The organism is Mycobacterium sp. E342, from assembly GCF_001667665.1.
Classification (GTDB): domain Bacteria; phylum Actinomycetota; class Actinomycetes; order Mycobacteriales; family Mycobacteriaceae; genus Mycobacterium.
The window spans coordinates 57187-104245 of the sequence record NZ_LZJM01000125.1 but is presented as its reverse complement, the minus strand read 5'-3'; the positions used below and the strand labels follow the sequence as shown (position 1 = coordinate 104245).

At 68.2% G+C, this 47059-nt stretch carries 47 protein-coding genes and 1 pseudogene (1 of these 48 cut by a window edge); 25 read left to right on the top strand and 23 right to left on the bottom strand.

All coding sequences use genetic code 11. From position 1 onward, the window contains the following. The coding region (locus A5692_RS08245; RefSeq protein WP_197514394.1) for a class I SAM-dependent methyltransferase at positions 1-347 on the top strand (347 nt) is incomplete at its 5' end. Here A5692_RS08245 and A5692_RS28125 read toward each other — a convergent pair. The 3 genes and pseudogenes from A5692_RS28125 to A5692_RS08235 all read right to left on the bottom strand — a co-directional run. Continuing rightward, positions 320-637: pseudogene (locus A5692_RS28125) on the bottom strand (class I SAM-dependent methyltransferase); the annotation flags it as partial. The gene A5692_RS08245 and the pseudogene A5692_RS28125 sit on opposite strands and share 28 nt — an antisense overlap. 51 nt (positions 638-688) lie before the next feature. After that, entirely contained in the window at positions 689-1714 is a 1026-nt protein-coding gene (locus tag A5692_RS08240; protein ID WP_068054485.1) for an NAD-dependent epimerase/dehydratase family protein, read from the bottom strand. Continuing rightward, complete coding sequence (locus tag A5692_RS08235) at positions 1711-2265, bottom strand: nuclear transport factor 2 family protein (protein ID WP_369830278.1); 555 nt, start codon at positions 2263-2265, stop codon at positions 1711-1713. The genes A5692_RS08240 and A5692_RS08235 overlap by 4 nt, the downstream gene beginning before the upstream one ends. Before the next feature lie 25 nt (positions 2266-2290). Here A5692_RS08235 and msrA point away from each other — a divergent pair, with 25 nt between their 5' ends. Continuing rightward, positions 2291-2803: a peptide-methionine (S)-S-oxide reductase MsrA gene (gene msrA / locus A5692_RS08230; protein ID WP_068054482.1), complete on the top strand. Its 513-nt coding sequence runs from the start codon at positions 2291-2293 to the stop codon at positions 2801-2803. Between the two features lie 12 nt (positions 2804-2815). Here msrA and A5692_RS08225 read toward each other — a convergent pair whose 3' ends face one another. Then, positions 2816-4141 carry a cytochrome P450 gene (locus A5692_RS08225; RefSeq protein ID WP_068054480.1) on the bottom strand — a complete coding sequence of 442 codons (1326 nt, stop codon included), beginning with the start codon at positions 4139-4141 and terminating at the stop codon, positions 2816-2818. Between the two features lie 134 nt (positions 4142-4275). Between A5692_RS08225 and A5692_RS08220 the strand changes: the two genes are divergently transcribed. From A5692_RS08220 to A5692_RS08210, 3 genes are read left to right on the top strand one after another with little or no spacing between them, the layout of a single operon-like run. Further along, entirely contained in the window at positions 4276-4881 is a 606-nt protein-coding gene (locus A5692_RS08220) for a TetR/AcrR family transcriptional regulator (RefSeq protein WP_068054477.1), read from the top strand. Positions 4882-4920: 39 nt separating this feature from the next. Then, entirely contained in the window at positions 4921-5133 is a 213-nt protein-coding gene (locus tag A5692_RS08215; RefSeq protein ID WP_066949331.1) for a molybdopterin-binding protein, read from the top strand. Positions 5134-5136: 3 nt separating this feature from the next. Beyond that, positions 5137-6180 (top strand): zinc-binding dehydrogenase, encoded by a 1044-nt coding sequence (locus tag A5692_RS08210; protein ID WP_068054474.1) that lies wholly within the window; start codon positions 5137-5139, stop codon positions 6178-6180. A gap of 12 nt (positions 6181-6192) precedes the next feature. Here A5692_RS08210 and A5692_RS08205 read toward each other — a convergent pair whose 3' ends face one another. Together A5692_RS08205 and A5692_RS08200 are read right to left on the bottom strand one after the other, a co-directional pair. Continuing rightward, positions 6193-7083 carry an alpha/beta fold hydrolase gene (locus tag A5692_RS08205; protein ID WP_068054471.1) on the bottom strand — a complete coding sequence of 297 codons (891 nt, stop codon included), beginning with the start codon at positions 7081-7083 and terminating at the stop codon, positions 6193-6195. 29 nt (positions 7084-7112) lie between these two features. Next, positions 7113-8348, bottom strand: coding sequence for a sulfotransferase (locus tag A5692_RS08200; RefSeq protein WP_068054468.1), 1236 nt, complete (start codon positions 8346-8348; stop codon positions 7113-7115). A 28-nt stretch (positions 8349-8376) separates the two neighbouring features. Here A5692_RS08200 and A5692_RS08195 point away from each other — a divergent pair, with 28 nt between their 5' ends. Both A5692_RS08195 and A5692_RS08190 read left to right on the top strand, forming a co-directional pair. Beyond that, positions 8377-8952, top strand: a complete 576-nt coding sequence (locus tag A5692_RS08195; RefSeq protein ID WP_068054465.1) for a TetR/AcrR family transcriptional regulator — start codon at positions 8377-8379, stop codon at positions 8950-8952. Continuing rightward, positions 8949-10061, top strand: a complete 1113-nt coding sequence (locus tag A5692_RS08190) for a DUF1214 domain-containing protein (RefSeq protein WP_068054462.1) — start codon at positions 8949-8951, stop codon at positions 10059-10061. The genes A5692_RS08195 and A5692_RS08190 overlap by 4 nt, the downstream gene beginning before the upstream one ends. Here the strand turns inward: A5692_RS08190 and A5692_RS08185 are convergent. The 4 genes from A5692_RS08185 to A5692_RS08170 are packed head-to-tail and all read right to left on the bottom strand — an operon-like array spanning position 10058 to position 13898. Next, positions 10058-11098, bottom strand: coding sequence for an LLM class flavin-dependent oxidoreductase (locus A5692_RS08185; protein WP_068054459.1), 1041 nt, complete (start codon positions 11096-11098; stop codon positions 10058-10060). The two genes, A5692_RS08190 and A5692_RS08185, sit on opposite strands and share 4 nt — an antisense overlap. After that, entirely contained in the window at positions 11098-11622 is a 525-nt protein-coding gene (locus A5692_RS08180; protein WP_197514393.1) for an SRPBCC family protein, read from the bottom strand. The genes A5692_RS08185 and A5692_RS08180 overlap by 1 nt, the downstream gene beginning before the upstream one ends. Before the next feature lie 46 nt (positions 11623-11668). Then, complete coding sequence (locus A5692_RS08175; RefSeq protein ID WP_068054455.1) at positions 11669-12775, bottom strand: acyl-CoA desaturase; 1107 nt, start codon at positions 12773-12775, stop codon at positions 11669-11671. A 28-nt stretch (positions 12776-12803) separates the two neighbouring features. Continuing rightward, positions 12804-13898, bottom strand: coding sequence for a ferredoxin reductase (locus A5692_RS08170; protein ID WP_068054452.1), 1095 nt, complete (start codon positions 13896-13898; stop codon positions 12804-12806). Between the two features lie 97 nt (positions 13899-13995). Here A5692_RS08170 and A5692_RS08165 point away from each other — a divergent pair, with 97 nt between their 5' ends. Further along, positions 13996-14643: a TetR family transcriptional regulator gene (locus A5692_RS08165; protein ID WP_197514395.1), complete on the top strand. Its 648-nt coding sequence runs from the start codon at positions 13996-13998 to the stop codon at positions 14641-14643. A gap of 49 nt (positions 14644-14692) precedes the next feature. On the opposite strand, the gene A5692_RS08160 is transcribed toward A5692_RS08165, so the two are convergent. Together A5692_RS08160 and A5692_RS08155 are read right to left on the bottom strand one after the other, a co-directional pair. Then, positions 14693-15088: a hypothetical protein gene (locus A5692_RS08160; protein WP_068054445.1), complete on the bottom strand. Its 396-nt coding sequence runs from the start codon at positions 15086-15088 to the stop codon at positions 14693-14695. Positions 15089-15135: 47 nt separating this feature from the next. After that, the gene (locus A5692_RS08155; protein ID WP_068054442.1) at positions 15136-15741 is read right to left on the bottom strand and encodes a GNAT family N-acetyltransferase; all 606 of its coding nucleotides are present in this window, start codon (positions 15739-15741) and stop codon (positions 15136-15138) included. A 73-nt stretch (positions 15742-15814) separates the two neighbouring features. Between A5692_RS08155 and A5692_RS08150 the strand changes: the two genes are divergently transcribed. The 3 genes from A5692_RS08150 (at position 15815) to A5692_RS08140 (ending at position 19226) form a co-directional block, all read left to right on the top strand. Continuing rightward, complete coding sequence (locus tag A5692_RS08150; RefSeq protein WP_068054439.1) at positions 15815-16912, top strand: F420-dependent hydroxymycolic acid dehydrogenase; 1098 nt, start codon at positions 15815-15817, stop codon at positions 16910-16912. 237 nt (positions 16913-17149) lie between these two features. Then, entirely contained in the window at positions 17150-17848 is a 699-nt protein-coding gene (locus A5692_RS08145) for a GAF and ANTAR domain-containing protein (protein WP_068054521.1), read from the top strand. 82 nt (positions 17849-17930) lie between these two features. Further along, a complete protein-coding gene (locus tag A5692_RS08140; protein ID WP_068054517.1) occupies positions 17931-19226 on the top strand; it encodes an acyl-CoA dehydrogenase family protein in 1296 nt (431 codons plus the stop codon). Positions 19227-19246: 20 nt separating this feature from the next. Here A5692_RS08140 and A5692_RS08135 read toward each other — a convergent pair whose 3' ends face one another. Continuing rightward, entirely contained in the window at positions 19247-19702 is a 456-nt protein-coding gene (locus tag A5692_RS08135; protein WP_068054436.1) for a MaoC family dehydratase, read from the bottom strand. A gap of 261 nt (positions 19703-19963) precedes the next feature. On the opposite strand from A5692_RS08135, the gene A5692_RS29420 reads away from it, so the two are divergent. Next, positions 19964-20137: a hypothetical protein gene (locus tag A5692_RS29420; protein WP_197514392.1), complete on the top strand. Its 174-nt coding sequence runs from the start codon at positions 19964-19966 to the stop codon at positions 20135-20137. 39 nt (positions 20138-20176) lie between these two features. Here the strand turns inward: A5692_RS29420 and A5692_RS08130 are convergent, their stop codons facing one another. The 4 genes from A5692_RS08130 to A5692_RS08115 form a co-directional block, all read right to left on the bottom strand. Beyond that, complete coding sequence (locus tag A5692_RS08130; protein WP_068054433.1) at positions 20177-20845, bottom strand: GAP family protein; 669 nt, start codon at positions 20843-20845, stop codon at positions 20177-20179. A gap of 100 nt (positions 20846-20945) precedes the next feature. Next, positions 20946-21365 (bottom strand): DUF302 domain-containing protein, encoded by a 420-nt coding sequence (locus tag A5692_RS08125; RefSeq protein ID WP_068054430.1) that lies wholly within the window; start codon positions 21363-21365, stop codon positions 20946-20948. 40 nt (positions 21366-21405) lie between these two features. Next, positions 21406-22020 carry a DsbA family protein gene (locus A5692_RS08120; RefSeq protein ID WP_068054428.1) on the bottom strand — a complete coding sequence of 205 codons (615 nt, stop codon included), beginning with the start codon at positions 22018-22020 and terminating at the stop codon, positions 21406-21408. A gap of 30 nt (positions 22021-22050) precedes the next feature. After that, the gene (locus tag A5692_RS08115) at positions 22051-22371 is read right to left on the bottom strand and encodes a metal-sensitive transcriptional regulator (protein WP_068054425.1); all 321 of its coding nucleotides are present in this window, start codon (positions 22369-22371) and stop codon (positions 22051-22053) included. 234 nt (positions 22372-22605) lie between these two features. Between A5692_RS08115 and A5692_RS08110 the strand changes: the two genes are divergently transcribed. The 7 genes from A5692_RS08110 to ag85C all read left to right on the top strand — a co-directional run bounded on the left by A5692_RS08110 (position 22606) and on the right by ag85C (position 29855). Then, a complete protein-coding gene (locus A5692_RS08110) occupies positions 22606-23037 on the top strand; it encodes an MmpS family transport accessory protein (RefSeq protein WP_068054423.1) in 432 nt (143 codons plus the stop codon). Further along, positions 23034-25952, top strand: a complete 2919-nt coding sequence (locus tag A5692_RS08105) for an RND family transporter (protein WP_068054420.1) — start codon at positions 23034-23036, stop codon at positions 25950-25952. The genes A5692_RS08110 and A5692_RS08105 overlap by 4 nt, the downstream gene beginning before the upstream one ends. A 24-nt stretch (positions 25953-25976) precedes the next feature. Further along, a complete protein-coding gene (locus tag A5692_RS08100) occupies positions 25977-26474 on the top strand; it encodes a metallophosphoesterase (RefSeq protein ID WP_068054417.1) in 498 nt (165 codons plus the stop codon). Between the two features lie 65 nt (positions 26475-26539). Continuing rightward, positions 26540-26992 (top strand): MarR family winged helix-turn-helix transcriptional regulator, encoded by a 453-nt coding sequence (locus A5692_RS08095; RefSeq protein ID WP_082962459.1) that lies wholly within the window; start codon positions 26540-26542, stop codon positions 26990-26992. After that, positions 26989-27819 carry an ATP-binding cassette domain-containing protein gene (locus A5692_RS08090; protein WP_068054411.1) on the top strand — a complete coding sequence of 277 codons (831 nt, stop codon included), beginning with the start codon at positions 26989-26991 and terminating at the stop codon, positions 27817-27819. The genes A5692_RS08095 and A5692_RS08090 overlap by 4 nt, the downstream gene beginning before the upstream one ends. Next, positions 27809-28627, top strand: coding sequence for an ABC transporter permease (locus A5692_RS08085; RefSeq protein ID WP_068054514.1), 819 nt, complete (start codon positions 27809-27811; stop codon positions 28625-28627). Before A5692_RS08090 ends, A5692_RS08085 begins: the two co-directional genes overlap by 11 nt. Before the next feature lie 187 nt (positions 28628-28814). After that, positions 28815-29855 (top strand): diacylglycerol acyltransferase/mycolyltransferase Ag85C, encoded by a 1041-nt coding sequence (gene ag85C / locus A5692_RS08080; RefSeq protein WP_068054408.1) that lies wholly within the window; start codon positions 28815-28817, stop codon positions 29853-29855. A gap of 34 nt (positions 29856-29889) precedes the next feature. On the opposite strand, the gene A5692_RS08075 is transcribed toward ag85C, so the two are convergent. From A5692_RS08075 to A5692_RS08060, 4 genes are all read right to left on the bottom strand, one after another. Further along, positions 29890-30603 carry a YoaK family protein gene (locus tag A5692_RS08075; protein ID WP_068054405.1) on the bottom strand — a complete coding sequence of 238 codons (714 nt, stop codon included), beginning with the start codon at positions 30601-30603 and terminating at the stop codon, positions 29890-29892. 39 nt (positions 30604-30642) lie between these two features. After that, complete coding sequence (locus tag A5692_RS08070) at positions 30643-32004, bottom strand: maltokinase (protein WP_068054402.1); 1362 nt, start codon at positions 32002-32004, stop codon at positions 30643-30645. Beyond that, positions 32004-33785, bottom strand: coding sequence for a maltose alpha-D-glucosyltransferase (treS, locus tag A5692_RS08065; protein WP_068054511.1), 1782 nt, complete (start codon positions 33783-33785; stop codon positions 32004-32006). Before treS ends, A5692_RS08070 begins: the two co-directional genes overlap by 1 nt. Positions 33786-33906: 121 nt before the next feature. Continuing rightward, positions 33907-34968, bottom strand: a complete 1062-nt coding sequence (locus A5692_RS08060; protein WP_068054399.1) for a S1C family serine protease — start codon at positions 34966-34968, stop codon at positions 33907-33909. Positions 34969-35144: 176 nt separating this feature from the next. Between A5692_RS08060 and A5692_RS08055 the strand changes: the two genes are divergently transcribed. Further along, a complete protein-coding gene (locus A5692_RS08055; protein ID WP_068054396.1) occupies positions 35145-35561 on the top strand; it encodes a TIGR03668 family PPOX class F420-dependent oxidoreductase in 417 nt (138 codons plus the stop codon). 163 nt (positions 35562-35724) lie between these two features. Next, complete coding sequence (locus A5692_RS08050) at positions 35725-37881, top strand: elongation factor G-like protein EF-G2 (RefSeq protein ID WP_068054394.1); 2157 nt, start codon at positions 35725-35727, stop codon at positions 37879-37881. A 4-nt stretch (positions 37882-37885) separates the two neighbouring features. Here the strand turns inward: A5692_RS08050 and A5692_RS08045 are convergent, their stop codons facing one another. Further along, positions 37886-39478 carry a FadD7 family fatty acid--CoA ligase gene (locus A5692_RS08045; protein WP_068054392.1) on the bottom strand — a complete coding sequence of 531 codons (1593 nt, stop codon included), beginning with the start codon at positions 39476-39478 and terminating at the stop codon, positions 37886-37888. Positions 39479-39731: 253 nt separating this feature from the next. On the opposite strand from A5692_RS08045, the gene oxc reads away from it, so the two are divergent. After that, positions 39732-41444: an oxalyl-CoA decarboxylase gene (gene oxc, locus A5692_RS08040; RefSeq protein ID WP_068054390.1), complete on the top strand. Its 1713-nt coding sequence runs from the start codon at positions 39732-39734 to the stop codon at positions 41442-41444. On the opposite strand, the gene A5692_RS08035 is transcribed toward oxc, so the two are convergent. Beyond that, on the bottom strand, positions 41428-42360 hold the full coding sequence (locus A5692_RS08035; RefSeq protein WP_068054508.1) for a LysR family transcriptional regulator: 933 nt from the start codon (positions 42358-42360) through the stop codon (positions 41428-41430). The genes oxc and A5692_RS08035 overlap by 17 nt on opposite strands. Positions 42361-42552: 192 nt before the next feature. Between A5692_RS08035 and A5692_RS08030 the strand changes: the two genes are divergently transcribed. The 3 genes from A5692_RS08030 to A5692_RS08020 form a co-directional block, all read left to right on the top strand. Then, positions 42553-43308, top strand: coding sequence for a L,D-transpeptidase family protein (locus A5692_RS08030; protein ID WP_068054387.1), 756 nt, complete (start codon positions 42553-42555; stop codon positions 43306-43308). 128 nt (positions 43309-43436) lie between these two features. Further along, entirely contained in the window at positions 43437-47018 is a 3582-nt protein-coding gene (gene car, locus A5692_RS08025) for a carboxylic acid reductase (protein ID WP_068054384.1), read from the top strand. Positions 47019-47039: 21 nt separating this feature from the next. Continuing rightward, positions 47040-47059 carry the 5' end (the start) of an NADP-dependent oxidoreductase gene (locus A5692_RS08020; protein ID WP_068054381.1) on the top strand. 925 nt of this gene lie beyond the right edge of the window, so 20 of the gene's 945 nt are visible here — the first part of the coding sequence; it begins with the start codon at positions 47040-47042; its stop codon lies off the right edge, out of view.

Genomic DNA, 47059 nt, shown 5'->3' with positions numbered 1-47059 from the left:
ACGACTTCAGGCTCCAGCCGGGCCCGCTGGTGGAGTGGTACGACATCGACTACCCCGACGTCGCCGAACTGCGCACCCGGCTCTACCCCGCTGCCCCGCACTGCCACGTCGTCGCCGCGTCGGTTACCGATCCGGCCTGGCTCGCGGAGATACCCAACGACCGGCCTGCGCTGATGATCGCCGAAGGGCTGACCATGTATCTATCCGAACAGAACGGCACAGCGCTGCTGCAACGGATCGTTGACCACTTCGAACACGGCGAGCTGCAATTCGACGCTTTCAACCGGACGGGTATCAAAACGCAGTGGATCAACGCGGTGGTGCGCAGTTCGGCGACGTCGGGGTAGTCGATGTCGTACCACTCCACCAGCGGGCCCGGCTGGAGCCTGAAGTATCGGCCATCGAGTCCGCAGCCCACATGCAGGACAACGGCGCTCGGATGCGCGTCGAGGAATTGGCGAGCCCAGATGTCGAAGTGCGCGGTGCGGGTCGTCACCGACGCTGATCTGCGCGCGGTGATGGTGGTCTGCGTCCAGTCGTAATCGATCCGCTCGACGACCTCCTTGGCATAACGGTCGCCCAGGATCGGGTTCGGCAGGTCAGCGTCGAGCGCCTTGGCGTAGAGCGTCGCCAGCATCGTCTGTGGCGGCCCGTGGAGATCGACGTGTATGGGGTCCACCGGCCGGGCCTATTCGGACTGCGCGGCCGGAGCGTTCTTCCGCGGGGTCCGCATCGCCGCCCAGAACCGGGCGGCCTCGCGGATCGACTCCTCGACCGGGCGTGGCTGCCAACCCAATTCGCGCTTCGCCTTGCTGCTGTCGACGTCGGATTCGGCGCGCATCATGCGCACCGAGGCCAGGCTGAGTTCGGAGTCTTTTCCGGTGAGCCGTGCCTTGAGGGTGCCCGCCGCCGCCAGGGCGTAGAGCATCGGGACCGAGATCGAGCGTTGCGGCGGCGGCACCCCGGCCTCGTCGGCCGCGATCCGCACCACGTCGTTCAGCGCGATCATCCGCTCGGAGACCAGGTATCGCTCACCGATCCGGCCGCGCTCGGCGGCCAGGATCATGGCCCGCGCGGCGTCGTCGACGCCGACGACTTCCAGCTGAATGCCGTTCATTCCGAAGGGCAGCTTCCCGAAGACGGCGCCGGCGATGAAGGCTCCGTGCGGCGTGCCGCCCCAGTCACCGCTGCCGTAGGTCGTCGACACGCACATCGCGACAGCGGGCAGGCCGGCGTCGGCCACGTACCGCATCACCAGGTTCTCCGCCTGCACCCTGGACCGGACATAGGGCGTCAACCCCCGCGGGCTGATCACGTCCTCTTCGGTCGCCACATGCCCATGGCGCCGGCCCACGGTCGCGTAGGTGCTGGTGAAGATGAACCGGCGCAGGTCGGGTTGGTCGACGGCGACATCGAGGACGTTGCGCAGGCCGTCGACGTTGGTGCGAAACAGCGGAGCCGGATCGCGCAACCACGCGCGGGTGTCGACGACGCAGTAATAGACGTCGTCGACGCCGTCCATCGCCTCGCGCAGGGTGGCGTCGTCGAAAACGTCGCCCTGAAACCGGGCCAGCTCGAGGTCGTCGATGGAGCGGGTGTTGGCGTTCGGGCGCACCATGGCCCGCACCGGGTGACCGTCGGCCACGAGTTGCCGGGTCACGTGCGAACCCAGGAAGCCGTTGGCGCCTATAACGAGTTTGGGTTTGGTGCTCACTGAGACCCTCCGTTTTGCTGCATCCACCGCGCGGCATCGTCGTCGAGCGTGCCCAGAGCCTGGGCCTTGCGGCACCACTTCATCCCGGCGCGCAGGAAGCGCAGCGGGTTGTAGATGTCTTCTTCACGGCTCCACTGGCCGTCGCCGGCATAGGTGATGATCGTGATGTTGGTTGCGCTGATGATGCTGCCGTCGCCCGGGTCGCGCATGGGGTTGTCGAGTTCGAGGATGACCCGCGCGGTCGACTCGTCGATGACCGACCACAACGTGGGGAACGCGACCATGTGGCTGCCCGGAAAGGTCGTCATCGTTTGTTTGATCCACTCGCGCACCTCGTCGCGGCCCCGCATGGTGCCGGCGGCGTGCTCGACGTACTCGACGTCCGGCGTGTACTGCTCGACCCAGGCGTCCCACTCGCGTGTCTCGGCGGCCCGGGCGACCGTTTCCTCGAATTTCTCGAAGGCGGCGGCCAGTTCGCTGCGGGAGAACGAACGAGTGGTCACTTTGCGGCACCGTTGCTGCTCATCGGCGGAGTGTAGCCTGGGCGGCATTGGGGCCGGTTAAGGAGGACGAGCAATGTCAACCCAAAAAGCGATACTTGCCGGCGGGTGTTTCTGGGGCATGCAAGAACTCGTCCGAAAGCAGCCGGGCGTGGTCTCCACCCGGGTCGGTTACACCGGCGGCGACGTCCCGAATGCCACCTACCGCAATCACGGCACCCACGCCGAGGCGATCGAGATCGTCTTCGACCCGGCGGTCACCGACTACCGCACGATGCTGGAGTTCTTCTTCCAGATCCACGATCCGACAACGAAGGACCGCCAGGGCAACGACCGCGGCCCCAGCTACCGGTCGGCCATCTTCTACCTGGATGAGGAGCAGAAGCGCATCGCGTTGGACACCATCGCCGACGTCGAAGCCTCCGGGCTGTGGCCCGGCAAGGTCGTGACCGAGGTCAGCCCGGCCGGCGACTTCTGGGAGGCCGAGCCCGAGCATCAGGATTACCTGCAGCGCTACCCGAGTGGGTACACCTGCCACTACATCCGCCCGGGCTGGAAACTCCCGCGCCGGGCCACCGCGGACCAGTAGGCGGAGCGCCGCTCAGCGCCGGTGTGCCACGACCCGGCCGCCGTCCTTGGGCGTGTAGGCGACACCACGGCCGTGCCAGCGCTCCCCCGGCGCCGCCGTCGTCTCGATGGTGAAGTGCCGCAACACCGTTCGCAGCACGACATCCATCTCCATGTTGGCGAACGCGGCGCCCACACAGCGACGGGTGCCACCGCCGAACGGAATCCACGCGAAGGCGGACGGCTTGGTCCCGATGTACCGCTGCGGATCGAAGCGCTCCGGATTCGGGAACACGTCGGGGTTTTCGTGGATTTGCGCGATGCTCACCAGCAGGGATTCGCCGCGCGGAATAACCCACTCCCCGAGCTGATAGCGCGGCGGGTAGACGCGCCGGGCGGCGAAATCGATGACCGTGCGGGCCCGCTGCACTTCCAGGATGGTCGCCTGACGCAACTCCTGATCGTTGCCGTCGGCCTCCTCGACCAGTGCCGCCAGCACATCGGGGTGGCGCGTCAGCCGCTCGAACGCCCAGGCCAGCGTGGAGGCCGTGGTCTCGTGACCGGCGGCCAGCAGCGTGAGAAGTTCGTCGCCGATGTCCTTGCGCGACATGACCGAACCGTCGTCGTAGGTGCTGCGCAGCATCAGGGCGAGCACATCGGTGCGTTCCTCGAAGTTCGGGTCGGCCCGCTCGGCTTCGATCAGCCTGTCGATGACGATGTCGTACTGGCGCCGCCATTCGTCGAGCCGTCCCCACGGGGTGTAGCGGCCGTAACTGCGTTTCGGCTTGGGCATGGTGGCCATTCGCGAACCCAGCGTGACCCACGGCGGGATGAGCCGGCGCAGCTCGTCGAGTTCGGCGCCCTCGGCCCCGAACACGGCCCGCAGGATGGCATTCAGGGTGATACGCATCATCGACGGCAGCGTCGCGAACGCCTCGCCCTCCGGCCAGCCCGCGGTCTCCCGCAGCGTCTCTTCCTCGATGATCGCCTCGTACTTCTTCATGCTCTTGCCGTGGAACGGCGGCGCCAGCAGCCGGCGCCGGCGGCGATGGTCCTCCCCGTCGAGCGCGAACACGGAGCCGGAACCGAACAACCGGCTCAGGTTGGGCTGGATGTTGCCGAGTTCGTCCGGGCTGGTGGTGAAGATCTGCTTGGCCAATTGCGGGTCGGCGACCACCACGACCGGGCCGTAGATCGGCAGGTTCAGCGTGAAGACGGCGCCGTACCGGCGCGCCAGCCGCTGAATCATCCCCCGCCGCGACACCGCAAAACCCAGGCCCTGCAACAACTTCGGCAACCGAGTGGCCGGGGGCAACCTGACGGCGGCAGTGGCCGGCGGGGCGGCGACGACTTCACTCATGGTGGGCTGCTCCCCCTGTTCGCCCCGGGGCACCGGGGGTGGTACCGCGGTGTACCAGACCTTTCGGGGATACGGTACTCTGTGGTACCACAGCCTGACAAGGGTGCCGTACCCATCGAAAGGGGGCGCCGGCCGTGACATCACCGACGACGGCAACGGTCGCGGTTCTGGGCGACCCGTTCCGGGTCCGGTTGCTCGACGGCCTGGCCACCTCGATCGTCGAGCGCGGCTACCGGGCCAGCACCGTCGCCGACGTCGTCCGTCACGCGCGGACCTCCAAGCGCACCTTCTACGACCAGTTCGCGAGCAAGGAGGAGTGCTTCCTGGAGCTGCTGGGTTCCGACGTCGAGAAGCTGGGCGAGTGCATCGCGGCGGCGGTCGACCCCGAGGCCGACTGGCATCACCAGATTCGTCAGGCGGTCGAGGCGTACGTCGGCCACATCGAGTCGCGGCCGGCCATCACGCTGAGCTGGATCCGGGAACTCCCGTCGCTCGGCGCCGCCGCCCGCCCGGTGCAGCGGCGCGGGCTGCGGCTGCTGTCCAGCCTGCTGATCGACCTCAGCGCCAGCCCCGGCTTCCAGCGGGCGGAGCTGCCCCCGCTGACCGCCCCGTTGGCCGTCATCCTGCTGGGCGGTCTGCGCGAATTGACCGCCCTCGCCGTCGAAGACGGCAACCCGGTGCGGGGAATCGTCGAGCCGGCCGTCGACGCCTCCATAGCCCTGCTCGGCCCGCGACACTAGAGTCACTCGCAGACCCCTCGACCAGACGGAGGACTCACGATGCGGCTGTCCACCCGAAACCAGCTCAAAGGGACGATCACCGAGGTTGACCTCGGCACCGTGATGGCGATCGTGAAGGTCAAGCTCGACGGCGGCGATCAGGTCGTCACGTCTTCGGTGACCAAGGACGCCGCGACCGATCTCGGACTCAAGGTCGGCCAACCGGCGACCGTGTTCATCAAGTCCACGGAAGTCACCATCGGCGTCGACTAGCCCATGGCAACGACGATGCGCGCCGAGCGCTTCTACGCCGACACCAAAAGGGTTGCGCTCGAAGACGTTCCCATACCCGAGCCCGGCCCCGGTGAGGTCCTGGTCAAGGTCGCCTTCTGCGGCATCTGCCACTCCGACCTGAGCCTCATCAACGGCACCTTCCCGGCCCAACAGCCCGTGGTGACCCAGGGGCACGAAGCCTCGGGCACCATCGCCAAACTCGGCCCGGAGGTGACCGGCTGGGCCGAGGGCGACCGCGTCGTGGTCGCCGCCGGCCGGCCCTGCCAACGCTGCGCGAACTGCCGGCGCGGCGACGTGGTCAATTGCCTGCGTATCCAGTTGATGGCCTTCGCCTACGACGGGGCGTGGGCCGAATACACGGTGGCGCAGGCGGCGGGCCTGACCCGGGTGCCCGACAACGTGCCGCTGGAGCAGGCCGCGATCCTGGCCGACGCGGTGTCCACGCCGTTCGGCGCCGTCGTCCGCACGGGCAAGGTGGCGGTCGGCGAGTCGGTCGGCGTCTGGGGCGTCGGCGGCCTCGGCACGCACATCGTCCAGCTCGCAAGGTTGGTGGGCGCCGTCCCGATCGTCGCCGTCGACATCAACCCCGCCGTGTTGGAGCGGGCCCTGGCAGTCGGCGCGGACTACGCGTTCGACTCCCGCGAAGACGGGCTGCGGGACAAGATCGCGGACGTCACCGGCGGCCGCCTACTGGACGTGGCCTTCGACGCCGTCGGCCTGAAGGCGACGTTCGAGCAGGCCCTGGATTGCCTCACCCCGGGCGGGCGGCTGGTGGGCGTCGGGATGAGCGCCGAGGCGCCGACCGTGGGACCGACCTCACTGTTCGGTCTGACCCGCAAGCAGGTGCTGGGCCACCTGGGCTATCAGAACGTCGACATCGAAACCCTGGCGAAGCTGGTTTCGGCCGGGCGCCTTGACCTTTCACGGTCGATCAGCCGGATCGTCGCCCTGGAAGACGTGGCGCACGGCATCGAGATGCTCGAGCGGCAGGAGGGCGACCCCATCCGGATCCTGGTGCGGCCCTGAGCGCGCGGACGCTCAACCTTCGCCGCGCAGGAAACCCCTGACCCGGTCGAGCACCAGCTCCGGGCGCTGGTCGACGATCCAGTGGCCGACGCCGTCGACCAGCTCCACCTTGAAATCGCTGATGTGGTCGGCATATCCGTCGGTCAGGTCGGGCGTGATGACCGGGTCTTCGGTGCCGGTCAGCCAGCGAACGGGTACCTCGACGCGGGCGTCGTCGTACTCGCCGCGCATCCAGCGCAGCATCTCGCCGGTCTGGAAGCTGCGGTACCACCGCGAACCGGCTTCGGCATGGCCGGGCTGGCGCATGCACTCGAGGTACATGGCGACGTCGTCGTCGGGCAGCGTGAAACCTCCGCCGACCCAGGACCCCAGCAGGCGGACGAATCGTGAGTTGGGAGTGCTGATCACCCGCGGGCCGATGACCGGCAACGAAATCGGGATCTGGTACCAGAACCGCCAGACGTTGCGGACCGTCGACAGCCCCCGCTTGACCCAGGGCGCGACGGTGTTCACCCCGAAGAAGCCGGTCACCTTTTCCGGGTGGCGCAGCATCATGATGAAGGCCACCGGCCCGCCCCAGTCGTGCGCGACGAGCTTGACCGTCTTCACGTTCAACCGGTCCAGGACGGCCGCCAGATCGTCGGCCATCTCGGCCTTGGTGTAGCTCGAACGCGGCGCCGAACTCCACCCGGCCCCGCGCAGATCGGGGCACAGCACCCGGTAGCCGTCGGCGGCGAGCGGGCCGATCAGCTTGTGCCATTCCCACCAGTTCTGGGGGAAGCCGTGCACCAGCATCACCGCCGGCCCGTCGGCCGGACCCGCGTCCGCGACGTGGATCGTCACCCCGCTTCCCAGATCCAGATACCTGTGTTCGACACCGTCCAGCGCGGGCATGGTCACCATGCCAAAAGAAGCTAGCGGGCCGCCGCGGGTTAGGCCAGAAACCGCTCGACATAGGGCGCGAAGCGGGCGCGCAGGTCGGCCTCGTCCAACCCGAACATCTCGCAGGACGTCGCGACGTTGCCCAGCCGGCCGCGGCGATGGCCGGCCAGGTAGTCGTCGATCGCGGTTCGGGCCTCGGCGGTGAACGGCTCGCCGGCCAGGGCGTACACCCGTTCGGCCACACCGAGCTCGTCGGCCATGAAGTCGTCGAAACGGATGTCGATCGAGCGGTCCGGGCCGATGGTGTCCCGGTCGCGGACGAGCGCGGAGAGCATGTCGTCCAGGCGATCGATCCACGAGGCCGCGATCTCCTGCACCGGCACGGGCGTTCGGTGCATGCGCGCGGAGTAGGTGATCATCGCGATCATCGACAGCGCCACCGGCACCGGGTCGCGGTGCGTGAACACGACGATGCTGCCGGGGAAGACGTGATCGAGCACCGGCACCTGCTCGAGATGCTGGGGTGATTTGAGCAGCCAGCGCCGCCCGCCCCGCAAGAACTGCATGGCCTTGAGTTGCCGGGCGAGGTATTCGTAGTGCGGCGTCTGGTCGTGGGCCTGGTAGTAGTCACGCCAGCGCGGCGCGTGTGCCAGCGTCTCGAAGAGCATGGTCGAAAAGTCGTTGGCGAGCAGCTGGATCTCTTCGTGTACGTGCTCGGTGGTCATCTCGTGCATCAGCGGGAAGTGGGGCATCACGGTGTTGATCACCCCGACCGCGACGTCCATGCGCGCCCGCCGCGGGTCCGGCTCGATCCCGGCCTCGGCCGGCAGCGGGAACGGTTCGACGCTTTCCCAATACGGCATGGTGCGGAAGGTCGGTGGGACGGCCAGCAGGTTGTGCAGGTGGGTGGTGCCGGTGCGCGGCAGCCCGGCGATCACCACCGGCGGCTGCAGCTCGATGTCGTCGATCTCGGGATGCCGCCGCAACAGGTCGGTCAACAGCAGCCGGTTCTTGAGCAGTTGCAGCAGCTGCCCGAAGAAGTTCACGACCCCGGCCCCGTGCAGCCCGTCGATGTCGCGCAGCGCGGCGAGGTAGGCATCGAGTCGCGCTCGATAGTCCAACGGGCCGAAGTCGTCCAGGCCGGTGTCGGCGGCGGCCCGGGCGTGCAGCGCGTCGGCGTCCAGCGGGCAGTCCGGCGCCAGCGAGGCCATCATGTCGAGGAGTTGTTGGGCCTCGGGGCTGAAGCGGGGCCGGGCGAGGTCGTCGAGGAGAACGGCGTCGGTCACGACGACTTATGTTACTCTCGGTTTCGTAATGGTAGTGGATTTTGGCCGCCCCCGTGACCCACGCATCGACGGCGCGGTGCTGAGCGCCACCGTGGAACTGCTCGCCGAGACCGGCTACGCCGGGCTGTTGGTGTCCGCGATCGCCGAACGCGCCGGCACCAGCAAGCCCGCCATCTACCGGCGCTGGCCGAGCAAGGCGCACCTCGTGCACGAGGCGGTGTTTCCGATCGGCGCGGCCACCGAGCTGCCCGATACCGGAACGTTGCCCGAGGACTTGCGCGAAATGGTCCGTCGCTCAATGGCTTTCCTGACGACACCGGCCGCCCGGTCGGCCCTGCCCGGGCTGGTGGGCGAGATGGCCGCGGACCCGAGCCTGCACTCGGCGCTGCTGGAGCGGTTCGCCGGCATCATCGGCGGGGGTCTCGCCGAGTTACTCGAGCGGGCCGCGGGCCGCGGCGAGGTCCGGCCCGACGTGAGCGCCGCCGAACTGACCGAGGCCATCGCCGGCATCACGCTCATGGGCCTGCTCACCCGCGTCGCCGAACTTGACGATACGTGGGTCGATCGCACTACCACGTTGCTCCTGAAGGGAATCCGCGCATGACGCACGAAACGACGGCCGCGTGGCAGGAGCTGCTGGGCACCCTGGGCGCCCTGGACCGGTCTTTTATCGACGGCGACCGGGCGGTCACCGACGACCGGCACGTCGCGGACGGCTACCGGATGCTCGCCAGCACGCTCGGCGTGGCCTTCGACGCCTACCTGTTCACCGAGCCGGGCCGGCCCCAGTTCGTCGCCGTGAACACGCCGTTCCGCCGCGACCGGCGCTGGGGCGGCGACAACACCGACGCCTACTACCACATCTGCCCCGTCGATCCGCAGCGCCGCTATCGCATCAGCGGCAACAAGGGTGACAGCGTGTACTTTTCGGTGACCGCCTACAACGAGCCGTCGCCGGGCGCGTGGTCCGACCGGGTGGTCGCGATCGTCCGTGACAGCGATCTGGATATCGACGCCGACGGCAACTTCTCCTTCGAAGTCGGCCCCACGCCGGACGCCGCCGTGCTGATGACCCGCGACTACCAGGCCGACCCGCTGACCGGGCGCCCCGTCACGTGGCGGATCGAGGCGCTCGAGGAACCGGACCCCATCCGGCACGGCGACGCCGAGACCGCGGCGAGCCTGCGCGCGGTCTCCACCTGGTTGCGCACCATGTTCGCGATCGTGCCGCTGGCGGTCGGGACGCGCGTCGACGAGACGCACGCTCTGGGGCACGAAACTGCAAACGCCGCAAACGAATTCGCCGACCCGTATCAAGTCCCCGACGCCAACTTCGGGTGGTCGGCGCGCGACGCCTGCTACGCGTACGGCAGCTTCGTGCTCGACGACGACGAAGCGCTGGTGATCACACACCGGCCGCCCGCCTGCCGGTTCTGGAACCTGGTGGTGTGGAACCAGTTCATGGCCACCTTCGGCGCCGCCGAGGGTCCCGATGTCCGCTGCTCGATCAACGGCCACAGCGCCGCGCTCAACAGCGACGGCTCGATGACCATCGTGCTGTCCCGCGCACGGACCGCTCACCCGAATTCGCTTACCACGCTGGGCTACCCGCGGGGCAACCTCGCCTTCCGCTGGTTCCTGGCCGACGGGGTGCCGGCGCGGCCGCAGGTCGAGCTGGTCAGGGTTGCCGATGCGCCGACGGAGGTGTCCTAGACCGCGGCGGTCAACTCGATGGCCCGGCCGAGCGTGCGCAGCTTCGCCTCCAGCGTGTCGCCGGCCGGATACAGCCGCACCGTGTTCACGCCGGCGTCCCGCCACACCGCAAGCCGGGCGCGCACCATCTCCTCGGTGCCGATCAGCGTCGTGGCCAACACCATCTCGTCGGTGATCAGCGCGGCCGCGCCGTCGCGATCGCCCCGCTGCCAGCGCTCGCGGACCTCGGCGGCGATCTCGGCCCAGCCCTGCCGGGTGTAGGCCCGGTTGTAGTAGTTCGTGCTCGACGACCCCATCCCGCCGAGGCTGAAGGCCAACTCCTTCTTGCGGCCGGACACCATCGCGCGCAGTTCGTCCTCATCGTTTGCGAAGGCAACCTCGGCGCCCTGGCAGATGTCCACGTCGGCGCGCGTGCGGCCGGCGACGGCCAATCCGGCGTCCAGGTGCGAGAAGTAGGCGTCACCCGCGCCCTCCGGGACGAAGCTGGTGCCCAGCCAGCCGTCGGCGACCCGCCCGGTCAACCGCAGCATGGCCGGTGACAGCGCGGCCAGGTAGATGGGGATGGGATGCTCGGGCCGGGTCGACAATCGCATCGGCACGCCCTCACCGCCGGGCAGCGGAATGTGAAATTGCTTGCCGGAGTACGAGATTTTTCCTCCGCTGAACACCTGCCGCACGATCTCGACGGTTTCGGTGACGCGGGCCACGGGCCGGCCGAACGAGACGCCGTGCAGGCCCTCGATCACCTGCGGGCCGGAGGCGCCCAGGCCGAGCAGGAAACGCCCGGCCGACATGTTGGACAGGGTGATCGCCGTCTGGGCGACCATGACCGGCGAGCGAACGCCGACCTGCAGAACGCCCGACCCGAGCAGCATCCGCTCGGTTCGCGCCGCCAGGTAGCCCAGCGCCGACGGCGCGTCGGAGCCCCAGGCCTCGGCCACCCAGCACACGTCGAGGCCCAGCTTCTCCGCCTCGACGACGAAGGTCGCGGTGTCACGACCGGCGGTGGACAACTCGACCGTCGTCGCGGTGCGCATCAGCGCACCCCGTGCTCGGCCAGCCTCTTGATCGCCGCGAGTGTCTTGCCCATCGCGGCCTCGAACTCGCGCATCCGCACGAACACGATCTTCTGCTCCTTGTCGGGCATCGCTTCGATGGCCACCGACAGCCCCGAACGCCCTGGGCCCATCTGCATCCAGTAGCTCAGCGCCGTGCCGCCGTCGCGGGGGGCCAGCCGGAACCGCCACATCGCCGCAGGTTTGTTGGGATCGCCTACGGCCCAAGCGAATTCGCTCGGCTCGTCGCACGCGACGATCTGCGAGGTGGCGCTCCACCGCCCGAAGGCCTCGTGTTCGTTGTGCCCGATGAAGCGGGCGCCCACGCGCGGGGCGTCGGCACCCTCGGCCCAGTCCACGGCTTGCAGCTCATTGCTCAGCGTCGGCATCAGCTTGATGTCGGAAACCAGGCTCCACACGCGGGCGGGGTCCGCGTCGATCCACGTCGATGCCTCCACCGTCGGTTTGTCCGCGTAGCGTGCGCCGGTCCATTCCACGCCACCCATTGTCCCCCGCGCGCAAGACCTTGGGCGCGGGGACAATGGGCCGCCGTCAGGCGGCGGCGGGCGCCGGGTCGGCCGACCGGTCGTTCGTCACCTTGCGCAACACCGAGTCCGGGAAGGTCAGCCGGACGATCTTGCGGACGACGGTGCCGAACTGGCGCAGCAGCGGACCGCGGTTGTAGGGGATGCCGTACCGCTCGCAGATCGCTTGCACCTCGGGCGCGATCTCGGCATAGCGGCGCGCCGGCATGTCCGGGAACAGGTGGTGCTCGATCTGGTGGGACAGGTTGCCGGAGAGCAGGTGAAAGAGCTTGCCGCCGGTGAGGTTCGCCGAGCCGAGCACCTGGCGGAAGTACCACATGCCGCGGGACTCGTCCTTGGTCTCCTCGACGGTGAATTCCTGGGTGCCGTCGGGGAAGTGGCCGCAGAAGATGATCATGTACGACCACACGTTGCGCATCAGGTTCGCCGAGAGATTCCCCGCGAAGACGAAGGGCGCGAACGGGCCGGCCAGCAACGGGAAGGCCACGTAGTCCTTGAGGGTCTGCCGGCGCGTCTTGCGCCAGATCGCGCGCAGCACCTCGCGTTTGTCGGCGAGCTCGATCTCGCCGGAGCGGATGCGCTCGGTCTCCAGTTCGTGCAGCGCGACGCCGTACTGGAACAGCACCATCAGCAGGAAGGCGTAGAGGGGGTTGCCCAGGAAGTACGGCCCCCAGGGCTGGTCTTCGCTCATTCGCAGGATGCCGTAACCGATGTCGCGGTCCATTCCCACGATGTTGGTGTGGGTGTGGTGCATGTAGTTGTGCGAGTGGCGCCACTGATCGGCCGGGCATGCCGTGTCCCATTCGAAGGAGCGGCCGGAGATGTTCGGGTCACGCATCCAGTCGTATTGGCCGTGCATGATGTTGTGGCCGATCTCCATGTTGTCGAGGATCTTCGACAATCCGAGCATCGTCGTTCCCAGCAGCCAGGCGGGCGGAAGGAACAGCAACGCACGGCCGCCGACTTCCAGCGCGCGCTGCGCCTTGATGACGCGGCGGATGTAGTCGGCGTCCTGCGCGCCCAGGTCGGCCATCACGCGCTCCCTGATGGCGTCCAGCTCGCGGCCGAATGCGTCGGCCTGCTCGGGGGTGAGGGTGATCTTGTTCTGTGTCATGGCTTTTCCTCCAAGAAAGTTGGTGGCGCTAGAGCGACAGGTCCACGTCGCCGACCGGCACGGAGACGCAGATCTGCACGTCCTCGTCCGGACCGGTCGAGACCGCGCCGGTGATCAGATTGCGCACCGTCCCCGCGGTTTTCCGCCGGGTGCAGGTGTGGCAGATGCCCATCCGGCAGCCGTTTTCCGGTGCCAGGCCCGCCGACTCCGCCTGCTCCAGCAGCGAGCGTCCGTCGTCGACGACATCGACCCCGCTGTCGGAGAAGCTGACCCGCCCGCCCGAGGGATCCGCCGGCGCCTCGAACGACGGCGGGACGAAGCTCTCGGTGCGGACGTTGTCGCAGTGCTTGCGGACGGCGTCGACCAAAGGCGCCGGCCCGCAGACGAACACCGCGTCCGGGGACGGCATCGCGGCGGCCAGATGTGCGGCGCCGAACCGGCCGGCAAGGTCGCCGCCGCCCGATCGGGTGTAGCAGTGCAGCACGCGGACGCCGGGCAGGGTGGCGAGCTCGTCGCGGTAGCACGCTTCGGCCGCGGTGCGGGCGTAATGGACGAACGCGATCTCACCCGCGTGGCCCTCGGCGACCAGGGTGCGCAGCATCGCCATCACCGGCGTGATGCCGCTTCCGCCGGAAACGAAGAGGATCCGGCGCGGCCTGTCCTTCGGCAATGTGAAGTCGCCGCCGACACCCGCCAGCCCGACCACCATGCCGCGGTGGGCGTGCTCGTACAGGTAGGCCGAGACCAGGCCGCCGTCGTGCCGGCCGATCGTCAGCTCCAGCCTGCTCGCGCCCTCGGCGTTGGCCGGGGAGTAGCAGCGCGTGTGCCGGCGCCCGTCGATCTCGACGGTGAGGTTGACGTACTGGCCGGCCTGGACGGTCCAGGCGGACGTGAAGCGCTCGTTCGGGGCGAGGATGAGCGTGACGCTGCGGGCCGTGCTGCGACGGACGTCGATCACCTTGGCGCGGGCCTCGCCCAGCGTCCAGGTCGGCGCCACCAGCTCCGTGTACCGGTCGACGCCGTGGGGGCCGGTGAGCAGGTCGAGAAGGTCTGAACCCAAGACGCGCTTCCGAAACGTGCGAGCGAGGGCCCGACCAGAAGTCTGAGCGGTTTGAGTGAACATATGTACACCGTGGGGCGGTACTACCCGGTCAGTCAAGGGTTTACTGCCGCTCTGTGGTAGGGTTCACATAGTGAACAGCCGTACTCCTACCTCACGGGTGCGCGGTTCTGGTCGCGAGCGCATGCGCGAAAGCCGGTCGCGCGAGGAGCGCAAGGAGGCGACCCGTCGCGCCATCATCGCCGCGGCGCTCAAGCTGCTTCAGGACCGCAGCTTCTCCAGCCTGAGCCTGCGTGAGGTGACCCGTGAGGTCGGGATCGTCCCGGCGGCGTTCTACCGTCACTTCGAGTCGATGGAGGCCCTTGGGCTGGTCCTGATCGACGAGTCGTTCCGGAGCCTGCGCGACACGCTGCGAGACGCGCGCGCCGGCAAGCTCGACCCGAATCGGGTGATCGAATCGTCCGTCGAGATCCTGGTCGCCAGTGTCGCGCAGCGGCGGGAACATTGGCGATTCATCGCACGCGAACGCAACAGCGGGCTGAGCGTGCTGCGTTATGCCATCCGCACCGAGATCCGGTTGATCACGTCCGAGCTGGCGACCGACCTGGCGCGTTTTCCGCGGTTGCACGAGTGGAGCACCGAGGACCTCAACGTGCTGGCGACCCTGTTCGTCAACGCGATGATCGTCATCGCGGAGGCCATCGAGGACGCGCAGAGCACCGAGGCTCTGGAAGACATCCGGCGGATCGCCGTCAAGCAGCTGCGGATGATCGCGATCGGCATCGCCGGTTGGAAGAGCAGCCCCTAGCGGCCGTCCGTGCGCCCCACCGGGAGTGAACAGTCGAACACTGGTTGCCTCACTCCGTGGCCTGCGTGAAGTCCGGCGCCGCGTTCTCGTCGACGACCTCGTAGAGCGACTGGCCGTCCTCGGGCGCCCCGTCGATCTGGCCCCGATGCGCGCGTCCGGGCGGGCCGTCGGGGGTCGCCCCCGACGCGCCGTCGGCTGAGACGTCGGGCTCCTCTTCGGCGAGCCGGGCATCCAGGGACTCACCCTCGCGCGCTTCCCGTGCGGTCATGCCGAACCGGTTCGCTTCGCTCCAGCCCTCGGGCGGGTCGACGACGATGTCGCCGTCGTCGTTGTGGACCTCGTCGGAGTCGCTGCCTTCGCTCGCGTTCAGGGTGTCACCGGGTCCGCCCTCCTCGGGGAAGTCGGCCGGGTCCACCAGCTCGTCGGCTTGCGGGTTTTCGCTCATGCGGGAACGGTTGCCCGCCGGGTAGGGGGGCTAAACGCCGGTGACCGCTAGCGCGGCGTCCGCCACATCGCCCACATGGTCGGGCCACCGTCGGGCACGACGATCTCGCGGGTCACCGTGAAACCGAAACGTTCGTAGTAAGGCACGTTTTCGGGCTTGCTCGACTCGAGATAGGCGGGACAGTACTCGGCGTCGCAGCGGTCCAGCCGCGACCGCATCAGCGCCTGACCGAAGCCCCGCCCGCGGACCGACGGGTCGCTCCCGATCACGGCGAGATACCAGTGCGGCTCTTCGGGATGCGTGCGCTTCATCAGTTCCTGCAGGCCGCGCGCCTTGCCCGAACGCAGGCCGAACACCCGCAGAAAAGTCGGGATCATCGCGATTTCACCCATGCGCGTCTCCCGCCACTGGTTGGGCGGATCCCACAGCGCCGCCGCGCCGATGCCCGGGCCGTCACAGGCCACCTCGACGCCGCCGCACTTCAGGTGGTGATGCCGTGTCATCGTCGCGAACAACCGGTGCAGGTGCGTGGCCCGCGCCCTGGGATCGGGCAGCAGCCAGGTGGTCACGGGATCGTCGTAGAAGGCCCGACCCAGCGTGCGCGACAGCTCACGGAGATCGGCCTTGCGCGCCGGGCGTGTCTGGGGACTCACCCGAGTCAGGCTAGCGGGTGACCGACCGCCGCATCAGGGGTGTGAGCGGCGCAGCGTTGGGTACGTTAGTCCGGTGACCGGCGTCTCGCGTCGCACCTTCGGACGGATGGCCGCGGGTACGGGCATGCTCGGCACGGCCGGACTCTCCGCCGGCTGCGGGCGGCCGACCGCCGACCACGCCGCGCCCACGGCTCCACCCCCGCCGGCGGCCAAGGCGGTGGGTGTGGTGCTTTCCCACGAGCAGTTCCGCACCGACCAACTGGTGACGCAGGCCCAGGCGGCCGAACAGGCCGGCTTTGCGCATGTCTGGGCCAGCGACCATATCCAGCCGTGGCAGGACAACGAGGGGCACTCGATGTTCCCCTGGCTGACCCTGGCGCTGGTGGGCAACGCCACCAGCCGCATCTCCTTCGGCACCGGGGTCACCTGCCCCACCTACCGGTATCACCCGGCAGTCGTCGCACACGCCTTCGCCTCGCTGGCGGTCCTGTATCCCGGACGGGTCTTTTTGGGGGTCGGAACCGGGGAACGGCTCAACGAACAGGCGACCACCAACGCGTTCGGCAAGTACACCGAGCGCCACGACCGGCTGGTCGAGGCGATCACCCTGATCCGCCAGTTGTGGAGCGGATCACGAACCTCGTTCGCCGGGCGCTACTTTCAGACGAATTCGTTGAAGCTCTATGACACGCCTTCGGCGCCGCCGCCGATCTTCGTTGCCGCCAGCGGCCCCAAGAGCGCCACAATGGCCGGCCAATACGGTGACGGCTGGATCGGCCAGGCCCGGGATGTCACGAATCCCACGCTGCTGGCCGCATTCGACGCCGGCGCGCGCGCCGCAGGCCGTGACCCCGGCGGCCTCGGCAAGCGCGCCGAGTTGTTCGCGGTCGTCGGCGACAACGCCGAGGCAACCGCCGCCGCCGGTCTGTGGCGCTTCACCGCCGGCGCGGTCGACCAGCCCAACCCGGAAGAAATCCAGCGCGCCGCACAGGTCAATCCCCTCGACAAGGTGCTGGCCAACTGGACCGTCGGCACCGACCCCGCGCCGCACATCAAGGCGGTGCAAGCGATCATCGACGCCGGCGCCGTGCCGTTTCTCCATTTCCCCCAAGGGAATCCGCTCACGGCGATCGAGTTCTACCGCACCAACGTGTTGCCGAGGTTGCATTGAGCGCCCGCGGACGTACCGTGTTCCCGATATCCACACCGCCGCAAGCCATCTGGCACCGCGGCCGGGCACAGGCGAACATCACCGCCGCGGGCTGAAGACGCGTCGGCCGGTTTCAAGGCCGCGGGCCCGGGTATCCGTCCCGGCGGTGGCGGCCAGCCGCCGGTATTCGCAACCGCAGCAACCGATGATCGGCACCGGACAGTTATGCGCCCGGGCGATCGTGGAGAATCCGGTTTCATGGAGTCTGCAGACCCGGCGTCGACCCACCAACTGGCCGTGCGCATGGCCGAACTTGCCCGCGACATCGCCGCGCCGCGTTCGCTGGACCACGTTCTCGCCGACGTGACCACCGCCGCGGTGGAGCTGATACCCGCGGCGGACATCGCCGGGGTGCTGCTGATCAAGGGCGGCGGGGATTTCGAATCGGTCGCGGACACCGACAGCTTGGTCGCGCAGCTGGACAAGTTGCAGCACGACTTCGGCCAGGGCCCCTGCCACGACGCCGCCCTGAAACAGACGATCGTGCGGACCGACGACCTCCGCGACGAACCACGCTGGCCCCAATACGCGCCGGCGGCCGTGGAGCGCGGTGTGCTGAGCAGTCTCTCGTTCAAGCTGTACACCGCTGAGCGCACGGCCGGCGCGCTGAACCTGTTCAGCTTCCGGGCCGACCCCTGGGACAGCGAAGCCGAGACCATCGGGGCGGTCTTGGCCGCGCATGCCGCGTCGGCGATCATTGCCGGGCGACACGGGCAGCAGATGCAGTCGGCCCTGTCGACGCGGGACCGCATCGGCCAGGCCAAGGGCATCATCATGGAGCGCTACGGCGTCGACGAACTGCGCGCGTTCGACCTGCTGCGCAGGCTGTCTCAGGAGAGTCAGGTCAAGCTCGTCGACATCGCCCAGCGCGTCATCGACACCCGCGGCGACGGCTGATCCGCCGCCGCCGCCATCTACGATGGGGTGGCCTTCATCGACGAAGCCGGTGCGACGCTGCGCCGGGGAACGGGTGGCCACCGTGTGGGATTTCGAAACGGATCCGGAATATCAGGCGAAGCTCGACTGGGTCGAGAAGTTCATGGTCGACGAACTCGAGCCGCTCGACCTGGTCGCCCTCGACCCGTACGACAAGAAGAACGCCGAGATGATGGCGATACTGCGGCCCTTGCAGCAGCAGGTGAAGGACCAGGGGTTGTGGGCCGCGCACCTGCGCCCCGAGCTCGGCGGCCAGGGCTTCGGTCAGGTCAAGCTCGCGCTGCTCAACGAGATCCTCGGCCGTTCCCGCTGGGCGCCGTCGGTGTTCGGCTGCCAGGCGCCGGATTCGGGCAACGCCGAGATACTGGCCATGTTCGGCACCGACGAACAGAAGGCCCGCTACCTGCAACCGCTGCTCGACGGCCAGATCACCTCGTGCTATTCGATGACCGAACCGCAGGGCGGTTCCGATCCCGGACAATTCGTCACCGCCGCGACGCGGGACGGCGATGACTGGGTGATCAACGGCGAGAAGTGGTTCTCCACCAACGCCAAGCACGCCTCGTTCTTCATCGTGATGGCCGTGACCAATCCCGAGTCGCGCACCTACGACAAGATGTCCCTGTTCATCGTTCCGGCCGAGACGCCGGGCATCGAGATCGTCCGCAACGTGGGCGTGGGAGCCGAGTCGTCGAAGCGCGCGAGTCACGGCTATGTGCGCTACACCGACGTCCGCGTCCCGGCCGACCACGTGCTGGGCGGCGAGGGCCAGGCGTTCATGATCGCGCAGACCCGGCTCGGCGGTGGCCGGATCCACCACGCGATGCGCACAATCGCCTTGGCGCGCAGCGCGTTCGACATGATGTGCGAGCGCGCCGTGTCCCGCAAGACGCGGCACGGGCGGTTGTCGGACTTCCAGATGACCCAGGAGAAGATCGCCGACAGCTGGATCCAGATCGAACAGTTCCGGCTGCTGGTGCTGCGCACCGCGTGGCTGATCGACAAGCACCACGACTACCAGAAGGTGCGCCGCGACATCGCGGCGGTCAAGGTCGCCATGCCCCAGGTGCTGCACGACGTCGTGCAGCGGGCCATGCACCTGCACGGCGCGCTCGGCGTCTCCGACGAGATGCCGTTCGTCAAGATGATGGTGGCCGCCGAGTCGCTGGGGATAGCCGACGGCGCCACCGAACTGCACAAGATGACGGTGGCCCGCCGCACCTTGCGCGAATACCAGCCCGTGACAACACCATTCCCGTCCGCACACATCCCCACCCGGCGCGCGGAGGCACAGGCACGCCTGGCCGAGCGGCTCGAGCATTCCGTCGCGGAGTTCTGAGGCCCGACCCCCGGCCGAGGTCAGGTGATGTAGCGGACGATGCTCTCGGCCACACAGGCCGGCTTGGTCGAGCCTTCGATCTCGACAGTCGTCGACATGGTCGCCTGCACAGCGCCGTTGCCGACGTCGTCGACGCTGACCAGTGATGTCTGCGCGCGCACCCTCGAGCCGACCGGTACCGGCGCGGGAAAGCGAACCTTGTTGAGGCCGTAGTTGATTGCGAGCCTGATGCCGTTGACGGTGTAGATCTGGTGCTGCAGGCGGGGCAGCAGCGCCAGGGTCATGAATCCGTGGGCGATCGTTCCACCGAACGGACCCGTGGCCGCGCGTTCGGGGTCCACGTGGATCCATTGGTGATCGCCCGTCGCGTCGGCGAACAGGTTGACGTCTTGCTGGGTGATCGTCACCCAGTCGCTGTGCCCGATCGTCTCGCCGGTGGCGGCGGCGAGCTCGGCCACTGATTCGAAGGTGCGCATTGACGTTCCTCCTTGACTCCGGGTGGTAACCATAGCGCCGCCGCGGTGCCGCTCCACCATCCGGCCCACCCCGTTTGCCCGAGCAGCGCGGGGGTGGTCCCGGCTAGGAAAAACGGCTTGCCGACATTGCCGTACCCACCGTCGCCACCGCGGTCATCACACCCACACCGATCCAGGCAGTCGTTACGGTGGGCGTGCGGGTTTGGCGGTGCGTGGCTGGGGAACCCGTCAGGGATTGGGAGCCGCATCGAAAGGAAGCACATGGCAGATCCGAAGGGCCACAAGACGGAATCCGACGTCGAACCGGAGGCTCACGAGTCTCGCTCACGCGCCGCGGCCGGAGAGGGCGACGGCTCGTACGTCGGTGCGGCCGGTTCGGATGATTCTTTCGATGCCGGGGAGACGGGCGCCGAAGCACGCAGTCAACGCGGCTGACCGACGCCGGAACCCCCGTGCGGCATCCGCCGGCCGGCCTCAGGAGAGGCCGTACAGCACCACGGCAAAGCCGGCCAGCACGACGGCCGCGGCCGTGAGCCCGCGGCGCTGGCTCTGCATCCACCGCCTGATCCGCTCCAGCTGCGGGTCGATTCGTGGACCGACGACAAGGTAGGCCAGCACCGGGGCCGCGACGGTCGAACTCGCCAGCGCCGCATAGTAACCCACCGCCAGCACGGAGCTGACGGCCGTCATTCGCACGGTGGAGATCTCCGTTCCAACGGCCGCGCTCGCGGCCAGCACCTTGGGGTTGGCCAGCATCGGGAACATCCCGATCGCGGCCGCGGCCGACGGCGTTATCGTGCCCACACTGCCTTCCCACCCTGGGCCGCCCGTGGGGTGGGCGCGTCGCCACCACAACCAGGTGCCGAATGACATCAGCACCACGCCGGCCCCGATGACCACCCAGTCGGCCCATGCCGGCACGGGCCCCAGCAGGTCGTCGAAAAGTCGCGGGAACTGCATGAACCCCGCGGCGAGGACGGTCAGCGACACCAGCCTGCCCAGCACGTAGGCGACACTCGACGAGTACGGCCGGTCGTTGTGGACGAGCAGCACCAACGACACCACGATGGGTATGGGTGAAAGCGCCACCACGAGTGCCGGTGCGGTCAGTTTCGCCAACACCAGGCCCGAAAGTACCGACACACCAACGCCTTTCAGACGTGCACAAGCGACTCGTCGGGGCGCCCGCCGAGCCCCGCAGCCCGCGGTGTCACGGTCCGGCCCGCCCCCCGAAGGACCGGCGTCAGGGCGTCGGAGACGGCTGCTTGAGCGCCCCGATCGCGGCCTGCAGTTTGGCGGTGGCCTGGTCCGCGACGTCCTGCAGGGCCCCCTGCTCGCCGGTCACCTTGACCATCAACTGGGGATCCATCGCCTCGACGAGAACCGCATCGCCCGGGCTGTCGGGGTCGGTTCGCACCACGACGTTGCATGGCAGTAACTGGCCGATCTGACGGTGAATCCCGAGCGCACGATGCGCCAACACCGGGTTGCAGGCACCGAGGATGAGGTAATCCTCCATGTCCTCACCGAGCTTCTTCTTCAGCGTGGCCTTGACGTCGATGGTGGTCAGCACGCCGAAGCCCTGCTCGGCGAGGGCTTCCGTCGTCCGATTCACCGCGTCCTCGAACGAGGTGTGCAGCGTGGCGGTCAATCCTGATGTCATTTCTCCTCCTCTTTTCAGGTTTTCTCGGTCGCGGCGGGCGTCAGCCCGCGTTGCGCGGCCGTTGCAGTTGGGCGAACTGGGGAACCGCGGCCAATGTCGCGACCGCGTCGAACAATGCGATCGAGTCCTCTTCGCCGGGTACCGCGGTCAGGACCGGCCCGAAGAACGCATGCCCGTCGACCTGCAGGATCGGACTGCCCCCGGTGTCGCCGAGCGCATCCTGTGCCGCCTGGTGCCCTCGCCGCACGGGCTCGTCCAGCGATTCGTCCGAGATCGCCCCGGGGGTGGTGTCGCGCACGCCCGCCGCGGTCAAGACATGGGCGACGAGGCTGTCGTCGAGGGGCTCCGAGCGATCGATGTATCGCTCACCGAAGGCGAAGTAGGCGGCGGCCCACCCGGCGGCACCCTTTTCCCGCGCCACGGCGGCCATCAGCCGGCCGACCTTCCGGGAGTCGCGCATGCGCGCCTGTTGTGGGGGCGGGAGTTCCCGCCCCTCGTTGAGCACCGCCAGGCTCATCAGCTGCCAATCGACCGACACGTCGGTCTTCTCGGCAACGGCGCGGAGCCAACGCGCGGTGTTCCACGAAAACGGGCACACCGGGTCCAGCCACAGCGTGACTTTCGATCCAGCTCGACCCTTGTCGGCGGGGTCCATTGCTCATCCCCTTTTCAGAGAGGCCGGTCGTCAGGCCAGGCTCAGGAACAGTTTTTCCAGCTCGTCGATCGATAGGCCGGGCCTGTCAGTGGGACTACCCTCCGGCCGGGTGATGCAGTCGCGCAGACCGGAGGCGACGATCTTGAATCCGGCGCGATCCAGCGCCCGCGACACCGCGGCCAACTGCGTAACCACATCCTTGCAGCTGCGGCCCTGCTCGATCATCGCGATGACGCCGCCGAGCTGGCCGTGAGCCCGCCGTAACCGGGCGAGGACGGCATCCATGTCGGCGGGGTCGTGCCCGGCGACATCGGCCGGAAGCGGCGAACCGACGTGAATTTCTTCTTCCATCACTCCTTCATACCATACCCCAGGGGGCATTACGGCGAGATTGTTGATACCCCAGGGGGTATGGTACTAATGGAGCCGCGGGTGGAACGGGGACTCGCGGGCATCCGGTCACGCGTTGGCGTGGGACCTGTGCCTGCTGACCCTCAACTGCGGGCCGAATGGCCCTATTGGCTGCGGTGACGCGGGCCGAGACTCCATACCGGAGGACCAGGTCACGAGGGAGAGGAAACGTCAGTGTCCACGTTTCTGAGGCGGGCTTGGGTACCGCTCGTCGTCGTGGTAGCGGTTGCCCTCGGCGGCGTGGCCGTCGATCGGCTCCGCGGCGTCTTCGGCTCCGAAGAGATCTTCACCGCGACCGGCAGCAGCGCCCAGCCCCTCGAGCCCTCACACATCAAGCAGGTGACATACGAGATCTACGGGCCCAGCGGCACGACGGGAAGCGTGAGCTACTTGGACAAGAACGCACAGCCGGCACAGGCCAACTTCACCAACCTCCCCTGGAGCTTCACGATCACCACGACGGTGCCCGCGGTGATCGCGAACGTGGTGGCGCAGGGCGATAGCGACAAACTCGGGTGCCGCATCACCGTCAACGGCGTGGTCAAGGACGAGCAGTCCTCGGCCGGGCACCACGCCCAAATTTCCTGTCTGGTGAAGGCCGCATGAACACCGACACCGACACCCGCCCGAGGTTCATGCGGTTCGTCCGCACCTTCGCGTGGCCGATCATCATCGGCTGGCTGCTGCTCACCGTTGCCCTGAACGTGCTTGTGCCGCCGATCGAGTCGGTCGCCCGCAAGCACGCGGTGACCATGTCCCCGCAGGATGCACCGGCGATGATCGCCGCCAAACGGATGGGCGCGACTTTCCACGAGTCGGATTCCGACAGCATCGCGATGATCGTCCTCGAGAACGATAAGCAACTCGGCGACGAGGCGCACCGATATTACGACGGCCTGGTGCGCAAGCTGCAGGACGACCCCAAGCACGTGCAGCACGTCCAGAACGTGTGGGGGGACCCCCTCACCGCCGCCGGCGTCCAGAGCAAGGACGGCAAAGCCGCCTACGTCCAGCTCAACCTGGCCGGCAACCAGGGCAGCACCTTGGGCAATGAATCCGTCGACGCGGTGCGCAAGATCGTCGACAAGTCGGATCCGCCCCACGGGCTCAAGGTTTACGTGACCGGCCCGGCGCCGCTGACGACGGACATGAACGAGTCCGCCGACAAGAGCATGTTCAAGATGATGGGCGTCACGGGCGTGGTCATCATGATCATGCTGTTCATCGCCTATCGGTCCGTCAGCACGGTGCTGCTGGTTCTGGTGATGGTCGGCTTTGAAATGGGCACGGCGAGGGGGCTTGTCGCGCTTCTCGGGAATTACGAGCTGTTGGGGTTCTCGACGTTCGTCGTCGCCATGTTGTCCTCGTTGGCGATCGCGGCCGGAACCGACTACGCGATCTTCCTGATCGGGCGCTACCAGGAGGCGCGGCAGGCGGGGCAGGACCGGGAAACGGCCTACTACACCATGTTTCGCGGGACCTCGCACATCATCCTGGGCTCGGGGTTGACGATCGCGGGGGCCACCTTCTGCCTGCACCTGGCGCGCCTTTCGTATTTCAAGGCGCTGGGCATTCCGTCCGCGCTGGGGCTGCTCGTCGTCGTCGCGGGGGCCATGACCGCGGCCCCGGCCGTGGTCGCCGTGGCTACCCGGTTCGGGCTGCTCGACCCGCGCCGGATGATCAAGACCCGCGGGTGGCGGCGCATCGGCACCGCGACGGTGCGCTGGCCGGGCCCGGTGTTCGCGGCGTCGTTGGTCATCGCCATCGTCGGCATCCTCATCATGCCGAGCATGAAGATCAGCTACAACGACCGCTACTACACCCCCCAGAACGTGCCGTCGAACATTGGATACGCAGCCGCCGAACGCCATTTCAGCGCCGCGACGATGAACCCCGACATCCTCATGATCGAGAGCGATCACGACATGCGAAACAGCGGCGACATGATCATCCTGGACAGGCTCGCCAAGGACATCTTCCGGTCACCGGGAATCGCGATGGTGCAAAGCATCACCCGGCCATTGGGCGGGCCGATCGAGCACACGTCCATACCGTTCCAGATCAGTGCCCAGGCGATTCCCATCCAGCAGAACCTGCAATTCATGAGGGACCGCACGGCGGACATGCTGAAGATGAGTGATGACCTCGGCGCGATGATCGGCTCAATGCAGCGGATGCAAGGCCTGCTCGGTCAGATGAGCAGCGCGACGCACCAGATGGCCGGCGATATGCGCGACATGCAGGCCACGCTGGACGAAATGCGGGACCATCTGGCGGATTTCGACGACTTCGCGCGACCGCTCCGCAGCTATCTGTACTGGGAACAACACTGCTACAACATCCCCGTCTGCTGGGCGACGAGGTCGGTGTTCGAGGCGATCGACGGGGTGGACAAGTTCAGCGAGAACATGAGCACGCTGATCAAGGACGTGGACAACGTCGACGCGATCATCCCGCAGATGGCCGCGCAGTTCCCGCCGATGATCGCCGTCGCCAAATCCATGCAGGGGACTCTGCTCACGATGCACAGCAGCTTCTCGGGCCTGGTCACGCAGATGGCTCAGATGACCGACACGGCCAGCGCGATGGGGCAGGCCTTTGACGCATCGCGTAGTGGCGACTATTTCTATCTGCCGCCGGAGGCCTTTCAGAATCCCGACTTCCAGCGCGGTCTGAAGCTCTTCCTGTCTCCGGACGGAAAGGCCGCGCGCTTCATCATCACCCATGATGCGGATCCGGCCACCCCGGCGGGCATCTCGGCCGTCATGCCGGAACTGGCCGCCGCGCATCAGGCGGTGAAGGGCACGACCCTGACCGGGGCCAAGTTCTACCTCGCCGGTACGGCGGCCATCTACCGAGACATCCAGTCCGGCTCGCACTACGACCTGCTGATCGTGGGACTCGCGGCGTTGACGCTGATCTTCGTCGTGATGGTGATCATCACGCGGGCTCTGGTCGCGTCCCTGGTGATCGTCGGGACGGTATTGCTGTCGCTGGGCGCCGCCTTCGGGCTTTCGGTGCTGGTGTGGCAACACCTCTTCGGCCTGGATTTGAACTGGATAGCGCCGGTGTTCGGGTTGATCATCCTGCTGGCCGTCGGCTCGGACTACAACCTGCTGCTGGTGTCGCGGTTCCAGGAGGAGATCGGCGCCGGCCTCAAGACCGGCATCATTCGATCCATGGGCGAGACCGGTGGGGTCGTCACCACGGCGGGGCTCGTCTTCGCCTTCACCATGATGTCGATGGTCGCCAGCGATCTGCGCTCGATCGGCCAGGCGGGCAGCACGATCGGTCTCGGCCTGCTGTTCGACACGTTGATCGTGCGGTCGTTGATGACGCCGTCGATCGCCGCGCTGCTCGGGCGGTGGTTCTGGTGGCCGATACGAGTGCGCCCGCGGCCCGCCAGTTCCATGCTGCGGCCCTTCGGTCCGCGTCGCCTGGTTCGCTCCCTTCTTCTCGGTGAGGAGACCGACGCACTCGCCACCCGGCGCGAGAAAGCCATGGCTTCGACGCCGGGGTGACAACCACCGGCGCAAGATGGGGCTGTGCGGCTACTGCTGATTTCGGACACCCACGTCCCCAACCGCGCACGCGACCTGCCCGCGCGGGTGTGGGATGAAGTGGATGCGGCCGACGTCGTCGTGCACGCCGGCGACTGGGTGGTACCAGAATTGCTGGACGAGCTGGAGAGCCGTTCGGCCCGACTGGTGGCCTGCTGGGGAAACAACGACGGTCCCGCGTTGCGCGCGCGCCTGCCGGAACGCGCGGATGTGACCCTGGCGGGTGTGCGCTTCACGGTGGTGCACGAGACGGGCGCCGCGGCCGGGCGTGAGGCGCGGATGTCGCGGCTGTACCCCACCACCCAAATCCTGGTGTTCGGGCACAGCCACATCCCCTGGGACACCACCTGCGGGACCGGCCTGCGGCTGCTCAATCCGGGCTCGCCGACCGATCGCCGCCGGCAGCCGTTCTGCACCTATATGACCGCCTCCGTCGACGAGGGGGCCGTCACCGACGTCGTCCTGCATCGACTTTCGACGTAGCCGATACATAACCGGCGCACAGCGTCCGCACATAAATAGCTCGGCTACAGAGGTATTCTGGAGAAGTGCGGACGAGTACCGATGTGGTCACCGAGGTGTTTCGCGTCGTCGGCCGGTTTCGCAGGCAGCTGCGACGGTCCGCCGGCCGCGGCTTCGACTCGGCGCGACTCAGCGAATCGCAGTCCGAGCTGTTGTGGCTGGTGGGCCGCCAACCCGGCATCTCGGTGAACGCGGCCGCCGCCGAGCTCGGACTGGCTCCCAACACCGCGTCAACCCTGGTCTCCAAGCTGGTGTCCGGGGGTTTGCTCGTCCGGACCGTCGGCGAGACCGACCGCAGGGTCGGCCGGTTGCACCTGGCCGAGCCCGCCCAGCAGCTCGTCGACACGTCTCGGGCGGCGCGGCGAGAGGCGTTGGCCGACGTGCTCGCCGAACTCGACGACGATCAAATCGAGGCTTTGACAAGAGGATTGGAGGTCATAGAGATGATGACCGGGATACTGCAGGAGCGACGGTCATGAGCGGATCACTGCCGATGGCCATCGACGCAAGGCACCTGAGCTATCGGTATGGCCACTTCACCGCCGTCAACGACGTGACGTTGCAGGTGCGCCCCGGCGAAACCATGGGCCTTTTAGGCCCGAACGGCGCCGGCAAGACGACCATGGTCCGGATGCTCACCACGCTGGCGCCGGTGCAGCAGGGTGAGTTGCGGATCTTCGGGCTGGACGCGCGCCGCCAAACTACCGACATTCGCAGCAATATCGGCTATGTCCCGCAACAGCTCTCGATCGAGCCCGCGCTGACCGGCCGCCAGAACGTCGAGTGGTTCGCGCGGCTCTACGGTGTGCCCCGGGCCGAGCGCTCCGACCGGGTCGGGCAGGCGCTGGCCGCCATGGACCTGCTCGACGTGTCCGATCGGCTGGCCGCGGCCTACTCCGGCGGCATGGTTCGGCGCCTCGAGGTGGCACAGGCGCTGGTGAACCGCCCGTCGCTGCTGGTGCTCGACGAACCGACGGTCGGGCTGGATCCCATTGCGCGGGACGGCGTCTGGACACAGGTGCAGAAGATGCAGGCGCAGTTCGGGATGACCGTGCTGCTGACCACCCACTACATGGAGGAGGCCGACGCGCTGTGTGATCGGGTCGCGCTCATGCACCACGGCGAGTTGCGGGCGGTGGGCACACCCGCCAAGCTGAAATCCACCGTTTCGCCGCGGGCGACGCTCGAGGACGTGTTCCGCCACTATGCCGACTCGGGCTTGCAGGACGAGCCGGCCTCCTCCGAGTCGACGGGTTCGTTCCGCGAAATCCGTTCCGCCAGAAAGGTTGCGCGCCGTGTCGGTTGATAGCGTCATGCCGGCAACCCTGGTTCGTGCGCCGCGCGGATGGCAGCGGGTGGGTGCCGTGTCCAGCCGCATCGGCGCGTTCGCGATCATCGAGCTGCAGAAGCTGCAGCACGACAGGACCGAGCTCGTGACCCGCATGGTGCAGCCGGCGTTATGGCTGTTGATCTTCGGGACCACCTTCAGCCATTTGCACGTCATCCGCACGGGATCGGTGTCATACCAGGCCTTCCTGGCGCCGGGGATCATCGCCCAGTCGGCGCTCTTCATCTCGATCTTCTATGGGATACAGATCATTTGGGATCGCGACGCGGGCGTACTGGCCAAGCTGATGGTGACACCGGCCCCGGCGTCGGCGCTCATCACCGGCAAGGCGTTCGCGGCCGGTGTGCGCTCGGTCGCCCAGGTCGTCGGTGTCATGGCGTTGGCGTACCTGATGAATGTCGGGCTGACGGTCAACCCCCTGCGGATTGTCGCGGCGATGGCCGTCGTCATGCTGGGCGCCGCGTTCTTTGCCTGCCTGTCGATGACGCTGGCCGGCCTGGTGCGCAGCCGCGATCGCCTGATGGGGATCGGCCAGGCCATCACGATGCCGTTGTTCTTCGCCTCGAACGCGCTGTACCCGGTGGACGTGATGCCTGCCTGGCTGCGGGTGCTGAGCAGGGTTAACCCGCTCAGTTACGAGGTCGACGCCCTACGTGGACTGCTCATCGGGATGCCCTTCAACCCGATGGACATCGTCGTGCTGGCGGTGGCCGCCGTGCTCGGAATCGCCGCGGCATCAACGCTATTGCGCCGGCTCGTCGCCTAGTTACACCCTCGGTAGCCAATCGTGATCAGTTAGCAACGATTCCCCGCCGACTCCCAATCGTTAGCCAACCGCGATCTGAAGCTCCGGCCGCGACAGGCGATTTGCGCCCTCTCCGCGTGTTTCACTGCCCAGCGAACAGATTCGACCGCCGCACGCGGCAGATGAAAGTTGGGATGGGTAGAGGGCTATGAAGTTCTTTTCAGAGTTGCGGAAGTTGCGTGGCGCCGCGGCAACCATGCCGCGTCAGCTGGCGGTCGCGGCCATGGGGGCTGCCCTGATGTCCGGCCTCGTCAGCGCGGCCGGCGGCTCGGCTACCGCGGGGGCGTTCTCCAAGCCGGGGCTTCCGGTGGAGTACCTGGAGGTGCCGTCACCGTCGATGGGGCGCAACATCAAGGTGCAGTTCGAGGGTGGCGGACCGCACGCGGTGTACCTGCTCGACGGGTTGCGCGCCCAGGACGACTACAACGGCTGGGACATCAACACCCCCGCCTTCGAGGAGTTCTATCAGTCCGGCCTGTCGGTGGTGATGCCGGTCGGCGGCCAGTCCAGCTTCTACAGCAACTGGTACCAGCCGTCGTCGGGCAACGGGCAGAACTACACCTACAAGTGGGAGACCTTCCTGACCCAGGAGATGCCGCTGTGGCTGCAGGCCAACAAGCAGGTCTCACCGACGGGCAACGCCGCGGTGGGCCTGTCGATGTCCGGCGGCTCGGCGCTGATCCTGGCCGCGTACTACCCGCAGCAGTTCCCCTACGCCGCCTCGCTGTCGGGCTTCCTCAACCCGTCCGAGGGCTGGTGGCCGACGCTGATCGGGCTCGCGATGAACGACTCGGGCGGCTACAACGCCAACAGCATGTGGGGCCCGTCGACCGACCCGGCGTGGAAGCGCAACGACCCGATGGTCCAGATTCCGCGGCTGGTCGCCAACAACACCCGGATCTGGGTCTACTGCGGCAACGGGACGCCCAGCGACCTCGGCGGCGACAACATGCCGGCCAAGTTCCTGGAGGGCCTCACGCTGCGCACCAACCAGCAGTTCCAGAACAGCTACGTCGCTGCGGGCGGGCGCAACGGGACTTTCAACTTCCCGGCGAACGGCACGCACTCGTGGCCCTACTGGAACCAGCAGTTGGTGGCGATGAAGCCCGACATCCAGCAGGTGCTGCTGGCCAGCAACACCACCGCCCAGCCGGCCCAACCGGCACAGCCGGCACAACCGGCGGCCTGAAACCGCCAAGCCAGCATCGGCAGCAGCGCACCGGTCAGCGCTGCTGCCGATGCTTTTTGTCCTGCCGGTCGTTCAACAGCGCCCGGCGATCCTGGTGAAAGTACGTGTAGATGGTCGTCAGCGCGCACACCACCGCGGCGAACACCAGCATCCAGGTCCCGTTGACCACGACGCTGATGAAGCCGCCGATCGCGGCGCCCACGACGAAACTGGCGAACAGCAGGAAATAACCGAGCCAGTCCGCGGCTTTCCCCCCGGCCAGGTGGCGCTCGATGCCCTGGCCCATCTTGACCATCGTTCCGGTCACGTAACTCAGCGGAACCGACACTTCCCCGTTCTTGACGAACGACGTGTTCAGCGCGCCGGTGCCGAACGCCATCAACACGATCGGCGCGAAGTCGAGGAAGTTCTCCTCCCACCCTTCGTCCAAGACGTCGACCACCGCCGCCGCCACCAGGCTGACGGTGGTCAGCACGGTGGGGCCGTGCGGGTGGTCCACCCAGAAGTGCCGCCGGCACATGGAGGCGATCACCACGCCGGCGAGGAACGCCACCATGAGCAGCCCGGCGCTCGCGGCGAGCCACGGTTGGTGGCTGAAGTACGCCAGCACCCCGCGCTGCGCGTTCCCTGTCATGAAGACCACGAAGTATCCCGCGGAGTGGGTGAACGAGATCGCCCCGATGATGCCGGCCAGCGCCGCCAGCACCCAGGACAACCGCGCCTCGCTGTCGAAGATCTCGCTATTCACACGGACATGGTTCCAGAAGCCCGCGTTACTCGCAGATCATCAGAGTTTGCTATGAGAGGCGGTGAGCCGGGCGATGGAACGCAGCGGAATAGCCAACCAGTGCGGGCGGTGCCGCGCCTCGTAGCCGGCCTCGTACACGGCCTTGTCCAGTTCATAGGCGGCCAGCAGGTCGGCCGAATCGCGCGGGTCGACCCCCGACGCGGCTGCGTACCCCTCGCAGAACGCGGTCCGGTTGCGCTCGACCCATTCGCGGGCGCGGGCGGCCAGTTGCTTGTCGTCCGCCTGGTCCACCAGCGGTCCGTACGCGGCGTATTCGAACGACCGCAGCACGCCGGCCACGTCGCGCAGCGGTGAATCCGGGGCCCGGCGCTCATCGAGCGGCTGGCCCGGCTCGCCCTCGAAGTCGATCAGCAGCCAGCTTTCCGGGGTTCGCAGCACCTGGCCGAGGTGCAGGTCGCCGTGCACCCGCTGGACGGTGATCGCCTCACCGGCCAGCTTGGAGAACCGCTCCTCGATGGTCGACGCGTACTCCTGCAGCTCGGGCACCTTCGCCACGGTCGACGACAGCCGCGCCAGCACGGTGTCGACCGGGAAGGCGGACTGCGCCGTGCCGAGGGACTCGGCCAGGGTGGCGTGCACGGATGCCACGGCCTCGCCCAGCCGACAGGACTCGCCGGCGAAGTCGCCGCCGACCTCGTGGGCGTACAGGTCGCCCTCCGCGAACAGGTCGCGCACGCTGGCGGTGGCCATCGCCCACCCTTCCGCGGCGTTGGACGCGAACTCGGTCACCATGCCGAGCGGCCACGCGTCGTCGGCCGTGCCGTCGGGGGCGGCCATCTCGTAGGTGCCGAGCAGCCGGGCGACGTGCGGGTTGCCGGCGCGGCCCAGCACCCGGTTCAGCTCGATGTCGGGGTTGATGCCGCTGCTGACCCGGCGAAACGCCTTGAAGATGGCGTCGCGGTCGAAGATGACGCTGGTGTTGCTCTGTTCGGCGTCCGAGACGTGCGGCAACGCCTCCAGGGGCAGCGTGACGCCGGGTTCCTTGACGAACCGCACCTCGGTGCCGGATGCCGTGCGCACCGCCGACGAGTCGATCAACGACAGCAGGTACTGCGGGGCGTCCGTGTCGTACAGGCCGTCGAAACCGGTGCGGTCGCCGGCGGCGCCGATGGTGGCGACCGTGCTGTACTCGGAGACCGGCGCGATATCCCAGCGCACGATCACCTGGTAGCGCTCCGACGAGCCGTCCGCGTATTGGGCGTCGACCAGGACCAGGTCCAGGTCATCGCGGAACGGGACGACGACGGCGGCCTCGGCGGAGGTCAGTTCCCGGTTACGTCCGGCGTACCACCGTTGCTGTGGGAGCCAGTCCGACCAGGGCAGTTTGGCGGGCTCAGTCATCAGCGCCGCTCCTCCTCATCCTCACATGCGGTCAGCTGGAACCAGTAGAAACCGTGTCCGGGCAACGTCAGCAGGTAGGGCAGGTGCCCGATCCGCGGAAACTCGACGTGCCCGGTCAGTTCCACCGGCGTGCAACCGCTCCAGTGCTGCAGGTTCAGCTCGATCGGCTGCGGGAACCGCGAGAGATTGTTGACGCACAACACCGTGTCCCCGCCGCCGGGCACCTGGCGCACGAACGCCAGGACCGACGGGTTGGAGCCGCCCAGCTCCTCGAACGTGCCGATCGCGAACGCCTCGTGGCGGCGCCGCACGGCCAGCATCATGCGGGTGAAGTTCAGCAGCGACGTCGAGGTGTCGCGCTGGGCCTCCACGTTGACGGCCTGGTAGCCGTACACCGAGTCCTGGCTGGCCGGCAGGTAGAGCCGGCCCGGGTTGGCCTTGGAGAAGCCGGCGTTGCGGTCCGGTGTCCACTGCATCGGGGTGCGCACACCGTCGCGGTCACCCAGCCAGATCACGTCGCCCATGCCGATCTCGTCGCCGTAGTACAGGACCGGCGAGCCGGGCAGCGACAGCAGCAGCGCGGTGAACAGCTCGATCTGGTTGCGGTCGTTGTCCAGCAGCGGTGCCAGGCGGCGCCGAATGCCGACGTTCGCCTTCATCCGCGGGTCCTTGGCGTACTCGGAGTACATGTAGTCGCGCTCTTCGTCGGTGACCATCTCGAGCGTCAGCTCGTCGTGGTTGCGCAGGAAGATGCCCCATTGCGCCATGTCGGGGATTTCCGGCGTCTGCGCCAGGATCTCCGAGATCGGAATGCGCGACTCCCGGCGAACCGCCATGAAGATGCGCGGCATCAGCGGGAAGTGGAACGCCATGTGGCATTCGTCGCCGCCGGTGCTGGTGTCGCCGAAGTACTCGACGACATCGGCCGGCCACTGATTGGCCTCGGCCAGCAGGACCCGGCCCGGGAACTCGTCGTCGACGACCTTGCGCACGCGCTTGAGGAAGGCGTGCGTCTCGGGCAGGTTCTCGCAGTTGGTGCCCTCCCGCTCGAAGAGGTAGGGCACCGCGTCCAGCCGGAACCCGTCGATGCCCAGGCCCAGCCAGAACCGGAGAACGTCGATCATGGCTTCCTGCACGGCCGGGTTCTCGTAGTTCAGGTCCGGCTGGTGGGAGAAGAACCGGTGCCAGTAGAACTGTTTGCGCACCGGGTCGAAGGTCCAGTTGGACTCCTCGGTGTCGACGAAGATGATCCGGGCGTCGGTGTACTTCTCGCTGGTGTCGCTCCACACGTAGAAATCGCCGTACGGGCCGTCGGGGTCGTGCCGCGACTCCTGGAACCAGGGGTGTGAATCCGAGGTGTGGTTCATCACCAGGTCGGTGATGACCCGGATGCCCCGCTCGTGCGCGGCGTTGAGCAACGCGACGAAGTCCTCCACCGTGCCGAAGTCGGGCAGCACCTTGTAGAAGTCCCGGATGTCGTAGCCGCCGTCGCGCAGCGGCGAATCGTAGAAAGGGGGCAGCCAGATGCAGTCGATGCCCAGCCATTGCAGGTAGTCCAGGCGTCCCAGGAGTCCGCGCAGGTCACCCGACCCGTCGGCGTTGGCGTCGAAGAACGCCCGCACCAGCACCTCGTAGAAAACGGCGTGCTTGAACCACGTCGGGTCGGTGGGCAGGGCGGCGGCGTTGTCGAAGTCGTCGGACTCCGGGTGCTCGACGACACCGTCCTGAACGTGACTGCCCCCTGCGGGATGGTGCTCGACCGCTTCTCTTGCGTCGTTCATCAAATCCACGATGCCACGTGTACCCGAGGCGTGACATTCGGAATCACGCCCACCGGCATGCGACGAAAGACGCTTGGCGACAACCGAATTGCCCCCCCAGCGCGCATCGTCGGTGCAGGTGTCAGGCCGGCGGCCCGTCGCCCAGCGTCACGTTCGTGGTGCGTTCGCCGCCGCCGGCGGAGCGGTACTGCACCGTGATGTTGTCGCCGGGGTGGTGCGGGACCAGGACGTCCGTCATCGACGTGGCCCCGGTGATCGCGACGTTGTCGACCCCGGTGATGACGTCACCCGGCGAGATCCCGGCCGACGCGGCGGGACCGCCGGTGACCACGCGTTCGACGCGCGCGCCGTTGCCGTTGCTGTCGGTGACGCCCAGACCGAGGAACGCCGTCGGGCCGATGTGCACGGTGTTCGAGCCGGCGCCCGACCTGATCTGCCCGGCCACGCCCATCGCGTGGCCGATCGGAATGGCGAAGCCCTGTCCCCCGCCCGACATCTTGTAGTTGTCGGTGGCGGCCGTGTTCACGCCGACGACCTGCCCGTCGTTGTTGACCATCGGTCCGCCGGAGTCCCCGGGCCTGATCGGCGTGTCGGCCTGGATCAGGCCGCCGAGCGACTCGTTGGCACCGGTCAGGGTGTCGGTCGCCGACACGCTCTGGTTCAGCGCGATGACCTTGCCCGAGACGGCGCTGGGTGTTCCGCCCTGGCCACCCGCGTTGCCCATGGCCACGACCGGCTGGCCCACACTGACCCCGCCGCCGATGGCGGCCGTCGGGAGCCCGGCGGCGCCGCGCAGTTGCAGCACCGCGATGTCCTGGGTGCGGTCATAACCGACCACGTCGACGGCGTAGGTCTGGCCGTTGCCGACGTCGAAGGCGCTGATGTCGGTGGCGCCGGAGATGACGTGGTTGTTGGTCAGCACGACGCCGTTGGGATCGATCACGATGCCGGTGCCGGCGCCCACGGCGTTGTTGTAGCCGAACTTGGTGTTGATGTTGACCACCTGCGGCCCGACCTGGCCGACCAGTGCCGCCGCATCGACTGGAGCCTGCGGCCGGGGGATCGGCGACGCGACCGCCGGGGCGGTGCCCAGACCCAAGCCCCAGCCGAGGCCCAGCCCGACCACGGCCAGCACGCTCGCCAACCATGACCACCACACCGAGCGGTGGTGCGATTTGCTCATCCCGTCACCCTTCCTGCGTCGCGGAAAACACCGAACTGTCCCGGCCTTGCGGTTCTGGGCGGCACAATCGTGTGTATATAACCGTAATGCAGGTAGCTATCCACGGCAGGGGCGAGGTTCTCATCAGCCACGATGGTTTCCCGCCCGCCCGGATGACCGGCGCCTAGGCTGACACGGTGGGCGGATTCGACGCCAAGGCCAGGTTCGGCGAATCGCCGGTGGCCCGGCTCGCCACGATCACGCCGGCCGGCCTCCCCCACCTGGTTCCGGTGGTATTCGCCGTCGCCGAGGACTCCCCCAACGTGGTGTACACCGCCGTCGACGCGAAACCGAAGACGACGCGGCGGCTGCGGCGGCTGGCCAACATCGAGAACGACCCGCACGTGAGCCTGCTCGTCGACCACTACGCCGACGACTGGACGCGGCTGTGGTGGGTGCGGGCCGACGGCGCTGCCACCGTCCACACCGAGGGGGCGGCGATGGCGTCCGCCTACCGGCTCCTGCGGGCCAAATACCCCCAGTATCAGTCGGTCTCGCTGGACGGTCCCGTGATCGCGGTCGCGGTGCACCGCTGGTCCAGCTGGCACGCCTGACGGCAACCCCGGCTTCCCGTCGGGCCGACGCAATTGTGGCCGGCCCGTGGCCTTGTGTTGGGCCCCGGTTGGGGGAAAAGTTGCGTACGGACCCTGTGAGCCAGGACACACCGCGCTGGGGCGCCCCAGCGGTGATGCGGCCGGGGAGAACTGGAGGAACGTCATGGCGGACAAGGCGAACGCTGCCCAGGGCGCGGCGGCCGCTCCGATCGCGAAGGGTCCCGGCGAGGTGCGCAACATCGTCCTCGTAGGGCCCTCGGGCGGCGGCAAGACCACCCTGGTCGAGGCGCTGCTGGTCGCCGGAGGGGTGCTGACCAGGGCGGGCTCGGTGACCGACGGCAGCACCGTCTGCGACTACGACGACGCCGAGATCCGCCAGCAGCGCTCGGTCGGCCTCGCCATTGCCTCCCTGGCGCACGACGGCATCAAGATCAATCTGGTCGACACGCCCGGCTACGCCGACTTCGTCGGCGAGCTGCGGGCCGGCTTGCGCGCCGCCGACTGCGCGCTCTTCGTGATCGCGGCCAGCGAGGGTGTCGACGAACCCACCAAATCGCTGTGGCAGGAATGCGATCAGGTCGGCATGCCCCGCGCCGTGGTGATCACCAAGCTCGACCACACCCGCGCCAACTACTCCGAGGCGCTGGCGGCCGCGCAGAACGCGTTCGGCGACAAGGTGTTACCGCTTTACCTGCCGACCGGCATGCCGTCCTGCGAAGGCCTGATCGGGTTGCTGTCGCAGACGCGTTACCGATACGCCGGCGGCCGGCGGACCACCCAGCCACCCGATCCGTCCGACGCCGCCCGAATCGAGGAGGCCCGCGGGACCCTCATCGAAGGCATCATCGAGGAGTCCGAGGACGAGTCGCTGATGGATCGCTACCTCGGCGGTGAGTCCATCGACGAGGCGGTGCTCATCGAGGACCTGGAGCGGGCCGTCGCCCGGGCCTCCTTCTTCCCCGTGATCCCGGTGTGCAGCAGCACCGGCGTCGGCACGTGTGAGCTGCTCGAGGTCGCCACGCGCGGTTTCCCCTCGCCGATGGAACGCCCGCTCCCGGAGGTATTCACGCCACAGGGCGCCCCGCACGCGACGCTGACCTGCGATCCCGGCGCGCCCCTGCTCGCGGAGGTGGTGAAGACGACGTCGGACCCCTACGTCGGACGGCTCAGCCTGGTCCGGGTGTTCTCCGGGACCATCGGGCCCGACACGACGGTTCATGTGTCGGGCCATTTTGCGTCGTTCTTCGGCTCGGTCAACGGGAACGGCAGCACGCATCCCGACCACGACGAAGACGAACGCGTCGGCGCCCTGTCCTTTCCGCTGGGCAAGCAGCAACGGCCCGCCGCGGCCGTGGTGGCCGGCGACATCTGCGCGATCGGCAAGCTGAGCCGCGCCGAGACCGGCGACACCCTCTCAGACAAGGCGGAGCCGTTGGTGCTCAAGCCGTGGACGATGCCCGAACCCCTGCTGCCGGTCGCGATCCAGGCGCACGCCAAGACCGACGAGGACAAGCTGTCGGTCGGGCTGGGCCGGCTGGCCGCCGAGGACCCGACGCTGCGCATCGAGCAGAACCCCGAGACCCACCAGATCGTGTTGTGGTGCATGGGCGAAGCCCACGCCGGCGTCGTCCTCGACGCGCTGGCCAACCGGTACGGCGTCACCGTGGACACCGTGGAGCTGCGGGTCCCGTTGCGCGAGACGTTCGGCGGCAAGGCGAAAGGCCACGGCCGGCACGTCAAGCAATCGGGCGGGCACGGCCAGTACGCGGTGTGCGACATCGAAGTGGAGCCGCTGCCGGAGGGCGCCGGATTCGAGTTCCTCGACAAGGTGGTCGGCGGGGCGGTGCCGCGGCAGTTCATCCCGAGCGTGGAGAAGGGCGTGCGCGCGCAGATGGAGAAGGGCGTGCATGCCGGCTACCCGGTGGTCGACATCAGGGTCACGCTGCTCGACGGCAAGGCGCACAGCGTCGACTCCTCGGATTTCGCGTTCCAGATGGCCGGGGCCCTGGCGTTGCGCGAGGCGGCCGCGGCGACGAAGGTGAGCCTGCTCGAACCCATCGACGAGATTTCGGTGCTGGTACCCGACGACTTCGTCGGCGCGGTGATGGGCGACCTGTCCGGTCGTCGCGGCCGGGTGCTCGGAACCGAGACCGCGGGCGAGCGCACGCTGGTCAGGGCGGAGGTGCCCCAGGTCGAGTTGACGCGCTACGCGATCGACCTGCGCTCACTGGCCCACGGGGCCGCGTCGTTCACCCGCACCTTCGCCCGCTACGAACCCATGCCGGAGGCCGCGGCCACCCGGATGAAGGCCACCGTCTGAACCGTCACGCCCCGCTCCCGAACCGCTGGGCGACGGCGCGGCGGTCCAGCGACCCTTTCGCGGTGTGGGGTAGCTCCGCGGCCTGCTGGAAACTGGCCGGCACCTCGAAGGGCGCGAGCCGGTCGCGGGCGAACGACTCCAGTTCGTCCGGGCTCGGTGCGACGGATCCCCGGGGGACGATCACCGCGGCCACCGTCTCGCCGTACAGCGTGTCGGGCATGCCGAAGACGGCCACCTCCAGCACGCCGGGATGGCTGCCGAGCACGCCCTCGACGCGTTCCGGGGAGATCTTCTCTCCGCCCCGGTTGATGAGTTCCTTGATCCGGCCGCGGATGACCAGCTCGCCGGCCGCCGACAGGGTTCCCAGGTCACCCGTGCGCAGCCACCCGTCGGTGAAATTGGCGGCGGTGATCGCCGGGTCGCCGAGATAGCCCCGGACCACGGTGGGGCCGTGCAGCCACACCTCGCCGACCTCCCCCGGCGGCACGGGCCGCCCGTCGGGCCCGACGACCCGGATCTCCGGCCCGGTCGACCGACCGACCAGACCCGGCGTGGCGGCGGGGTTTTCGGTGTGGCCGATCTCGGTCGTCGCCACCTGGTGGGTGGCCTCGGTCATGCCGAAGGCGCACACCACCGGGGCCGAGAAGGTGTCCTGCAGCGCCTGCGCCGTTTCGGCGGTGAGCGGGGCGCTGCAGCTGCGGATGAAGCGCAACGCGGGGTTGCCCGCTTGGTCGGTGCCGGCCCGCTCCAACAGGATTTGGTGAATCGTCGGGACCGCGGTGTACCAGGTGGCGCGGACGGCGTCGATGTCGTCCCAGAAGGTGTGCGCCGAGAACCGTCCGCGGGCGGGCAGCAGCACCGTGCCTCCGGACACCAGGGTCGCCAGCAGCGCGGCGAGCAGCCCGTGACCGTGGTAGAGCGGCATCACCGCCACGGTGGCGTCCCGGGGGCCGAGCCTGTATCCGGCGATGATGGCGTGCACCGAGCCGGCGATGTTGCCGCGGGTCCACGGAACCATCTTCGGCACCCCGGTGGTTCCGCCGGTGAACATGATCATGGCGTCGTCGTCTCGCAGGCCCTCCGGCGTCGAAAACTCTTGTGCGGGGCCGGCGGTGGTGTCCACGTCGACGGTCGGAGCACCGCCCGCGCCGCCGGGCGTCACCGCGAGTGGCCACCACGGCAGGTGCCGTCCCTCGTCGCCGGCGGGTGCCGCGCCGTCGATGAGGACCGCCCTGGCGCCCACGGCCTCGCTGCGAGCGCGCTGCTCCCCGACCGGTAGGGCCGGATCCAGCGGGACGGCGACCAGGCCGGCCCGGGAAGCCGCCAGCAGCCCGACGACGAACTCGGCGTTGCTTCCGGAGCGCAGGGCGACGCGGTCGCCCGGGCGCAGCCCGCCCCGGGCCAGCTGCCCCGCGAGGTCGTCGGCCAGCCGGAGCAGATCGCGGTAGCTGACCGGCACCCGATCGGAGGTGACGACCAGCGCGGGCGCCTCCGGGGATCGGCGCCCCGCCTCCTCGACCAGATCGGTGATGCGCGGCCCCGGTGTCTGGGCTGAGCCCGTGCCGCCGATGATCTCTTCCGGCCTCGTCGTCCTCATGCCGCGGTCCCTTTCGCCCTCGTCTCGATAAGCATCTGCTCGAACCATGCACGGCGGCCTTACCGCCCGTCCAATAGTGGTTCGCTCACGACCGATAATCCCTGACTATCGACGCCACCGAACCCCGCGCTGCCAGCGCCGATAGACGGCGTGAATCGCGGCATAGCGGCTCCGTCTTGGACACCAGTCGGGTGGCCGCGTCAGAGTAAGGACCGAGCCTTTACTTCAGCGGAACCACACGAGGAGTCGCCCCATGACCGCGTCCACGCGTTTGATCGACGGCTTCCATCTGGTGGTGGAGGCGCTCAAGGCCAACGACGTCGACACCATGTACGGGATCGTCGGCATCCCGATCACCGACCTGGCCCGCGTCGCGCAGGCAAAGGGAATCCGTTACATCGGCTTCCGCCACGAGGCCTCGGCCGGCAATGCCGCGGCCGCCGCCGGATTCCTGACCCGCCGGCCGGGCGTCTGCCTGACGACATCCGGACCCGGGTTCCTCAACGGATTGCCCGCGCTGGCCAACGCCACCGCGAACTGCTTCCCGATGATCCAGATCTCGGGGTCCAGCAATCGGGCCCTGGTCGATTTGCAGCGCGGCGACTACCAGGACATCGACCAGCTCAACGCCGCACGGCCGTTCGCGAAGGCGGCCTATCGGATCAGCCGGATCGATGACATCGGGCGCGGTGTCGCGCGCGCCGTCCGCACCGCGATCTCGGGCCGCCCCGGGGGCGTCTACCTCGACATCCCCGGTGACGTGTTGGGGCAGGCGATGGACGCCGCGGCGGCCGCGGACACGGTCTGGCGGATCGTCGACCCGGCGCCACGCCAGCTGCCGGCGCCCGATGCCGTCGAACGCGCACTTCAGCTGCTGGCGCATGCGCGGCGGCCGTTGATCGTGCTCGGTAAGGGCGCGGCATACGCTCAGGCGGACACTGTGATTCGCGAGTTCGTCGAGGCCACCGGGATTCCGTTCCTGCCGATGTCGATGGCCAAGGGGCTGTTGCCGGATTCCCACCCGCAGTCCGCGGCGGCCGCGCGCTCCCTGGCCATCGCCCGGGCGGACGTGGTCCTTTTGGTCGGCGCGCGGCTGAACTGGCTGCTGGGCCACGGAGATTCGCCTCAATGGTCCGCCGACACCCAGTTCGTGCAGGTCGACATCGCGCCGTCGGAACTCGACAGCAATCAGCCGATCGCGGCGCCCCTGGTCGGCGACATCGGCTCGGTGATGTCGGCGCTGCGCGAGCGCGTCGCCGCCCACCCGATCACGGTGCCCGCGGACTGGGCCGCGGAGCTGGCCGAGCGCACGGCCCGCAACGACGCCAAGATGCGCGAACGCCTGACCGAGGACCCACATCCCATGCGCTTCTACAACGCGCTCGCCGCGATTAGAGCTGTGCTGCAAGATAATCCGGACGTCTATGTGGTCAACGAGGGAGCCAACGCGCTGGACCTGGCCCGCAACGTCATCGGTATGGAGGCGCCGCGGCACCGGCTGGACACCGGAACCTGGGGCGTCATGGGCATCGGCATGGGTTATGCCATCGCCGCCGCCGTCGAAACGGGCCGGCCTGTCGTCGCGGTCGAGGGTGACAGTGCATTCGGCTTCAGCGGCATGGAAGTCGAGACGATCTGCCGCTACCGGCTTCCGGTGACCGTGGTCATCCTCAACAACGGCGGCGTCTACCGCGGCGACGAATCCCCCAACGGCCACGATCCGGCCCCCACCGTATTGAACGCCCGGGCGCGTCATGAGCTGATCGCCCAAGCCTTCGGCGGCAAGGGATATCACGTCACCACCCCGGCGGAATTGCGGTCGGCGCTGTCCGAGGCGATCGGCTCCGGGATGCCGTCGGTCATCGACTGCGAACTCGACCCCGCGGCGGGAGTGGAAAGCGGGCATCTGGCGAACCTGAACCCGACCAGCGCGGTCGGGGCCGGAAAGGTCAGTGCCGGAGGGTGATTCGCGACAGCTGCGCGTCGAAGAACTCGTTCAGCGACAGCTCCTCGGCGGAGGCCGCGAGCGCCCGGGCGATCGGTGATCCCGGTCCGGCGGAATTGGTGGCCAGGACGATGTCGGCCCTGAGCAGCGGATCCACCAGCTCCACCGCGCGGACCTCCGGTCCCAGCGGCGACGTCCACAACCAGGTGTGCGGGACGATGCACGCCCAATTTCCCGCGGCGACCTGAGCTAATAACGAGGCTACGGAGTCGGTTTCGACCTGCGGAGTCACTTCGATGGCGTGGTCGGCGAAGGCCTTGTCGATGATCTGGCGATCCCGCATGTCGGGGCTGAGCAAGGCCAGTGGCAATTGCGCCGCCTCCGGCCAGGTCATCGTCGGCGCGGCGGATCCCAGCATGTCCGCGGGCGACAACAGCACGTAGTGCTCTTGGTACAGCGGCACCAGGTTCATGTCGTGCGCCTCGTCGGGCGCCGCGTGCACGATCGCGGCGTCCAGTTCGAATTCGCGGAGCCGCCGGTACAGTTCGCTGCCCGCCAGCCGGGAAAGGATGTGCACCTTCGCCAATGGGTGCGCCGAGCAGAACGCCGAGAGCACCAAGGAGGCCGTAGTGGAGGCGGTGGGCACCGTGCCGAGGCGCAGCATGCCGGTGATGCCCGAGCGCACCGCGTGCACCTCGGCCTTGAAGGCGTCGTGCTCGGCGAGAATCCGCCTGGCCCACACCACCAACCGCTCCCCTTCGGGTGTGAGGCCCTCGAAGCTGTGCCCGCGGTTGATCAGCGTGACGTTCAGTTCGCGCTCCAGCTTGGCGATCGCGGCGGACAGCGCGGGCTGCGACACGAAGCACTTTTCGGCGGCCCGGGCGAAGTGGCGCTCCTGCGCGACCGCAACAAAATACTCCAGCTGTCGGAAGAGCACCCGCACCTCCTCGGCCCAGGGAGTTTCGCTGAGGCTAACGTCTTCCCGGCTCGCCAGCCAGTCCCGCGAGCCGATGACCGGATCGTGTTCGTGCTGCCCGGCGAATCGCCAAATGTTTGCTGAAAGTGGCAATGCAGGAACAGCCGGTAGAATACGGTTGTGTCAATCGCACCATCTCGAAGGGCGGGCGCTATGCGTCGAGGTGTTCGTTATCTGTCTGTTATGGTCGCGATCACGGCGATCGGCCTCATCGGATCGACCGGCCGTAGCCACGCTTCCATCCCCGCACCGCAACCCGCCCCCTCGGTTGCCTCGGTTTTGCCGGCTAACGGTGCGGTGGTGGGCGTCGCGCATCCGGTCGTGGTGACGTTCACGGCGCCGGTCGGCGATCGCGCCGCCGTCGAGCGGTCCATCCACGTCGCCTCGCCGAGCAACACGCCCGGACACTTCGAGTGGGTCGAGGACAACGTCGTGCAGTGGGTGCCCGACCGGTACTGGCCCGCGCACACCCACGTGTCGGTCGGTGTTCAGGCCCTGACGACGGGCTTCGACACCGGAGACGCGCTCCTCGGTGTCGCCAGCATCTCCGCGCACACGTTCACCGTCAGCCGTAACGGCGAAGTGCTGCGCACCATGCCCGCCTCGATGGGCAAGCCCAGCCGGCCCACGCCGATCGGCAATTTCACCGCCCTGGAGAAGCAGCGCACGGTCGTCATGGACTCGCGGACCATCGGGATCCCGCTCAGCTCGCCCGAGGGATACAAGATCACCGCCCAGTACGCCGTGCGCGTCACCTGGAGTGGCGTCTATGTGCACTCGGCGCCCTGGTCGGTCGACTCCCAGGGCTACGCCAACGTGAGTCATGGTTGCATCAACCTGAGTCCCGACAACGCCGCCTGGTACTTCAACCAGGTGAACGTCGGCGATCCCATCCAGGTCGTCGCCTGACGCCGGATCCCGCGCCGCGCATACGGCGCATTCGACGCCGGTGTGACGACGGTCACAACGTTTGAACGGAAGACTGGCCCGCGGCGGTGAGTTCTCGGTAGACGAGGATCCGAAGCGGGAGGCTGGCGATGACGGGTGAAGCGAAGCGAGAGTCAGCCCTTGCGGGTTCGAGCGGTACGGCGCGGGAACGGGTGGCCGATCGCATCCGCAGGCTCGACGCCGTCGACGAACAGTTCCGCACCACCAAGCCGGACACCGCGGTTCAACAGGCGGCGCGCGAGCCGGGGCTTCGCCTCCCGCAGATCCTGCAGACCTTCATCGAGGGCTATGCCGATCGGCCGGCGCTGGGCTGGCGGGCGCGCTCGCTGGTCACCGATCCCGCAACCGGCCGCACCACGGCGCAGCTGCTGCCCCGGTTCGACACTCTCAGTTATCGCGAGCTCTGGGCCAACGTCGCGGCGATTGCCAGCGCCTGGCGCGGCGACGCCGCCGACCCGGTGGCGCCCGGAGATTTCGTCGCCACAGTCGGTTTCGCCAGCGCCGAGTACCTGACCCTCGACCTGGTCTGCGGGTATCTCGGGCTGGTGGCGGTGCCGCTGCAGCACAACGCGGCGGCGTCGCGGTTGCAGCCGATCGTCACCGAGGTCGAGCCGCGGGTACTCGCGGCGGGCGCGGGCTACCTCGACCTCGCCGTCGAGGCGGCGCTGGGCAGCGCGTCGTTGCGGCGCTTGGTGGTTTTCGATTACTCCCCCCAAATCGACGATCAGCGCGAGGCTTTGGAGCGCGCGCGGGCGAAGCTGTCCGCCGCGGGGATGACGGTGACGATCGAGACGTTCGACGAGCTGATCGGGCGCGGCCAAACCCTGCCGCCCGTGCCGGCGTACAGCGGTGGCACCGACGAACGCCTCGCCATGATCATGTACACGTCGGGCAGCACCGGACTGCCCAAGGGCGCCATGTACACCGAGCGCATGCTGTGCAAGCTGTGGACCAACGAGCTGATGCCCGAGTTCGCGGACACGCCCGTGCTGAACGTCAACTTCATGCCGCTCAATCACCTCGGCGGCCGGATACCGCTGTCGACCGCGTTCCAAGCGGGCGGCACCAGTTACTTCGTTCCCGAGAGCGACCTGTCCACGCTGTTCGAAGACTGGAACCTGGTGCGCCCCACCGAGATGGGGCTGGTACCGCGGGTCGCGGAAATGCTGTACCAGCGTTACCAGAGCGCCGTCGACCGGCGCGTCTCCCGGGGAGCCGACGCGGAGTCCGCCGGCGCCGAGGCGCGGACGGAGCTGCGCGAGCAGGTGCTGGGTGGACGCATCGTCACCGCCTTCTGCGGCACGGCGCCCCTGGCCGCCGAGATGCGGAGTTTCGTCGAGACCTGCCTGGGCGTGCACGTGCTCGACGGCTATGGCTTGACCGAGGTCGGGATGGTGACCAAGGACGGCAGGATCGCCCGGCCCCCGGTGCTGGGCTACAAGCTCGTAGACGTTCCGGAGCTGGGCTACTTCCTTACGGACAAGCCCTTTCCGCGGGGTGAGCTGCTGGTCAAGTCGCTGACCGCCACGCCCGGATACTTCAAGCGCCCGGACGTCACCGCCAATGCCTTTGACGCACAGGGCTATTACCGGACCGGGGACGTGATGGCCGAGCTGGAGCCGGACCGGCTGGCCTATGTCGATCGGCGCAACAACGTATTGAAGCTGGCCCAGGGCGAATTCGTGGCCGTCGCGCGCCTGGAGGCGGTGTTCAGCAGCGCGGCCCTGATCCGCCAGATCTTCGTCTACGGCAACAGCGAACGCCCTTACCTGTTGGCCGTCATCGTGCCGACCGCCGACGCGCTGGAACGATTCGCCGACGATGCGGACGGGCTCAGGGCTGCGCTGGGTGAATCACTGCGCCAATCGGGGAAACTCGCCGAGCTGCAGTCCTATGAGGTGCCGGTCGACTTCCTCGTCGAATCCGAACCGTTCAGCGAGGACAACGGGCTGCTGTCGGGAGTGGGCAAGCTGCTGCGGCCAAAGCTCAAGGAGCACTATGGCGACCGGCTCGAGCAGTTGTACGCGGACCTGGCGGACAACCGGGCGACCGAGCTGCGGGCGCTGCGCGAGGGCGCGGCCGACCGTCCGGTGATCGACACGCTGGTGAGCGCCGCCGAGGCGCTGTTGGGCCTGGCGGGCGGCCGGCCGGACCCGGCCGCGCTGTTCATCGAACTGGGTGGAGATTCCCTGTCGGCCTTGACCTTCTCCAACCTGCTGCAGGACGTCTTCGATGTCGAGGTCCCGGTGGGAATGATCACCGGCCCGGCGACCAGCCTGGGTCAGCTCGCGGAATACGTCGCGGCCGAGCGCACGTCGGGGTCGCGCCGGCCGACTTTCGCCACGGTGCACGGGCGGACCGCCACCGAGGTCCGCGCGGCCGACCTGACCCTGGACAAATTCATCGACGCCGAAACCCTTGGCGCCGCGGCGCGCCTGCCGCGTGCCGCGGGCACGCCGCACACGGTCCTGTTGACCGGCGCCAACGGCTACCTCGGCCGCTTCCTGTGCCTGGAATGGCTGGAGCGCCTCGCGGAGACGGGTGGAAAGCTCGTCTGCATCGTCCGCGGCGTGGATGCCGCGGCGGCCGCCACGCGACTGGAGGACGTCTACCGCAGCGGTGATCCCCGCCTGCTCGAGCGGTTCCGCGAGCTGGCGGCCGACCATCTCGAGGTGTTCGCCGGCGACATCGGTGAGCCCGGCCTGGGACTGGACCGCCCGGCATGGGACTTCCTCGCCCGCAACGTGGACCTGATCGTGCACCCGGCGGCGCTGGTCAACCACGTCCTGCCCTACGACCAATTGTTCGGTCCCAATGTCGTTGGCACCGCGGAGGTTATCCGCCTGGCGATCACCGAACGTGTCAAGCCGGTAAGCTATCTGTCGACCGTGGCGGTGGCCATGTCCGTGGCAGAGTTCACCGAGGACGGCGACATCCGCTCGTCCAACCCGGTGCGGCCGATCGACGACACCTACGCCAACGGGTACGCCAACAGCAAGTGGGCCGGCGAAGTGCTGCTGCGGGAGGCGCACGACCTTTGCGGGCTGCCCGTCGCCGTCTTCCGGTCCGACATGATCCTCGCCCACAGCCGCTACGCCGGCCAGCTCAACGTCCCGGATGCGTTCACCCGCTTGATCTTCAGCTTGCTGGTCACCGGCATCGCGCCGACGTCCTTCTACCAGGCCACCGACACCGGCGGCCGGGCGGTCGCCCACTACGACGGGCTGCCGGCCGATTTCGTGGCCGAAGCGGTGACCGCGCTCGGCGAGCAGATCGCCACCGTCGCCGAGGATGCGGCGGCTACCGAGACGTTTCGCTCCTACGATGTGATGAACCCGCACGACGACGGCGTCTCCCTGGACGTGTTCGTGGATTGGCTGATCGCCCGGGGCCACGACATCCGGCGCATCGACGATTACGACGAGTGGCTCGGCCGGTTCGGCACCGCGCTGCGGGCCCTGCCCGACCGGCAGCGCCAACATTCGGCGCTGCCCTTGCTGGACGCCTACCGGAAGCCGGAGAAGCCGCTGCGCGGCGCCCCGGCCCCGACCGAGGTCTTCCGTAGGGCGGTCCGGGCGGCCAAACTCGGTGCGGACAACGACATCCCGCACCTGACGGCGGACTTGATCGAAAAGTACGTTCTCGACCTGAGACTGCTCGGCCTGCTGTAGCCGCGACGGGAGGAGATCGACATGGCAGCTGCGGCGGCGCG

Excerpts from the sequence above, each read along its gene's own strand:
- ag85C (WP_068054408.1), top strand. The coding sequence starts at position 28,815 with ATGAAGTTCTTTTCAGAGTTGCGGAAGTTGCGTGGCGCCGCGGCAACC.
- A5692_RS08045 (WP_068054392.1), bottom strand. The coding sequence starts at position 39,478 with ATGAGGACGACGAGGCCGGAAGAGATCATCGGCGGCACGGGCTCAGCC.
- A5692_RS08030 (WP_068054387.1), top strand. The coding sequence starts at position 42,553 with ATGCGTCGAGGTGTTCGTTATCTGTCTGTTATGGTCGCGATCACGGCG.
- A5692_RS08105 (WP_068054420.1), top strand. The coding sequence starts at position 23,034 with ATGAACACCGACACCGACACCCGCCCGAGGTTCATGCGGTTCGTCCGC.
- A5692_RS08190 (WP_068054462.1), top strand. The coding sequence starts at position 8,949 with ATGACGCACGAAACGACGGCCGCGTGGCAGGAGCTGCTGGGCACCCTG.
- A5692_RS08120 (WP_068054428.1), bottom strand. The coding sequence starts at position 22,020 with ATGGACCCCGCCGACAAGGGTCGAGCTGGATCGAAAGTCACGCTGTGG.
- A5692_RS08160 (WP_068054445.1), bottom strand. The coding sequence starts at position 15,088 with ATGAGCGAAAACCCGCAAGCCGACGAGCTGGTGGACCCGGCCGACTTC.
- car (WP_068054384.1), top strand. The coding sequence starts at position 43,437 with ATGACGGGTGAAGCGAAGCGAGAGTCAGCCCTTGCGGGTTCGAGCGGT.
- A5692_RS08225 (WP_068054480.1), bottom strand. The coding sequence starts at position 4,141 with ATGAGTGAAGTCGTCGCCGCCCCGCCGGCCACTGCCGCCGTCAGGTTG.
- A5692_RS08070 (WP_068054402.1), bottom strand. The coding sequence starts at position 32,004 with ATGACTGAGCCCGCCAAACTGCCCTGGTCGGACTGGCTCCCACAGCAA.
- A5692_RS08185 (WP_068054459.1), bottom strand. The coding sequence starts at position 11,098 with ATGCGCACCGCGACGACGGTCGAGTTGTCCACCGCCGGTCGTGACACC.
- A5692_RS08205 (WP_068054471.1), bottom strand. The coding sequence starts at position 7,083 with ATGGTGACCATGCCCGCGCTGGACGGTGTCGAACACAGGTATCTGGAT.
- A5692_RS08090 (WP_068054411.1), top strand. The coding sequence starts at position 26,989 with ATGAGCGGATCACTGCCGATGGCCATCGACGCAAGGCACCTGAGCTAT.
- A5692_RS08060 (WP_068054399.1), bottom strand. The coding sequence starts at position 34,968 with ATGAGCAAATCGCACCACCGCTCGGTGTGGTGGTCATGGTTGGCGAGC.
- msrA (WP_068054482.1), top strand. The coding sequence starts at position 2,291 with ATGTCAACCCAAAAAGCGATACTTGCCGGCGGGTGTTTCTGGGGCATG.
- A5692_RS08235 (WP_369830278.1), bottom strand. The coding sequence starts at position 2,265 with ATGCCGCCCAGGCTACACTCCGCCGATGAGCAGCAACGGTGCCGCAAA.
- A5692_RS08175 (WP_068054455.1), bottom strand. The coding sequence starts at position 12,775 with ATGACACAGAACAAGATCACCCTCACCCCCGAGCAGGCCGACGCATTC.
- treS (WP_068054511.1), bottom strand. The coding sequence starts at position 33,785 with ATGAACGACGCAAGAGAAGCGGTCGAGCACCATCCCGCAGGGGGCAGT.
- A5692_RS08180 (WP_197514393.1), bottom strand. The coding sequence starts at position 11,622 with ATGGGTGGCGTGGAATGGACCGGCGCACGCTACGCGGACAAACCGACG.
- A5692_RS08050 (WP_068054394.1), top strand. The coding sequence starts at position 35,725 with ATGGCGGACAAGGCGAACGCTGCCCAGGGCGCGGCGGCCGCTCCGATC.
- A5692_RS08195 (WP_068054465.1), top strand. The coding sequence starts at position 8,377 with ATGGTAGTGGATTTTGGCCGCCCCCGTGACCCACGCATCGACGGCGCG.
- A5692_RS08125 (WP_068054430.1), bottom strand. The coding sequence starts at position 21,365 with ATGACATCAGGATTGACCGCCACGCTGCACACCTCGTTCGAGGACGCG.
- oxc (WP_068054390.1), top strand. The coding sequence starts at position 39,732 with ATGACCGCGTCCACGCGTTTGATCGACGGCTTCCATCTGGTGGTGGAG.
- A5692_RS08215 (WP_066949331.1), top strand. The coding sequence starts at position 4,921 with ATGCGGCTGTCCACCCGAAACCAGCTCAAAGGGACGATCACCGAGGTT.
- A5692_RS08210 (WP_068054474.1), top strand. The coding sequence starts at position 5,137 with ATGGCAACGACGATGCGCGCCGAGCGCTTCTACGCCGACACCAAAAGG.
- A5692_RS29420 (WP_197514392.1), top strand. The coding sequence starts at position 19,964 with ATGGCAGATCCGAAGGGCCACAAGACGGAATCCGACGTCGAACCGGAG.
- A5692_RS08170 (WP_068054452.1), bottom strand. The coding sequence starts at position 13,898 with ATGTTCACTCAAACCGCTCAGACTTCTGGTCGGGCCCTCGCTCGCACG.
- A5692_RS08145 (WP_068054521.1), top strand. The coding sequence starts at position 17,150 with ATGGAGTCTGCAGACCCGGCGTCGACCCACCAACTGGCCGTGCGCATG.
- A5692_RS08115 (WP_068054425.1), bottom strand. The coding sequence starts at position 22,371 with ATGGAAGAAGAAATTCACGTCGGTTCGCCGCTTCCGGCCGATGTCGCC.
- A5692_RS08135 (WP_068054436.1), bottom strand. The coding sequence starts at position 19,702 with ATGCGCACCTTCGAATCAGTGGCCGAGCTCGCCGCCGCCACCGGCGAG.